This is a genomic window from Paenibacillus silvae (assembly GCF_014639235.1).
GTDB lineage: Bacteria > Bacillota > Bacilli > Paenibacillales > Paenibacillaceae > Paenibacillus > Paenibacillus silvae.
On the sequence record NZ_BMFU01000004.1, the window covers coordinates 636262 to 693932 of the forward strand.

Annotated in this window: 57 protein-coding genes (2 of these 57 only partly in view); 50 read left to right on the forward strand and 7 right to left on the reverse strand. The window is 45.8% G+C overall.

The window, feature by feature from the left end; translation table 11 throughout:
* The 3 genes in view from IEW26_RS17280 to bglB are tightly spaced (at most 35 nt apart) and all read left to right on the forward strand, a layout consistent with a single transcriptional unit that may run on beyond the window.
* Nucleotides 1-111, forward strand: the final stretch of a protein-coding gene (locus tag IEW26_RS17280) for a carbohydrate ABC transporter permease (protein WP_188593221.1). The gene continues 714 nt to the left of window position 1, outside the view; only the last 111 of its 825 coding nucleotides appear in the window; its start codon lies off the left edge, out of view; its stop codon occupies nt 109-111.
* Nucleotides 112-116: 5 nt separating this feature from the next.
* Complete coding sequence (locus tag IEW26_RS17285; RefSeq protein ID WP_188593222.1) at nt 117-2672, forward strand: hypothetical protein; 2556 nt, start codon at nt 117-119, stop codon at nt 2670-2672.
* Between the two features lie 35 nt (nt 2673-2707).
* Complete coding sequence (gene bglB, locus IEW26_RS17290; protein WP_188593223.1) at nt 2708-3775, forward strand: beta-galactosidase BglB; 1068 nt, start codon at nt 2708-2710, stop codon at nt 3773-3775.
* A 115-nt stretch (nt 3776-3890) separates the two neighbouring features.
* Here the strand turns inward: bglB and IEW26_RS17295 are convergent, their stop codons facing one another.
* Genes IEW26_RS17295 through IEW26_RS17305 form a run of 3 tightly spaced genes read right to left on the reverse strand, consistent with a single transcriptional unit; the run spans nt 3891 to nt 8324 of the window.
* Complete coding sequence (locus IEW26_RS17295; RefSeq protein WP_188593224.1) at nt 3891-4925, reverse strand: sugar ABC transporter substrate-binding protein; 1035 nt, start codon at nt 4923-4925, stop codon at nt 3891-3893.
* The gene (locus tag IEW26_RS17300; protein WP_229729915.1) at nt 4918-6507 is read right to left on the reverse strand and encodes a response regulator transcription factor; all 1590 of its coding nucleotides are present in this window, start codon (nt 6505-6507) and stop codon (nt 4918-4920) included. The genes IEW26_RS17295 and IEW26_RS17300 overlap by 8 nt, the downstream gene beginning before the upstream one ends.
* 5 nt (nt 6508-6512) lie before the next feature.
* Nucleotides 6513-8324, reverse strand: coding sequence for a cache domain-containing sensor histidine kinase (locus IEW26_RS17305; protein ID WP_188593226.1), 1812 nt, complete (start codon nt 8322-8324; stop codon nt 6513-6515).
* 251 nt (nt 8325-8575) lie between these two features.
* Here IEW26_RS17305 and IEW26_RS17310 point away from each other — a divergent pair, with 251 nt between their 5' ends.
* The 25 genes from IEW26_RS17310 to IEW26_RS17430 all read left to right on the forward strand — a co-directional run bounded on the left by IEW26_RS17310 (nt 8576) and on the right by IEW26_RS17430 (nt 30585).
* Nucleotides 8576-9595 (forward strand): ABC transporter substrate-binding protein, encoded by a 1020-nt coding sequence (locus tag IEW26_RS17310; protein ID WP_188593227.1) that lies wholly within the window; start codon nt 8576-8578, stop codon nt 9593-9595.
* An 89-nt stretch (nt 9596-9684) separates the two neighbouring features.
* Complete coding sequence (locus tag IEW26_RS17315; RefSeq protein ID WP_188593228.1) at nt 9685-11220, forward strand: sugar ABC transporter ATP-binding protein; 1536 nt, start codon at nt 9685-9687, stop codon at nt 11218-11220.
* Nucleotides 11221-11223: 3 nt separating this feature from the next.
* On the forward strand, nt 11224-12267 hold the full coding sequence (locus IEW26_RS17320; protein WP_111269352.1) for an ABC transporter permease: 1044 nt from the start codon (nt 11224-11226) through the stop codon (nt 12265-12267).
* Nucleotides 12257-13231: a galactofuranose ABC transporter, permease protein YjfF gene (gene yjfF, locus IEW26_RS17325; RefSeq protein ID WP_145402656.1), complete on the forward strand. Its 975-nt coding sequence runs from the start codon at nt 12257-12259 to the stop codon at nt 13229-13231. Before IEW26_RS17320 ends, yjfF begins: the two co-directional genes overlap by 11 nt.
* 125 nt (nt 13232-13356) lie before the next feature.
* On the forward strand, nt 13357-14400 hold the full coding sequence (locus IEW26_RS17330) for an ABC transporter substrate-binding protein (RefSeq protein WP_188593323.1): 1044 nt from the start codon (nt 13357-13359) through the stop codon (nt 14398-14400).
* A 37-nt stretch (nt 14401-14437) separates the two neighbouring features.
* The gene (locus IEW26_RS17335) at nt 14438-14965 is read left to right on the forward strand and encodes an AAA family ATPase (protein ID WP_188593229.1); all 528 of its coding nucleotides are present in this window, start codon (nt 14438-14440) and stop codon (nt 14963-14965) included.
* Nucleotides 14966-15077: 112 nt separating this feature from the next.
* The gene (locus IEW26_RS17340) at nt 15078-15956 is read left to right on the forward strand and encodes a class I SAM-dependent methyltransferase (protein ID WP_188593230.1); all 879 of its coding nucleotides are present in this window, start codon (nt 15078-15080) and stop codon (nt 15954-15956) included.
* A gap of 35 nt (nt 15957-15991) precedes the next feature.
* Nucleotides 15992-16975, forward strand: a complete 984-nt coding sequence (locus tag IEW26_RS17345; protein WP_229729898.1) for a phosphotransferase enzyme family protein — start codon at nt 15992-15994, stop codon at nt 16973-16975.
* A gap of 82 nt (nt 16976-17057) precedes the next feature.
* Nucleotides 17058-17549 (forward strand): GNAT family N-acetyltransferase, encoded by a 492-nt coding sequence (locus IEW26_RS17350; RefSeq protein WP_188593232.1) that lies wholly within the window; start codon nt 17058-17060, stop codon nt 17547-17549.
* A 6-nt stretch (nt 17550-17555) separates the two neighbouring features.
* Complete coding sequence (locus tag IEW26_RS17355; RefSeq protein ID WP_188593233.1) at nt 17556-18086, forward strand: P-loop NTPase family protein; 531 nt, start codon at nt 17556-17558, stop codon at nt 18084-18086.
* A 12-nt stretch (nt 18087-18098) separates the two neighbouring features.
* Nucleotides 18099-18566, forward strand: coding sequence for a GNAT family N-acetyltransferase (locus IEW26_RS17360; protein WP_188593234.1), 468 nt, complete (start codon nt 18099-18101; stop codon nt 18564-18566).
* Nucleotides 18567-18609: 43 nt separating this feature from the next.
* Nucleotides 18610-19206 (forward strand): GNAT family N-acetyltransferase, encoded by a 597-nt coding sequence (locus IEW26_RS17365; RefSeq protein ID WP_229729899.1) that lies wholly within the window; start codon nt 18610-18612, stop codon nt 19204-19206.
* A 17-nt stretch (nt 19207-19223) separates the two neighbouring features.
* Nucleotides 19224-19739 (forward strand): GNAT family N-acetyltransferase, encoded by a 516-nt coding sequence (locus tag IEW26_RS17370; protein WP_188593236.1) that lies wholly within the window; start codon nt 19224-19226, stop codon nt 19737-19739.
* 24 nt (nt 19740-19763) lie between these two features.
* Nucleotides 19764-20801, forward strand: a complete 1038-nt coding sequence (locus tag IEW26_RS17375) for an alpha/beta fold hydrolase (protein ID WP_188593237.1) — start codon at nt 19764-19766, stop codon at nt 20799-20801.
* A gap of 220 nt (nt 20802-21021) precedes the next feature.
* Complete coding sequence (locus IEW26_RS17380; protein WP_188593238.1) at nt 21022-22224, forward strand: glycoside hydrolase family 5 protein; 1203 nt, start codon at nt 21022-21024, stop codon at nt 22222-22224.
* A gap of 220 nt (nt 22225-22444) precedes the next feature.
* Entirely contained in the window at nt 22445-22984 is a 540-nt protein-coding gene (locus IEW26_RS17385; RefSeq protein WP_188593239.1) for a GNAT family N-acetyltransferase, read from the forward strand.
* A gap of 175 nt (nt 22985-23159) precedes the next feature.
* Nucleotides 23160-23492 (forward strand): hypothetical protein, encoded by a 333-nt coding sequence (locus IEW26_RS17390; RefSeq protein WP_188593240.1) that lies wholly within the window; start codon nt 23160-23162, stop codon nt 23490-23492.
* Between the two features lie 31 nt (nt 23493-23523).
* Nucleotides 23524-23778: a hypothetical protein gene (locus IEW26_RS17395; protein WP_145402646.1), complete on the forward strand. Its 255-nt coding sequence runs from the start codon at nt 23524-23526 to the stop codon at nt 23776-23778.
* A 113-nt stretch (nt 23779-23891) separates the two neighbouring features.
* The gene (locus IEW26_RS17400; RefSeq protein ID WP_229729900.1) at nt 23892-24710 is read left to right on the forward strand and encodes an aminoglycoside phosphotransferase family protein; all 819 of its coding nucleotides are present in this window, start codon (nt 23892-23894) and stop codon (nt 24708-24710) included.
* 308 nt (nt 24711-25018) lie between these two features.
* On the forward strand, nt 25019-25567 hold the full coding sequence (locus tag IEW26_RS17405) for a glutathione peroxidase (RefSeq protein WP_111269372.1): 549 nt from the start codon (nt 25019-25021) through the stop codon (nt 25565-25567).
* 83 nt (nt 25568-25650) lie between these two features.
* Nucleotides 25651-26499: an AraC family transcriptional regulator gene (locus IEW26_RS17410; RefSeq protein ID WP_229729917.1), complete on the forward strand. Its 849-nt coding sequence runs from the start codon at nt 25651-25653 to the stop codon at nt 26497-26499.
* Between the two features lie 256 nt (nt 26500-26755).
* Nucleotides 26756-27004: a YczO family protein gene (locus tag IEW26_RS17415; protein ID WP_145402642.1), complete on the forward strand. Its 249-nt coding sequence runs from the start codon at nt 26756-26758 to the stop codon at nt 27002-27004.
* A 186-nt stretch (nt 27005-27190) separates the two neighbouring features.
* A complete protein-coding gene (locus tag IEW26_RS17420) occupies nt 27191-27790 on the forward strand; it encodes a nitroreductase family protein (RefSeq protein WP_111269374.1) in 600 nt (199 codons plus the stop codon).
* 93 nt (nt 27791-27883) lie between these two features.
* Entirely contained in the window at nt 27884-29518 is a 1635-nt protein-coding gene (locus IEW26_RS17425) for an S-layer homology domain-containing protein (RefSeq protein WP_229729901.1), read from the forward strand.
* A 149-nt stretch (nt 29519-29667) separates the two neighbouring features.
* Nucleotides 29668-30585, forward strand: coding sequence for an NAD(P)/FAD-dependent oxidoreductase (locus IEW26_RS17430; RefSeq protein WP_188593242.1), 918 nt, complete (start codon nt 29668-29670; stop codon nt 30583-30585).
* Nucleotides 30586-30680: 95 nt separating this feature from the next.
* Here IEW26_RS17430 and IEW26_RS17435 read toward each other — a convergent pair whose 3' ends face one another.
* On the reverse strand, nt 30681-30866 hold the full coding sequence (locus IEW26_RS17435; RefSeq protein ID WP_145402640.1) for a hypothetical protein: 186 nt from the start codon (nt 30864-30866) through the stop codon (nt 30681-30683).
* A 289-nt stretch (nt 30867-31155) separates the two neighbouring features.
* On the opposite strand from IEW26_RS17435, the gene IEW26_RS17440 reads away from it, so the two are divergent.
* The 4 genes from IEW26_RS17440 (at nt 31156) to IEW26_RS17455 (ending at nt 34129) form a co-directional block, all read left to right on the forward strand.
* Nucleotides 31156-31509, forward strand: a complete 354-nt coding sequence (locus IEW26_RS17440; RefSeq protein ID WP_145402639.1) for a DUF3243 domain-containing protein — start codon at nt 31156-31158, stop codon at nt 31507-31509.
* A 339-nt stretch (nt 31510-31848) separates the two neighbouring features.
* On the forward strand, nt 31849-32415 hold the full coding sequence (locus IEW26_RS17445) for a hypothetical protein (RefSeq protein WP_145402638.1): 567 nt from the start codon (nt 31849-31851) through the stop codon (nt 32413-32415).
* Between the two features lie 182 nt (nt 32416-32597).
* Complete coding sequence (cyoE, locus tag IEW26_RS17450; protein ID WP_188593243.1) at nt 32598-33455, forward strand: heme o synthase; 858 nt, start codon at nt 32598-32600, stop codon at nt 33453-33455.
* Between the two features lie 191 nt (nt 33456-33646).
* The gene (locus IEW26_RS17455; protein WP_188593244.1) at nt 33647-34129 is read left to right on the forward strand and encodes a tetratricopeptide repeat protein; all 483 of its coding nucleotides are present in this window, start codon (nt 33647-33649) and stop codon (nt 34127-34129) included.
* Nucleotides 34130-34161: 32 nt separating this feature from the next.
* Here IEW26_RS17455 and IEW26_RS17460 read toward each other — a convergent pair whose 3' ends face one another.
* Nucleotides 34162-35046, reverse strand: a complete 885-nt coding sequence (locus IEW26_RS17460; protein WP_188593245.1) for a LysR family transcriptional regulator — start codon at nt 35044-35046, stop codon at nt 34162-34164.
* A 177-nt stretch (nt 35047-35223) separates the two neighbouring features.
* On the opposite strand from IEW26_RS17460, the gene IEW26_RS17465 reads away from it, so the two are divergent.
* The 6 genes from IEW26_RS17465 (at nt 35224) to IEW26_RS17490 (ending at nt 42778) form a co-directional block, all read left to right on the forward strand.
* Nucleotides 35224-36135, forward strand: a complete 912-nt coding sequence (locus IEW26_RS17465; protein WP_188593246.1) for a DMT family transporter — start codon at nt 35224-35226, stop codon at nt 36133-36135.
* A gap of 173 nt (nt 36136-36308) precedes the next feature.
* Nucleotides 36309-37346 carry a LacI family DNA-binding transcriptional regulator gene (locus IEW26_RS17470; RefSeq protein ID WP_188593247.1) on the forward strand — a complete coding sequence of 346 codons (1038 nt, stop codon included), beginning with the start codon at nt 36309-36311 and terminating at the stop codon, nt 37344-37346.
* 303 nt (nt 37347-37649) lie between these two features.
* Nucleotides 37650-40187 carry a beta-mannosidase gene (locus IEW26_RS17475; RefSeq protein WP_188593325.1) on the forward strand — a complete coding sequence of 846 codons (2538 nt, stop codon included), beginning with the start codon at nt 37650-37652 and terminating at the stop codon, nt 40185-40187.
* A 202-nt stretch (nt 40188-40389) separates the two neighbouring features.
* Nucleotides 40390-40923, forward strand: a complete 534-nt coding sequence (locus IEW26_RS17480; protein WP_188593248.1) for a stalk domain-containing protein — start codon at nt 40390-40392, stop codon at nt 40921-40923.
* Between the two features lie 107 nt (nt 40924-41030).
* A complete protein-coding gene (locus tag IEW26_RS17485) occupies nt 41031-41732 on the forward strand; it encodes a response regulator transcription factor (protein ID WP_188593249.1) in 702 nt (233 codons plus the stop codon).
* On the forward strand, nt 41729-42778 hold the full coding sequence (locus tag IEW26_RS17490) for a sensor histidine kinase (RefSeq protein ID WP_188593250.1): 1050 nt from the start codon (nt 41729-41731) through the stop codon (nt 42776-42778). Before IEW26_RS17485 ends, IEW26_RS17490 begins: the two co-directional genes overlap by 4 nt.
* Before the next feature lie 133 nt (nt 42779-42911).
* Here IEW26_RS17490 and IEW26_RS17495 read toward each other — a convergent pair whose 3' ends face one another.
* The gene (locus IEW26_RS17495) at nt 42912-43577 is read right to left on the reverse strand and encodes a hypothetical protein (RefSeq protein ID WP_188593251.1); all 666 of its coding nucleotides are present in this window, start codon (nt 43575-43577) and stop codon (nt 42912-42914) included.
* 74 nt (nt 43578-43651) lie between these two features.
* Nucleotides 43652-44173, reverse strand: a complete 522-nt coding sequence (locus IEW26_RS17500; RefSeq protein ID WP_188593252.1) for a zinc metalloprotease — start codon at nt 44171-44173, stop codon at nt 43652-43654.
* Between the two features lie 227 nt (nt 44174-44400).
* Between IEW26_RS17500 and IEW26_RS17505 the strand changes: the two genes are divergently transcribed.
* From IEW26_RS17505 to IEW26_RS17560, 12 genes are all read left to right on the forward strand, one after another.
* Nucleotides 44401-45078 carry an SOS response-associated peptidase gene (locus IEW26_RS17505; RefSeq protein ID WP_111269389.1) on the forward strand — a complete coding sequence of 226 codons (678 nt, stop codon included), beginning with the start codon at nt 44401-44403 and terminating at the stop codon, nt 45076-45078.
* Nucleotides 45079-45366: 288 nt separating this feature from the next.
* Nucleotides 45367-46497: an NADH-dependent flavin oxidoreductase gene (locus IEW26_RS17510; RefSeq protein ID WP_188593253.1), complete on the forward strand. Its 1131-nt coding sequence runs from the start codon at nt 45367-45369 to the stop codon at nt 46495-46497.
* A 354-nt stretch (nt 46498-46851) separates the two neighbouring features.
* Nucleotides 46852-47328, forward strand: a complete 477-nt coding sequence (locus tag IEW26_RS17515; protein ID WP_229729902.1) for a GNAT family N-acetyltransferase — start codon at nt 46852-46854, stop codon at nt 47326-47328.
* A gap of 263 nt (nt 47329-47591) precedes the next feature.
* Entirely contained in the window at nt 47592-48791 is a 1200-nt protein-coding gene (gene pseC / locus IEW26_RS17520; protein ID WP_188593254.1) for a UDP-4-amino-4,6-dideoxy-N-acetyl-beta-L-altrosamine transaminase, read from the forward strand.
* 40 nt (nt 48792-48831) lie between these two features.
* On the forward strand, nt 48832-50196 hold the full coding sequence (locus tag IEW26_RS17525; RefSeq protein WP_188593255.1) for an MATE family efflux transporter: 1365 nt from the start codon (nt 48832-48834) through the stop codon (nt 50194-50196).
* Entirely contained in the window at nt 50193-51164 is a 972-nt protein-coding gene (locus IEW26_RS17530) for an NAD-dependent epimerase/dehydratase family protein (protein WP_188593256.1), read from the forward strand. The genes IEW26_RS17525 and IEW26_RS17530 overlap by 4 nt, the downstream gene beginning before the upstream one ends.
* Complete coding sequence (locus IEW26_RS17535) at nt 51161-52087, forward strand: sugar phosphate isomerase/epimerase family protein (protein WP_188593257.1); 927 nt, start codon at nt 51161-51163, stop codon at nt 52085-52087. The genes IEW26_RS17530 and IEW26_RS17535 overlap by 4 nt, the downstream gene beginning before the upstream one ends.
* On the forward strand, nt 52084-53259 hold the full coding sequence (locus IEW26_RS17540) for a M20 family metallopeptidase (protein WP_188593258.1): 1176 nt from the start codon (nt 52084-52086) through the stop codon (nt 53257-53259). The genes IEW26_RS17535 and IEW26_RS17540 overlap by 4 nt, the downstream gene beginning before the upstream one ends.
* Before the next feature lie 15 nt (nt 53260-53274).
* Nucleotides 53275-54522 carry a DegT/DnrJ/EryC1/StrS family aminotransferase gene (locus IEW26_RS17545; RefSeq protein ID WP_188593259.1) on the forward strand — a complete coding sequence of 416 codons (1248 nt, stop codon included), beginning with the start codon at nt 53275-53277 and terminating at the stop codon, nt 54520-54522.
* Nucleotides 54497-55369, forward strand: a complete 873-nt coding sequence (locus IEW26_RS17550; protein WP_188593260.1) for a peptidoglycan bridge formation glycyltransferase FemA/FemB family protein — start codon at nt 54497-54499, stop codon at nt 55367-55369. The genes IEW26_RS17545 and IEW26_RS17550 overlap by 26 nt, the downstream gene beginning before the upstream one ends.
* Nucleotides 55366-56691: a DUF6271 family protein gene (locus IEW26_RS17555; protein WP_229729903.1), complete on the forward strand. Its 1326-nt coding sequence runs from the start codon at nt 55366-55368 to the stop codon at nt 56689-56691. Before IEW26_RS17550 ends, IEW26_RS17555 begins: the two co-directional genes overlap by 4 nt.
* A 56-nt stretch (nt 56692-56747) precedes the next feature.
* Nucleotides 56748-57671, forward strand: partial view of a nucleotide sugar dehydrogenase gene (locus IEW26_RS17560; protein ID WP_188593262.1) — the 5' portion only. Its footprint extends 450 nt past the window's final position; the window shows 924 of its 1374 coding nt (coding positions 1-924); it begins with the start codon at nt 56748-56750; its stop codon lies off the right edge, out of view.

The following is a 57671-nucleotide window of genomic DNA, read 5'->3' on the forward strand; positions in this document are numbered from 1 at the left end:
GGAAGCCTGCTTGCGATGTCCGTCATCACGATGCTTCCGGTACTGATTGTATTTATGGTTTTCCAGCGTTATTTTGTCAGCGGCATGATTACTTCAGGCATGAAAGGATGAGCTAGATGTTAGAACCCACCCGTAGCGGGATGCAAACTTTGGATCACAAGCCCATGAAATTGGGCGGTAATCAGGTTATCAATCATTGGTTAATCAGTGGCATATATATGCGGCCTGTAGCTTTTGTTCCAACAACGATGGAAGGCGATATTAATGATTGGCTTATTGATGGATTTGCCATTCATGAGAACCCGTGCAGACAGGAATTTGTTGAAAATAGAAGATCACAATCTGTACCCCGATTTTTTGAAAAATTAAGTGAGTTCCCAAGTCCCGGGGATCATTTCGAGGGGGAACAGGAGGGGATGTCCTGGGAGATTTATTCTCCCTGGGGTAATCCACGAGTAGAGAGATCAGGTTTTTGGTTTGTACCTACCCATCTTCGCAGTTATGCGGCGACACGCCTCGTATCTCCGGTCACTCATACGGCCTCATTCCGAATCAAAACGTATGGAAGCTTGACACTGTGGATCAATGGAGAACAGGTAACGGATTTTGCGCCGCTCGTTCGTAACAAGGAGCAGGAAGTCGTTATTCAAGCCGAACTGTTAGCCGGAATCAATGAGATTTATGCCTGCTGGGAGGATCTGGCTGAACGAGATACGATGTATGCATTTGCACTAGAATACCTTGGGAACGAGCAGTTACATATTTCACTGCCTATTGCTTCCCATCTGGTAGAGCCTGTGCAATCAGCTGAGCGAGCATTGGAACAAGCCTATTTCGCTTCAGATATTTTTAGAGGTGAAGAGATTAAGCTTTGTCTTCCACTACCCTTGCCGGATACCGTGAGAGAGGTGCATGTCCAGTACGGCAACTTCTTTGATGGCACCGAAAATAAGACGGTACAGATCGCCGAGAAGTCAACCGATCTGATTCTCGGGCATACCAATGAAATTGGACATCATTACGTATATTTCACGCTGACGATCTCCGTTTCAAACGTAGTTCTGACGAAGAAGTTTGGCTGCCAATCCTACGATACCCGTTATGATGAGGCTGCTCAGCAAGCTAAGGATATTGAAGCACGTAAATCTTTGGCTCTTCAATGTATCGCCGAGAAGGGAAGCTCTAACATTCACACAGCAATTGCCATGCTCAAAACCAATGGTAATGTGCAAGAGGCGGAGAAGATGCTGCTGGAAGGCATCGAAGGCATTGAGCAGCGGAAAGATTGCAGCGATTTTTATCTGGTTGGACTGTTCCGCCTGTGGAGAGATGAACGCAATAGCGGTTTGTTCAGTGAAGCGTTCTGGGATCGGGTAAAAGAAAGTATTTTGAACTATCGTTACTGGATTGATGAGCCTGGTGACGATGTGATGTGGTTTTTCAGTGAGAATCATGCTTTGTTGTTCCACACCAATGAGCTTTTAGCTGGACAACTGTTTGGGGAAGAAATGTTCACGAACAGTGGGGAAACAGGTGAAGTGCATCGTCAGAAAGCGGAGGAGAGACTTGCCTTATGGTTTGAGCGCTTTATGGACGAAGGATTGGCAGAATGGAATTCCAGTGCATACATTCCCATTGATGCCGTTGGACTCTTGCATATCTATGAGTTTGCTGAGAATGAACAGCTTAGAGAGCAAGCGAAAAAAGCATTGGATTTGTTATTTTATTATATTACGGTACAAATGCACCGAGGGGTTATGTCTACGACGTTTGGCCGTAGCTATGAGAAGGAATTGCTGGGTAGTTATGCGGCGGGAACAACGTCCATGTGCTGGATCGGTTATGGTGTCGGTCACGTAAATAATTATTCAATCAGCAATGTAGCCTTGAGTTTATGCGATTACATGCCTCCTGCGGAATACCAGGAACATCTCTTGCTTGAGGAAAATCAGCAGCTAACGTTTACCAATCAGCAGGGCAAGGGAGGATATGCCAAACTCTATCATTATCGAACAGCGGAGTACGCACTTTCATCCATCATACGCTTTAGACCGGGCAAGCAAGGTTATCAGGAGCATGTCAATCATCTCTCCTTGTCACCTGAGGCGCAGGTATGGGTGAATCATCCCGCAGAAATATACAAGCATGGAGATGGCCGCCCTTGCTTCTGGGCTGGTAACGCGATTTTGCCCGACGTCATTCAGCATGAAGCTATAGCTTTAATGATGTTTGATATTCCAGCAACCCATACTTCGGATTGGACACATGCTTATTTTCCTACAAGCTTCTTTACAGAGTGGGAGAAGCATGAGAACTGGTATTTTGCCCGTCTGGATAAAGGGTATGCGGCGTTATATGCAGCAAATGGAATGAGCATGGAGAAGAACGGATTGACAAGAGAGCGTGAGCTTATTTCCCCTGGATTGCGTAATGCCTGGATTATCAGGGCAGGAAACGAACTGCAATTCGGGTCGTTTAATAACTTTATTAACCAGGTTTGTTCGACCAGCCCGCAATTCGACAGCACTTCTCTTACGCTCAGTCTGATCGACCCTGTATATGGCTCCATTCAATGGGGGATGAACAAACCTTTTCTTATTCAAGGGGAGGAAGTCATACATGAAGGCTACGGAGTAAAGGGACAGCTGGTGCTGCAGGATATAAAGCGTTGAATCGTGTGTAATAAATCTAGGGAGTGACAGCCATAATGCCGAATCAAGACGTACTTCTGGAGAACATAAACAAGGTATCCGATGCGATGAAATCGATGAAAAATACAAGCATCAATGAACAGTTTCCGATTGGACTAATCGATATCCATTTGTGGGAATGGCCGCAAGGGGTTGGACTTTATGGTCTCCTTCAGCTCTATGAAGCAACAAAGGATGCAGAGGTGCTTCGTTTTCTTGAATCCTGGTACGATGCAAGATTAACGGAAGGATTACCGGAGAAAAATGTGAATACGTGTGCACCGCTGCTTACGTTGATTTCACTATGCGAATTGACCGGGAACGAGAAATATGAACGAGTTTGTGAAGAGTGGAGCAGCTGGATTATGGAGGAACTGCTGCGAACCGGAGATGGTGCATTTCAGCATATGATCACGGGCGATGCGAATGATGGACAAATTCTGATTGATACGCTATTTATGACCGTGTTGTTTTTGGCCAAAGCAGGAGTGCATTTTAAAAAACCAGCCTATGTGGAAGAAGCCAAGCGGCAATTCCTTGTGCATATTAAATTTCTCTATAATAAACAAACCGGTTTGTTCTATCATGGCTGGGATTTCAATGAAAATCATAACTATGGTGCTGTTCATTGGGGAAGAGGCAATGCCTGGTATACGGCTGGAGTGATGGATTTTCTGAATATCATTCCGATTGAGGATGGGCTAAAGGCTTATCTGCTGGATACAGCGACTGCGCAGGTCAGAGCGCTTGGCAAGCTGCAGGATGAGGACGGGATGTGGCATACGGTTCTGGATGATCCAGACTCGTATAAAGAAACCTCCGCAACGGCAGCGTTTGGATACGGTATTCTTAAAGGGATTCGGTATGGCTACCTGGACGAGTCCTATCGGAATATCGGTATGAAGGCACTTGAAGCGGTGCTGCGACACATTGATGATAACGGAGTAGTACAGCAGGTGTCTTATGGAACGCCTGTGGGCAACGATGCCCAGTTTTACAAAGAAATACCGATCAGTCCGATGGGTTATGGGCAAGCGCTTACCCTGTTTATTCTGATTGAGGCATTACGGATTCCAGAAGCTTAATAAATGTTATTTTAGTGTGTATGAATGATTAAATCTCACCCTATAGAATGAGCCCCTAAGGGTCTATCTATAGGGTGTTTTGATGCGTGCCAAGGCTGTCTTAATGGAGTTTAAGCTATTCATGAGAAACATTGTCCTGATTGATTTCAGTAATCCCTGTATCCAAAAATTCCTCCACAGCAAGTCTGTCGCTTGCGCGTAGCAGCGTTTCAATAATTTCCGCTCCCCACCTCCGTTCATTCTGTGAGATCACAGCCGATAATTGTCCATTCATCAGTCCTTTATTACTTATTGAGGTGTCACCTAAAGCAATAAGATGCCTGTTTAACCCTTTGGCTTTCCAGACGAGAACAGAGGCCGAGACAGACACAAAATCCAGCCCGACCACCGCATTAAAATGCGGATGAGCATCAATCATGGCTTCAATATCCGCTGCAGCCCGAGCTTCATTGCCTTGATTGTATTTGACCTCCAGCACTTCAATCGCTGTTTCATTGCGAATATAATCAATAAATCCGTTCAGCCGCTGCTGCAGCCCGTGCATCTCTTGCAGCCCGCTCTCGACCAAAATCATACCTTGATTATGCAGCAGTCTTGAGGTGGTGATTGCGAATTGTTTTCCCGTACGATAGTTGTCAGCACCGATATAAGCAGTGCGCTTGCTGGAGGGCGCATCGGATTCAAACGTCAGCACGGGAATACCGGCTGCAATTGCTTTATCAATAACAGGCGTGAGCGCGGCCGCGTCTACAGGGGATATGGCGATGCCATCCACACGCTGTTTGATCATGTTCTCCACAATGCGAATTTGCTGCTCCGTATTGGCTTCATCTGGCGCATTGACGTTCAAGGTGACATGATGCTTTTCAGCGGCCTGGGCAGCGTCCGTCGTAATCATCTCATAGGTTGGATAGGTCATCGGGTAGATGATGCCGAAGATTTTGTTCTTCTCAGGTTGATCCGTGGATTCCGCAGCGTGCAGACCGGTTTCCTTCCCTGAGGGCTGTAATCGACCTGATTCACCTGAACGGGAAGACAGCGTTGAGCCAGCAGGCACGCTTGAATCAGAAGTTAAGACCGCACAAGAAGTGAGCGTGAATAGAAGCAGCATCGTAAAGAGGAGCCAGACAGCGCATTTGAATTTAGTCATACATGGGCTCTTCAATCTGATCGGATGGCGGTTCATGAAATGGCATAGCTCCTTGTGAGCGGAATTCTTTGGGCGTGCAGCCCGTTGTTTTTTTGAAAATATTAGAGAAATAGTGCGGGTCATTATAACCTACCTTGTAGGCAACTTCAAAGGTCTTGTTGCTTGTTGTTTTCAACAGCTCCTTGGCCTTGTTGATACGCACCTGAGTTAAATACTCTGTGATCGTCTGACCGGTTTCCTGACTGAAAATTTTGCTGAGATGGCTTGAGCTGATTCGAACATGGGCAGAGATGGTTTTCAATGAAACCTGCTCATTATTATATTGTTGTGATACGTAGGATTTGACCTGATCAATGACATCACTATATTTGCCAGAGGATGCGGCCCTTCGTTGCCATAATTGATCCAGCAAAGTACACAGGTACTGCTTGCAATGCTCCCAGTTTCCAATGCTCTCGATCATCTGCTGCAGGCTCCTGATATTTTCATCAGCATCAGCCCCCATCCGAAATAGCTGATTCGCCATGCGAAAGGACTCCAGGGTCAGATCGTTTAACAAATAAAAGCCATACGTTGAGGTATGCCAGTCAACAGGCTTCAGCGGGGAAGCGAATTCCCGTACAAAACTGTCACGCAGCTGAGGGCTGCCAAGCTTGAGAAACTCAAGGAATTGATGACGATCCAGACAAATATTCATTTTCTCATGCAGCTGAATGCCTCGAAGCGAAGCTTTATTTTGCAAAGTCAGACGTGTAATATATTTATCTTCATCCGCTTCCAGATAGGAAATATGAATGCCCTGCAAGCGTTCCTGCATGCTGCCAATGCCCAGAATGATGCTGCAGTTAAACAACTGCTCCAGTTCCAGACGGGTATGCCCTCGGAGCGCTTCCAGACACGTGTTGATGCTGTCCTCCGAGTTGGATTTAAGCAGCAGCACTAACTCTGTACGACTTCGAATGTAAGCCAGAAGCTCGGCATGCACGCTGCAGGCTGTCTCCAGAACATGCAGTGTTTTATTCAGCAGTTGCTCCGAGTACTGTGACTCATCATGTAGTCTTATATCGACAATAGCGATGGCGTAGAACCTGGCTGATAGGGGGAGTGACAGCTTCTTGGCGGAATCAATTGCATCACTGGTACCGATGAGACCGCCACAAAGATCGGCCAGCAATTTTTCCTTAGTCATGGCAAGACTCATCATCCGCTGCTCCTCTTCATCCATTTTCTGGCTGACCTGATGCAAAATCTGAAGAAGTTCCGCCGCGCTGACAGGCTTCAGGCAATACTCGGTTACACCAAGCCGGATCGCTTCCTGAGCATAGCGAAATTCATCATGACCGCTCATAATAATGATCTTGATATTAGGCTTTTGGGCACGGACGACGGAAGCCAGCTCTAATCCGTCCATAAATGGCATTTTGATGTCGGTGATCAGAATATCAGGAGCCCATTCTTCAATTAAAGGTAAAGCCATCTCTCCATCAGGGGCATCTCCGCAATAATGAAACCCTTCCTTCTCCCAATCGACGCTGCTGCGAATGTTTTCCCGAATTGCAATCTCATCGTCTACAAGTATCACCTTTTTCAATGCCGAACCTCCTTGCTCTTTGGAATTCGAATTTTAAACGTACTACCCTCCATATATGTGCTTTCCATTTCCACACCATAGGAAGGACCGAAATAGAGCCGAATCCGGTGATGTACATTCATCAGACCAAATCCGCCTTCCTGCTCTTGCTTGGGAGCGGAATGGAAATCTGCAGATTGTTCCAGTGCTTCTCTTAATTGAGCCAGCTGCTCCTCAGACATGCCAATACCATTGTCATGTACGGTCAGTACGATACTCGTTTCATCTGCACAGGCTTGGATCAAAATAAGTCCTTGACCACGTTTGTTTTTGATCCCATGGTAGATCGCGTTTTCGATCAGAGGCTGCAGTGTCATTTTCAAAATCGGATAATGCTGCAGCTCGGGGTCAACCTGGATTTCGTATGACAAAATGTCGTGATAACGCATCTGCTGAATAACCAGGTAATTACGGGCATGCTCAAGCTCGGTTTGAATTGTAACCCAATCGAAGCCGTTGTTCAGACTTAGACGAAAAAATTTGGAGAGGGCCTGAACAAGCTTGATCACACTTTCCTTTTTGTCAGCTTCAGCCATCCAGATAATCGATTCCAGTGTGTTGTACAGGAAATGCGGATTAATCTGTGCTTGCAGTGTGCGCAGCTCGGCTATTTTTACCTGCTCATTTTCCTTGATGCTCTGTTCCATCAGCCCTTTGATCTGCTCCAGCATCGTATTAAAGCTTTGACCGAGATCCGCGATTTCGTCTGAGCCGGCAGGGGAGACCTTGGCTTCCAAATAACCGCTCGCCGCCTTGCGCATCTTGTTCATCAGAATCTGAATGGGGAAAATCAGTCGATTGTTCAGGAAAAAATATAAAGAAATAGCAAAGAATGCGCTTAATAAAACGCTGATGATGATTAACTGCCGAATGCTGTTGGCCTCTGCGAGAATTTCTTGAAAAGGAGCTGCTCCGACGATCTGCCATCCCGTTTGTTTTGACGTGCTGTATACGACAAATTGGGGTTTGGCACCTGTGGACAGATTAAAGCTGTCCTTCCGGGCGTATACGGACATCGAATTAATCTGCTCGATGACGGCAGGAGTGGCCTGCTCAGATGGCGGTTTAAACAGTGTCTGACCATATTGATCATTAATATAAAAGAAGCCGGAATTCTTGATCTTTGTTGTTGTCAAAAAATCATCAATGAATGCGTCATTCATGTCAATCACAATAAAACCGATGACCTCCTGTGTAATGCGTTCTTTGACAGTGGTCATAATTGAAAGCGCATTCTGCTTTGGGTACACAAATCCGTCCAATTGATTCTGTTCAGCGTAGGGCGCGGCATGCGGGATGCGTAAAATGGCATCGGGATATTGCACCAGATACTGAAAATAGGGATTCCGAAGCGGGTTGCGTTCCAGCTTGAATACTCCTTTGCGTTCGCTGAGGCCTTTACCATAGAAATTAACAAAAGAAATATTCAGTACCTTATCATATTTGTAGGTTTCACGATAAAGATTGTACGTTTGTAAGATGGCTTTGGCTTCGGCATAAGACTCGGATTGGGAGTACAAATATTGAAGCACCTGTGGATTTTTGCCCAGCTCCAGCAGTCGTTCTGTGTCCTCGAACATAATATCAATGTTTCTTGCAAGCTGATCAGCAGCCAGCTGTGTGGAAGCCTTATTATGATTCGATACGACAGTGTACGACTTATGGTAAGAGATCAATCCTACAACGATGAGCGGCACTGAGCTGAGGATGATGAACATGCTGAGCAATTTAAGTCTGAGGCTTGAGGTGATCCATTGGACAAGTTTCAACGTCTTCCACTCCATCTGAAGGGATCAGGATAATATAGGTAGCATTATTATAACATGAATTTTAAACATTACAGATGATCGCAAAATAGTACACCAATATCCAAAGAAATTCCACATTTTCACAGCAGGTCCTCCGAAATTACTAAATTATTACATAAAAATCGAATTACATTCCATGTCAGTCTGCATTGTAAGCGTTTTATAATGTGATCACACCGCACAAGGTGAACTTGGAAAGGGAGGATCAACTGATGCAAAGCAAAAAAAAGTGGGGACTTGTAATAACGCTGGCGATGGTCATGCTGGTCAGCACAGCTTGTAACAGCAAAGGAGCATCCGGCACAGACCCAGCGAACTCGACAGGGGGAGAGGGGAGTACACCTGCGAGTGCACAGACCATTACCCTTGGTTTTTCTCAGGTCGGTGCGGAGAGTGGCTGGCGTTCAGCGAATACAAAATCCATTCAGGATTCAGCTAAAGAAGCAGGTTATGACCTCAAATTCTCGGATGCACAGCAGAAACAAGAGAATCAGATCAAAGCCTTGCGCTCTTTTATTCAGCAAAAGGTAACAGTTATTGCCTTTTCACCTGTGGTGGAGTCCGGTTGGGATACAGTACTGAAGGAAGCCAAGGACGCAGGTATTCCTGTTATTCTGACGGACCGCGCGGTGGATTCGGCGGATAAATCCTTATACAAAACGTTTATCGGTTCAGACTTTGTGGAAGAGGGACGTAAGGCAGGACAGTGGCTGGCGGATCAGTACAAGGATGCCCAGGAGGACGTGAATATCGTTGAATTGCAGGGCACAACAGGTTCTGCACCAGCGAATGACCGCCAGGAAGGGTTCATGGAGGTAATCGGATCAAACGCCAAGTTAAAAGTCATTGCATCGCAAACAGGTGATTTTACACGTGCCAAAGGCAAAGAGGTTATGCAGGCTTTCCTCAAAGCACACAAAAAAATCGATGTTCTGTATGCACACAATGACGATATGGCACTCGGGGCCATTCAGGCTATTGAAGCAGCCGGCTTGAAGCCGGGCGTGGATATTAAAATCATTTCTGTGGATGCCGTGAAGGATGGAATGCAGGCAGCAGCTGACGGCAAAATCAACTTTATCGTCGAATGTAATCCGCTGCTTGGACCTCAATTAATGGAAGCAGTGCAGGCCGTTGTAGACGGCAAAGAGATTGAAGCCCGCATTGTCACTGACGAAACAACCTTCACATCCGAGCAAGCCAAAGAAGCATTGCCAACACGTGAATATTAAAAGCAAATGCGAATAACAAAGAAAAGTCATTTTTCGACCTGACTGTCGCTAAATGACTTTTTTCTATCAATTTTAAAGGAGAGGATTACATGGATGCTGTTCACACCCCCATATTGCAAATGACCGGGATTACGAAGCAATTTCCGGGTGTCAAGGCGCTCTCCAATGTCAGCTTTCGCCTGTTTCCGGGTGAAATTCATGCGCTGATGGGTGAGAACGGAGCAGGAAAATCAACGCTGATCAAAGTGCTCACAGGTGTGTACTCCATTGATGAAGGCATCGTGACGATGGATGATCAAGCTCTGGCGATATCAGGGCCGCTCGAGGCTCAGAAAGCAGGGATCAGCACGGTGTATCAGGAGGTGAACCTGTGCCCGAACTTAACGGTGGCAGAAAATATCTTTATCGGCCGGGAGCCGATGAAATTTGGCCGCATCCACTGGAAACAGATGAACAAAGATGCGGAGAACCTTTTGCGGGAAAGGTTAAATCTGGTCATTGATGTGAAGGCACCGCTGCAGACGTATTCTGTTGCGATACAGCAGCTTATAGCGATTGCAAGGGCACTCAGCATCTCGGCCAAAGTACTTATTCTGGACGAACCGACATCGAGTCTGGATAAAAATGAAGTGCAGCAGCTGTTCCAGATTATGCGCAAGCTGAAGAGTGAAGGACTGGCGATTCTGTTCGTGACCCATTTTCTCGATCAGGTGTATGAAATGTCCGACCGTCTGACCGTGCTTCGGAACGGAGAACTGGAGGGGGAATATCTTGCCGCGGAGCTTCCGCGGATGGAACTGGTGCTCAAGATGATTGGCAAAGAGCTCGAAGTGCTGGAAGATCTGCCAAAGCAGGTTGAGGAAGGACATTCAGAGAAAGGCACGGAGACTGACGGCGCAGGAGACATTATGATTACTGCCACTGGACTCGGACGGAAGGGGGCCATTGATCCGTTTGACCTTACGATCCGCAAGGGGGAAGTGGTTGGGCTGGCTGGTTTGTTGGGTTCAGGACGAACGGAGATGGCTCGGCTGTTGTTTGGCGCTGATCGTGCAGATGCAGGAAAATTGATCGTTGAAGACACCGGTAATACCGTCAAGTCACCACGACATGCGATTGATCAGCATATCGCGTTCTGCTCCGAGAATCGTAAAACGGAGGGCATTATTGATGATCTGACGATCCGCGAAAACATTATACTGGCCTATCAAGCAGCGCGAGGCTGGTCCAAGCCGATTTCTCGTAAAAAGCAGGATGAGCTGGCGGAAAAATATATGAACCTGCTGCAGATCCATCCGAAGAACCCGGAGCATCTGATCAAAAACTTGAGCGGAGGCAACCAGCAGAAGGTTTTGCTTGCGCGGTGGCTGCTCATGAACCCGAATCTGCTGATTCTGGATGAGCCTACACGCGGCATTGATATCGGGGCCAAGGCAGAGATACAGAAGCTGGTTCTGTCGTTATCCAAGCAGGGGATGGGTGTGCTGTTTATTTCCTCCGAGCTGGAGGAAGTGATTCGAGTCAGTGATCGGGTATCGGTGCTGCGCGACCGCAAAAAGGTGAAAGAGCTGAGCGGCGATGACATTAATCAGCAGCAAATCATGAAAGCTATGGCAGGGGGTTGAGTGATGATCAGCAGAATGCGCAAACATCATTTGTTTTGGCCGTTATGTATGCTCGGTTTTCTTTTATTGTTTAACTTGCTCTATTCGCCGGATTTCTTCTCGCTTGTGATGCGTGATGGCAATCTGTATGGCAGTTTGATTGATATTCTCAACTTTGGAGCTCCGCTCATTCTCGTCGCCATCGGTATGACACTCGTCATTGCAACGGGCGGCATTGACCTGTCAGTCGGTTCCATCGTTGCCATATCCGGAGCAATGGCTTGTCTGACAATCAGCAAAGGCACGGATCAAAGCTCGCTTTGGCTTGTCCTGAGTGCGCTCGCATTATCGATCGGTCTGTCGCTTGCACTTGGCGTGTGGAACGGGGCGCTGGTATCCGTTGCCAAAATTCAGCCCATTATCGCAACCCTGATTCTCATGGTGGCCGGGCGCGGCATTGCTCAGTTGATTACAAGTGGACAGATTATCACGGTGTCCAATGCACAGTACCAATATATTGGTGCCGGTTCCTTGGCCGCTTTGCCATTCTCCATTTTTATCGTACTGACGGTATTGCTCATTGCTGTGCTGCTCACACGAAAAACGGCGCTAGGCCTGTTTATTGAATCGGTAGGCAACAATGCGCGTGCCAGTCAATTGGCGGGTATTCGCTCCAAAACCGTGATCCTCGCGGTGTATGTGTTCTGTGGTTTATGTGCCGGTATTGCAGGCTTGATCCTCAGCTCCAATGTATCCAGTGCGGACGGAAACAATGCTGGTCTCTGGTACGAGCTGGATGCGATTCTGGCCGTTGTGATCGGAGGAACTTCACTAAATGGTGGACGTTTCTATCTGATGGGCACGGTGATCGGAGCACTGATTATTCAAACGTTAACAACCACGATCTACATGATTGGTGTACCGCCAGAGGTTACGCTTGTCGTCAAAGCCTTTGTGGTACTCGCTGTATGTTTAATTCAATCCGAAGCTTTCCGCCAAACGATGGCCGAGCGTCTCAAAAAGCGAAAGTTTCCAGCTGAGCAGGGGGTAAATCGCCATGTATCTTAACCGAAAACTTCTACCGGTCCTGGTTACCTTTGGTTTGCTCGCCGTCATGATTGCCATCGGCTCATTTCGTTATACGGGCTTCTTTTCCACACAAGTTCTGTTTAACCTGCTGATTGATAATGCATTTCTCATCATTACGGCGATTGGCATGACCTTTGTCATTGTGTCCGGGGGAATCGATTTGTCTGTAGGCTCAGTCATTGCGCTGACAACGATCATCAGTGCCAGTTTGGTCGAAAAGCAAGGCTGGTCGCCCTCGGTTGTCATTCCGATGGTGCTGGTGATGGGCGCATTGTTTGGTACCATGATGGGGGCCATTATTCATTATTTTAAAATTCAGCCCTTCATCGTCACGCTGGCAGGTATGTTTCTGGCACGCGGGCTTTGTTATGTCATCAGTACCGATACCATCACAATAACGAATTCTTTCTATACTACAGTCGCACAGGCCAAGATTTCACTCCCGGGAGGAAGCTTTGTGTCGATCAACGTACTGCTTGCCGTCATTATGCTGCTGCTCGCCATTTTCCTTGCGCACTATACCCGTTTTGGACGCAATGTGTATGCGATTGGCGGAAGTGAGCAATCATCCATGCTGATGGGACTTCCCGTAGCCCGTACCAAAATTCTGGTATACACACTCAGCGGTTTTTGTTCTGCGCTTGCAGGCGTTGTCTTCACATTTTATATGTTATCCGGTTACGGCTTACATGCCATGGGTCTTGAGCTGGATACGATTGCTGCGGTTGTGATTGGCGGTACACTGCTCACGGGAGGTGTCGGTTACGTCGCAGGGACATTCCTCGGCGTATTGATCCAGGGCGTGATCCAAACTATAATTAGCTTCGAAGGCACACTCAGCTCATGGTGGACTAAAATTGTGATTGGTCTGATGCTGTTTGTCTTTATTTTGTTCCAGCGTCTTCTCAGTGAACGACGAAGTTCTGCCAAGACTTTACATTAGCTTTGGAACATCGTATAGTTCGGGTGGGTCTTTTCAATCCATTCTGTCAGGGCGATCAGTTCAATCAATAGGGTCGGGTTAGTCTGTTCCATCAAGCTGGAGGAGGGAGAAATCCGTTGGGGAAGATGGCGAGCTGGTTGTTGTGTATATTGCTTCTGTTATGTCTCACGGCCTGCACAACGTATGAGTCTGAATTGAAGCTGCCTCCTGTTCCAACAACCGACGAATCACTACCTTCATTAGAGGAATGGATGCAATCGGCTGAATATATGCCTCCGCTCAAGAAATCAATCGTTGTCGGTTTCTCGCAGCTGGGCACAGAGAGTGCCTGGCGTATGGCGAATACAACATCGATTCAGGATGCTGCGAAGGAATCAGGTATTACGCTTATTTTGAAAAATGCAGAGCAGTCTCAGACGAAACAATTTGAGGCTGTTCGTTCTTTTATCCGGCAAAAGGTGGATGTGATTGCCATTGCGCCCGTAGTAGAATCCGGCTGGGATGATATCCTTCAGGAGGCGAAGCGCGCAGGCATTCCTGTCATTATTGTGGATCGATCCGTAGATGTTCAGGACTCCTCCCTTTTTGTAACCACGATTGGCTCGGATTTCTATGAAGAGGGCGTGAAGGCAGGGAAGTATATTCGGGATCGGCTGCGGAATGTTCCGGGAACGATTCGTGTTGCTGAATTGCAGGGAACTAGCGGCTCAACACCTTCGATCCAGCGTGGCGAGGGCTTTAGAAGCATCTTGGCTGAGAGAGATAATATATTTTTCTCGCAAAGTGCTCCTGCTGATTTTACAGAGGATAAGGGTCGGCAGGTTATGAACCGTTTTCTTCAAGTGCCGAAGGAGGAAAGGGCCCAGGTTCTTTTTGCTCATAACGATGAGATGGCATTTGGTGCGATTCAGGCGATTCAGAAGGCTGGCTTGAAGCCCGGCGAGGATATAATTATTGTATCGGTAGACGGTTCCCGTAAAGCGTTGCGTATTCTGGCCGATGGACAGATTAACGCGGTGGTTGAATGCAACCCGCTGCTGGGGCCGCAGCTTATGCAGGCAGCCAAAGAAATTATTGCAGGGCGTACACTGCCCAAACGTATGGTGCCCCGGGAGGATATTTTCACCCAGGAAAGTGCCAGCCGTGAGATGCTTCATCGCAGATTCTAGTAATTATAATACGATAATGCTGAAGAGGAGTGCTCGTATGATCATCATGATTAATGGCGCCTTTGGTGCGGGAAAAACTTCAGCTGCATCAGCACTGCAGCCCAAAATTGCAAACAGCATGGTCTATGACCCGGAGGAGATCGGTTATATGCTTCGCAAGCTGCTTCCAGAAGAACATCGGGAGGAGCAGGAGCGTACTGACGATTTTCAGGATATTGAGCTGTGGAGAGTTTTGACGGTGAAGATCGCCAGAGAGGTAAAGCAGAAATACAATAAACATCTCATCATTCCCATGACCATCTATAAAAAAGAAAACTTTGATTACATCTACAATGGGTTGAAGGAGATTGATCAGGACCTGCATCATTTTTGTCTGACAGCCTCTTTAGATAAAATATTTGGGCGTCTTGCCAAGCGAGGGGATCAATTCGGTGGCTGGCAGTATCAACAAGCTCCCAAGTGTGTTGAAGCGTTCAAGGCGGATGTATTCGAAACCCGTATTTGCACCGACGAACTGGAGACTGGCGATGTGATTGATATCATTCTGGAGAAAGTGAAGGGCTGAGGTTGGATAGACCAGAATAAAGTTTAGCAGTACAATAGGATGTAAGTAATTGGAATGAAAGTGGCTTGTCTGGGTGTTTTTGAATGCGATTACATCTGAAGGGGGCTGTGCATTGTCCAAATATTATTGGGATCAACAGATTGAATACCTGAGGAATACACGCTGGTTATATTATAACGATGACTATTTGGAATTTCTGGTACAAAGAGTCTGGAAGATTGAGAAAGCTTTACATATTATTGATTACGGATGCGGTTTCGGGTACATGGGCTTGAAGCTGCTTCCACTCCTGCCAGAGGGATCAAAGTACACGGGTGTAGATAAAGGAACAGAACTGATCAAACATGCTAAAGAAATCTATGAACATACGTCTTATCAAGCCGACTTTATTGAGGGTGACATAGAAACGATGCAGGTGGATCGTGCTTACGACATAGCGATGAGCCATGCTTTTTTATTACATATGCCTGAACCTAAATTAATCTTGGAGAAGATGATTGGCAGTGTGGTAGATGGAGGCAGAGTTATCTGCTTTGAGCCGCACTGGATTGCAAACATGTCGAGTTATGCGCTCGAAGGTGTGCAGCAGTCCACCATCATACAGCTGGGCGCGCTCCAGAAGTTATATGAGCAGGATGCGATCCGAAGCGGTAAAGATGGAAACATCGGCATGAGCATTCCTGTTCTCTTGAGTCAATTAGGGGTTAGAGGGGTGGAATGCCGAGTAAGCGATCGGGTTAACTTTCTGGATCAACATATGGCTGATGCGGACAAGCAGAGACTGGTTCATGCTTTAAAAGAAGAAGGTTTAGGTGCTATGCCCGGTAATCGGCCCGATGTTATTGCCCAGCTTGTAGACCGGGGATTGACTCTCGAAGAGGCCAATCAACAGTATGAAGCAGAAGAGAGATTCGCGAGGGAATTTAATGAAAATGTGTGCATGACCTATGCTCCGAATATGAAAATTACGAGTGGAATTGTAGCACGATGAATGTCATATACGCTGAGGAAAGGCAGTGAAACAAGATGGTGTCTACAGCAATACTTTCACAAGCAGCTCAATCATTTGGCATTGCTCCTGACTCACTGGCATTGGTAAGTGATACCACTAACGTGGTATACAGATTTATTCAGAAAGATAAAACTTATTTTCTTCGATTATCTGAAAAAGCACCTGCATATGAAGCATCGATACAAGCAGAAGTGCAATGGATTCGTTACCTTGTGTCTAACGGTGTTCGTGCTTCTTTGCCCATTCTGAGTAAGGAAGGCAAGTTAACCACGGTATGCCGGGATCAAGAGAAATGTTACGTTGCAACGGTATTCGAGGGAGCAACAGGACATTATTTTGATTATGACTGGAGTGTATGGGACACGGATTTATTTAGCCAGTGGGGAAGCACTATGGGAAAGATACACCATTTAACGCAAGGCTATCAGCCCGATGATCCAAAGTTAATAAGAGCGGATTGGAATCCGCTGCAATTAGATAATCCCCATCTCCATGCAGGCGATGTTGCCTTGTTAACCGGTAAGCTTCGAGCAATCGAGCAGCAGCTAACGGATTTACCCAGAAGGGCTGACAGTTACGGTTTAATTCATTATGATTTTCATCCTTATAACTTTATGATTGATCAGGGTGAGCTTACGGTTTTTGATTTTGATGATGCAATACGCGGCTGGTATGCTTTGGACATTGGGGTAGCAGCAGTTCATGCGGTATGGTGGGGATCACATGATGAGAAGTGGGGAACGAAGGATGAGTTCGCACAGACCTTTCTGACTGCTTTTCTGGAAGGGTATGTGAAACAACAGCCCATTGCACAGGAGTGGATATCCCGCATCCCTTTGTTTATGGAGTACAGAAATATAAGCTCATTCTTCTGGTGGTTGAAAGATTGGAACGGGGATGAGGGCAGCTTATCTGAAAATCAAAAGAATGCAATCTCACAGACGGTCAGGCTGATTGAAGCTGATCTTCCGTTTGAAGGGTGCCGCTTCAAATTATAATCAGCAGCAGTTTTTTACCTCGACGGTGGATCGGGATCAGACAATTCTTAATTAAGATTAAACAACAAGGAGTGGTGGGAGTATGGAGACAGAACGACTGGTGTTTCGCGATTATACCAAAAATGATTTTGAGCATTTGTATACGATGACAAGAGAGCCCAATGTAATGAAGTATATCCGGCACGGTGGTCCATGGACAAAGGAAGAGACGCTGCAAACGCTTGAAAAATTTGTCCAATGGAACAAGGCAGGCAAAGGGCTTTTGCTCGCTTTTAACAAGGAAGATAACCAGCTTGTTGGGACATCAGGACTCATACCACAAGTGATTGAAGGCAAGGAGGAGCTTGAAGTCGGTTATTGGGTGCGAGAGCAGTATTGGGTGCAGGGCTACGGGTATGAGCAAGCCAATGCGTGGAAGGAACAGGGTCTAAAGCTGGGGCATAAACGGTTGATTTCTCTAATCCAGCACGGAAACACAGGTTCAATGCGCATCGCGCAAAAAAATGGCATGATTCATGAGAAGGATGTCGACATCATCGGGAAACAGGTGGCCGTATTTTCGCTAGAGGTGTAACCTACAATGAAAATTCGGATTATTGGCGCTTGTGGAAGCGGAAAGTCAACCTTAGCGAGAGCATTATCCCGAAAATACGATATCGCCAGTCATGAACTGGACAATCTGATCTGGGACAGAAGCGCAGTAAATTTGCGATACCCTGAAAAGGTGAGAGACCAAGCCTTGCAAGCCATTGTGAGTTCGAAAGCATGGATTATTGAAGGTGCTCAGCTTGAAGCCTGGACTTCTCCATCTATTCTGGAAGCGGACTTGGTGCTGGTGCTGCATCCCCATGTGTTGGTGAGAGATTATCGGATTGTTAGAAGGTTTGTTCTCTCCAGAACAGGCTTGCAAGCATGGAATTATAAGCAGTCCTTCAGCAATCTGTGCAAAATGATTGTGAAATGGAACCATAAATATCCTGTTCAGGATGTCATCGAGATGACGAGTCGATACGGCAAGAATGCAGTTATTGTTACGAATACGAGGCAAGCTATAACAAAGATTGAAGGTACATATAAGCTTGTAGCAGGTGAGTGCTGCATTTTTGAATGAGGAGATCTGTGTATGGGAAATAACATCGTCCAGATTCAACCCGTTACCCGAGATAATTGGGAGCAGGCACTGCAAATTTCACTGCATGAACACCAGACACATCTGGTTCCAAGTGTGATGGAGGGTCTCGCATATGCATATATCAAACCGTGGGATGAAGCTTTTGATCCTTTTGTTTTGGCGCTGAAGGGTCAGGTGTTCGGATTCTTTTATTTAAGCTACACACCTGAGAGTGCAGATAACTACTGGATTGGTGGCTTTCAGCTGGACAGGGCGTTTCAAGGCCAAGGCATGGGTAAACGAGCACTAGGAGCAGTAATCGATTTTGTGAAAAAAGAACATCCGTTATGCCGTGTCATTTCACTAACGGTTGAACGAGATAACGTAACTGCTCAACGCTTATATACAAGCCTGTCTTTTGTAAGCGAGAATGAGACCAATGACGATGATGAGGTTATTTATCGGCTGCAAGTTAATTAGATTAAGTCTGAGTCGGTAAACAGCCTATATATGGAGGACACCTATGATGAGAACAATCGATTACAGCCAGTATTACTGGCAGAATGACAAGGTGCGGCTGCGAGCGATTGAAGAGCGAGATTGGGAGAGCAGTTATGCAGCTGGCTTTGACTCCCCTGCTCGCATTTTGCTGGAGTGTGCTGTCGAGCTGCCGCCAACCATATCCGGGGCCAAGCAATTCGTGGAACAAAATGCAGCATTTTCATCAACCAATGGACGGATTATGTTCACAGTTGAAACTCTTGATGGAGAGATAATTGGTGGAATTAATCTGAACAGTATTGATGAGCGGAACGGAACGTTCAGTATCGGGATTGTTATTGATGAGCCGTATCGGGGTCAAGGTTATGGTACAAGTGCGATGGAGATTTTATTGGGCTACGCTTTTTTGGAACGCAGACTTAACAAGTTTAATGATTATGTGCTGGAAGGCAACGAAGGATCGGCACGTATGATGCGGAAACTGGGGTGTGTGCAAGAAGGCGTTCGTCGCCAGGTGGTTTATATTCATGGGAAATATATGGATTTTATACTGTTTGGATTAACGAAGGATGAGTATTTGACCAAACGGGATGCAGATGAGAGGCGGGGAAAGTCCTGACGATTACATATAAAATCATGAACCTGGATCATGTGAAGCTGCTGCATGAAGTTGATCGCTCAGAGCATATCGACCTGATCTACGAGGTCAAAGAGCAGCAATTAATTGAGCACAGACAGGACCACGAGTGCGCGAGTTGGGATGGGGAGCAGCTGCAGGAGCTTCAGGATCGTTACACTCATGAGCTACAGCAGGGGGGCATGGCATATGGTGCTTTTGACGGGGCGAGATTAGTCGGTTTCGGCGTGCTTGCTCATCCATTCAGAGGCGAAGATAAGAACCAGCTACAGCTGGATCTTATGTATGTATCCAGGCCGTATAGACGACAGGGGATTGGCAGACAAATTCTGGCTTATTTAAGTGCAGAGGCGAGAAAACGCGGGGCCAAATCATTGTATATCTCGTCCACAGAGACGAGATCCGCCGTATCTTTCTATCAAAGCCAGGGAAGTCGGATAACAACAGATGTGGATAAAGAATTGTTTGCCAAAGAGCCCAAAGATGTTCACATGATAAAGGAGCTTGATCCATGACAACTGTTGGTAGAAGGAGAGCCTATGCGAAAAAAGATAGCTAAAGCCATGAAGTATACCTTCTTTACCATAATAGGAATTATAGCCATTGCTCTTCTTTTCCCTACCTGGACACCAGGTATCGAAGGAAAGAACAGTATAAGCAGACTTGAGCAGATTGATATTAACGGTACTGGGCATGAAGTCATGATTAGAGGTGTGGATCGAACTAATCCGGTGCTGCTTTTTGTTCATGGGGGGCCGGGCTGCTCTGAAATTCCGTATGTCCGAAAATACCAGCGGGAACTGGAGCAGCATTTCACCATTGTTCATTATGATCAACGTGGGAGCGGCAAGTCTTATCATTTTACAGAGGACTACTCAAACCTGACAACAGATATGCTTGTCGACGATTTGATTGCTCTAACGAAGCATGTTACAGAGGAGCTGCAGCAGGATAAGGTCGTGCTCATCGGGCACTCTTTTGGTACATATATCGGCATGAAAGCCGTTGCGAAGGCACCTGAACAGTTCCAGGCTTATATTGGCATCGGACAGATGGGGGATACCGTTCAGAGTGAGATTGAAACGTTAGATTATACGATAAAACAGGCAAACACGGCAGGCAATACGGAAGATGTGCGTGAACTGGAGCTCTTGCGAAATGCTATTCATCAGGGGGAAGGGCTTACTCCGCGAACCTTTGTACAAAAATATGGTGGATCAGCCAGACAAATCAGCGAGAACGGTGATTATGCTGCCGGCTTTCTATTCGGACCGGAGTATAACGGGCTGGATGTCATACGCTTTTATACAGGAATTCTTCAATCCCAAGACGGCCTCGTGCGAGAAGCACTGGAGAAGCCTTTGCCCGGGCTGGTCGATGAGGTTCACGTTCCGGTGTATTTCCTGATGGGTCAGTATGATTACATGACAACGTTGAAAGAGGCCGACATTTACTTAAACAAGCTGAAAGCTCCCAGGAAGGAGCTGATTGTTTTTCATCATTCAGCGCATTATCCGCAATTCGAAGAAAATGATAGATTCACGACTTGGCTGTATGAGCATTTTAAATCGAGTTAAAAAAGGTGTAGTAACCTGTCTAAATAGACAAAAATATGAACTTTATTTTCCATAATTGTGTTATTATGTTTTTAGCGGACCGCTTTTTCGCTTAGTGATCGATATCGTCGAGAAGGGAGGATTGCAACTCCATTTCACATGCTAAACAGAGCTTAGAGGTTTCGTTAGACTAGAGCAACGGCACTGCTTGTTAACCAATAAAATAAGCGGAGGTTAGGTTATGACGAAAACGTTTAAAAGATTCAGCATCGCCAGTTTAGCTCTGCTCTTCATGGCAACAGCGGCATTCGCTGGCTGGAGCACCAAGGCATCGGCAGCGGACATGAGATCGTTAACCGCTGCTCAGATTACAGCAGAGATGGGTGCAGGCTGGAATCTGGGCAATCAGCTGGAAGCTACAGCAAATGGCACACCGAATGAAACGTCATGGGGCAATCCTACGATTACACCTGAACTGATCAAAAAGGTAAAAGCGGCAGGATTCAAAACAATTCGTATACCCGTTTCTTATCTGAATTATATTGGAAGCGCTCCCAACTATACAGTGAATGCGGCATGGCTTAATCGTATCCAGCAGGTCGTGGATTACGCATATAATGAAGGACTTTATGTTGTCATTAATATGCATGGCGACGGATTTCACTCGATTCCGGGTTCATGGCTGCATGTGAACAGCAGCAATCAGAGCGTGATTAAGGACAAGTATCAAAAGGTATGGCAGCAAGTGGCTACCAAGTTCAGCGCGTATAATGAACGTCTCATTTTTGAATCCATGAATGAGGTGTTTGACGGTAATTATAACAACCCGAATACGTCGTATTATAGCAACCTGAATGCATATAATCAGATTTTCGTAGATACGGTTCGGAAGACGGGCGGCAACAACAATGCCAGATGGCTGCTTGTTCCAGGCTGGAACACAAACATTGATTATACGGTAGGTAATTACGGCTTTGTAGTTCCAACGGATAACTTCCGTTCCTCCGCTATTCCCAGCTCGCAGAAGCGCATTATGATCTCGGCGCATTACTACTCTCCATGGGATTTTGCCGGTGAAGAGAACGGTAACATTACTCAATGGGGGGCAACAGCGACCAATCCTGCCAAACGCTCAACATGGGGACAGGAGGATTATTTGGACTCCCAGTTCAAGTCCATGTACGACAAGTTTGTAACGCAGGGCTACCCTGTTGTGATGGGAGAGTTCGGCTCCATTGATAAGTCTTCCTATGACTCCAGCAACAATAACTATCGTGCAGTGTATGCCAAAGCGGTTACGGCTACAGCCAAAAAGTACAAGCTGGTTCCTGTTTATTGGGATAACGGGTATAACGGACAGCATGGATTTGCCCTGTTTAACCGATCTAACAATACGGTGACTCAGCAAAATATTATCAATGCCATTATGCAGGGCATGCAGTAATTGCATTAGCCCCGCAGAAGGAATTCAGCGGCATGTTCCTATCCCAAATAGGAGCATGCCGTTTTGACTTGTGCCGGGTTACAGCAAGCGTCCGATCAACGTATTTCTGCCCAAGAATTTTACACAAGCCTCAAGCAGAATTCACGAAAAGCCACACCTCCATCGTTATACTTAATTTTGCTTTGATCTAGCGAACTTTAAGGATTGGGTGGTAGGCAGAATGTTGAAGAAACGTGAACTGCATGAATGTCAATCGCTGTACAGTTTGATGATGGACCCCGCAGTTTTTCCTTATGTTCGTTACGCATGTCAGTCCCAGGAAGAGATGATGTTTTTAACCCGGCAGTTGATTGCGGAAGAAGAGCAGGGAACCGTCATTTCACGTACGATTTTGAATGAGACAGGTACGGCCATCGGTACAATTGATCTGTATCACATTGTGAAACACACCGGATTTCTGGCAACGTGGATTGGTGCGCCCTATTTCGGGAATGGGTACAGCCAGCGAGCGAAGTCGGCTTTTTTGACAGAACTGTTTCTTGAGCACGGAATGCAGACGGTGTTTATGAAAATACGCAAGCAAAATGTCCGTTCCCGCAAAGCTGTGGAGAAGCTGCCTTTTGTCAGTCTCGCTCATGACCTGTACCCTGAAATCGTCAGGAACATTAATATGGAGCAGCCTATATTCGATCTATATCATGTGGATAGGGACTCATTTCTCGCCAGCGGATTGGAGCCGCAGCACATGATGGTGACGTAAACTTTTAATCACACGATGTAATGCACAGGTATACGTTGAAAAAAGTACATCAGCGCCGTCAGCTATGACGACGCTGTTTGATATGCAGAAATATGGCATTTTCGCAGTCCGTTGAATTCACGGATGGAAGAAGATGGATTATACTAAAGTGAGTTGCATGAAGGAGAGGATTAAATTGAGAAGCAATATATGGATTCCCATCGATCACATTCAGGATCAAGAGCCAATCTGGGCAGGAACCAGAATACGAATGTTTGAGTTATCCCCGAACGGAGTCGAGCAGAACGAACAGAAGCAAAACAAGGCAGAGCATTCAGAGCAGTACATGGAATATTTGCTTTCGTACATACATGGCAATTCGGATGAGCTTCAGTTGACCTGTTTGACACAGGGGGAGGCCGGAAATATCGGAGCAGTCATCTCCAAGGACCTGCCGAACCATTACACTTTGGCTCAAATGTTAAAAGCCATGCTGGCGGGAACGTATAGCGAAGTACTTTTTGAATAAAACAGATCATAGATGTGGGAGGTTTTACCTTTTGAATCAGATGAACAAGATTTTAGGTGTTGTATTGATGATTGCTAGTGTGTTTATATCCACGCTGGAGCGCATATCGGTGAGATTATCGGCTGCACTGGTAGAGGCGGGAAGCGGCTCGCAGCAAGGTCTGCGGGAGGTAACTCGAACAGTCGATGTGCCTACAGGACTGCTGGTGTATTTCATGTTTTTTGTCGGATTTGTTCTACTGGTTGCCGGTTTCCCCGGGAGCTACAAGAGGAAGGATCGAGAATAGATGAAAGAAGGAAATGACGGAGGATGATTGCAAGCAGGAAATACTGAAGAATCGTATGAAAAGGAGGGATTGGCCTGTCTAAACATCAGGAGGAACGGCTGGCTGGAGGGAACGTGAACGAAGTGGTACGTGTTGGAGAGACGGTGCTCCGGAGCGCAAAGCCGAATGAGTATGCGAATGAACTGTTGTTGTTTCTGGAAAAGCAGGGCTTCCATCAAGCACCGCGATACCTTGGTATGGATGAGAAGGGAAGGGAGATGCTTTCTTATCTGGAGGGAGACGTGCCAGGTGATGATTATCCAGAGATTGACGCATATATGTGGTCAGACGAAGCATTGATTGCAGCTGCTCAACTGCTGAGAACATACCACGATGCGACGGCTAGTTTTACAACGAGGGCCCAGCCGGGCAATCGGTTTCCCGGGATGCAGGTCTTGAGAAAGGGACTGGAAGTTGAAAATACATGGTTAGTAGAATCTGAGTTAGAACTGGAAGTGGTCTGCCACAATGATTTTGCGCCGTACAACCTGGTGTTCAGGAATGGTTTGCCGCAGGGAGTGATTGATTTTGATATGGCTGCTCCGGGTCCGCGGTTATGGGATATTGCTTACACCCTGTATACCTGTGTTCCTCTGGCGAGTTTTTCACCTTTGACTTCAGGTCATGGTAAAGCTGTTACATCCTATAATAAAGAGAGCCATGCAGCTATTCGGAAAAGACGGATCAAGCTGTTTATGGATGCCTACGCAATGAAGGTTTCACCGACTATGAAAAATTGGGTGGTGTCGCGTATACGCTTTATGTGCAGAACATTAGAGGAGCGCGCGGCAGCTGGGGATGCTGCCTTTGTTAAGATGGTCGAAGAAGGTCATTTGGCTCACTATGAGCAGGAGGTGCTTTTTCTGGAGCAGCATTGGCAGGATTGGGCATGAATTTCTTCTAACGATTTCAGATGACGCTATTGGCTCTCATTTGGCTCTGCTGGGAATTTAACGAATTTGAGTGACGTTATTTTGTGAAATTAGCTCATTTTGATAGGATTGAAGCTGCTTTTTGGTAGAATAGCGCTTCTGAGATTCGTTACATTTTTAAAACGTTACATAAAGGGCAAATAAGGCTCGTGGGAATCGTTAGCGCAAAATCTAAAGCTTCCTCAATACAAGCGGACTCACTTCGTATATAATGAAAAGGAATTCTATATTTAGTAACTACATAACTATTGCGAGGTGCACACAGACTTATGCCAACCATCTATGACTTCACCGTAACCCGTACGAATGGAGAGCGTTTTCCGCTCTATCAATATGAAGGCAAGCCTGTACTGATTGTGAACACGGCAAGCAAATGCAAATATACACATCAATTCGATGATATTCAAAAGCTTTATGATGAGTACAAAGACCAGGGCCTGCAAATTATCGGTTTCCCATGCAACCAGTTTGCGGAGCAGGAGCCGGGCAGCAGTGCAGAAGCGGAGTCTTTTTGCCAGATTAACTACGGGGTGAAATTCCCGATGTTTGCCAAGCTGGATGTGAATGGCGAGACAGCGCATCCGCTATACGACTTTTTGAAAAAATCGGGTCCGTTTGCCGGCTTTGATGAGAGTGACATTCAGGCCAAGCTGCTCAAGCTGATGGTGGCGGATAAAGCGCCAGAGTGGCTGCATGGCGATGCAATCAAATGGAATTTTACAAAATTCCTGATTGATGCAGAAGGTCAAGTGGTTCGGCGGTTTGAACCGGTTGCACCTATGGATGAGATCAAAGCAAGCATCCAGGAGCTGTTATAAAAAAGGTAGTCTGTCAGCGGGGGTAGTGAAGCATAATATAATTCCCGCTTTCGTTATGGACAGGAGGTGATGACGTGCCCAGCATGATGCAGTTTACTGCGCCACTAGCGTATACCTACCGAGCTACAAGTCAGTTTGATCCCGGAAAGTCCGACGGTTTCCATTCGCATCCGCATTATGAAATTTACTATTTTCATGAGGGAGAGTGCACTTACATTATCGGGGATCGGGTATACAACCTGGAGCCAGGTGATCTGGTGCTCATGCATGGACTGACATTGCACCGGCCGCATCCCAAAGCTGGCAAACCGTATGTGCGGACAACTCTTCACTTTGATCCTTCCGCTATACGCAGCAGTTTGCACCCGGATCGCATTCAGGAGGTGCTGAAGCCATTTGATGAGCTCGGCAATTGCCGGGTAAATCTTACTGGGGAGATTCGTTCAGAGTTTGAAGCGCTGCTGCAGGATTTGCATCAGTTATCCCGTCACGCTTCCAAGTTCAGAGAAGAGCGTATGCATATCCGGGTATGTGACCTGCTGTATTGTGTCGCGGAAATCTGTCAGGGACATGTGCAGGAACAACGCGTATCCTCGGAAAAAGAACGGCATGTCCAGCATATTATTCGATATGTAGATACGCATTATATGCAGGATATCGGGCTTGATGATCTGGCACAGGAGTTACATCTGTCCAAGCCCTATCTGGCAGGCATGTTCAAAGAAATGACAGGACTGACGATTTTTAAATATTTGTATGATCGCCGTATCAATCAGGCCAAGCTGCTGTTTCAGTTTCAGCCAGAGATGAGTGTGACGGAGGCCAGTCGATTGGCCGGTTTCAAACGTCTATCTCATTTCAGCCGAATTTTTAAACAGAGTGTGGGATGTTCGCCTGATCTGTATCGAAGTCAGCTACATCGCCAGATGTAATGCCAGGACAGATGCAAAACGAAGCTATGTAGCAAGTTTAATCTTTGTATCACTTCCAAGTCGACCCGTATGTGGGGTCGGCTTTTTTAGTTTCATTTTCACAAATCACAACCAACAATAACGACCATGAATCGACACTGCCCAGAAGCAGCGGATGTTTAGAATCCCATGCGAACAGGTAAAGAAAGGTAAAGAAAGTTAAAGAATCGATATCTGTCAATGGACAAACATTTTCAAACTTGGGAGGCTGAGCGGCATGAATAAACAAACACCGGCACAAAATAAGAAAAATGGCACACGGGACAAGATGCATGACCAACCAGAACAATACAAGACGGAAAATGAAAGTATGCTGGATCGGTACGAGCAGGAACAGACTGTGGACCCGATTCCGATGCAGGATTTAAATATGGAAGCGCAGGAGGAGAAGAACAAACATCAAACCAAGAGTAATTCATCCACGGAAGAAAAGTATCGTGCAGATTATCGGAAGAGGAATGAATGAAAAAAGCAGTTATGGAAGCATAATGAGAAATAGGGAAAGATAAAAGCAAGCAACACATGCATTACTATGTTCGTCCTGCTTGTTTAACTTTCCATATAAATAAAATAGTTTATTGACTAATGTATGTTACTATATTATAGTTACTGTGTTGGCAATGAATTAAAATTACTTAGGAGGCGTAAACGAATGTCTACTTTTTTTGATGCATTGAAGAACAGAAGATCTTATTATGGAATAAGCAAGGAATCCACGATCTCGGATGCGAAAATTCAGGAAATCGTTGAAGAAGCGGTAAAGTATACACCGACCTCATTTAACTCACAAACCTCCCGCGCAGTGGTATTGCTGGGCGAGCAGCATGATAAACTGTGGAATCATACGGAAGAAATTTTGCGTGAAGTTGTTGGTAACGAAGAGGCTTTCCAGTCCACAGCTGAGAAAATGGCAGGTTTCCGTAGTGGTTATGGTACGGTTCTGTTTTTTGAAGACAACAATGTAATTGCACAGCTTCAACAAAACTTTGCAGCCTACGCTGATAACTTCCCGATCTGGGCAAACCAATCCAACGGTATGCTTCAGCTCGTAATCTGGACTGCTCTGGAGCAAGAAGGGCTGGGTGCGTCTCTGCAGCACTACAATCCACTGATTGATGAAAAAGTGAAGCAGGAATGGAATATTCCGGAGAACTGGAGACTCATTGCGCAGATGCCATTTGGTAAACCAACAGCAACACCAGGTGAGAAAGAGTTCCAACCGATCCAGGAGCGCGTGAAAGTGCACAAATAAGTTTCGCCATTTCCAATATTTAACCACATACGGCCTCGCTTCAATTTGATACGATGAATATAATCGTAAATTATTGAAGTGAGGCTTTTTACTGTGAAAAAAATAAATATGAAACAAGCTTATCGTCCCCTGTGGAAAGCGATCCTTATCGGCGCTATTATGTTAGGTTCTGTGGCGGGTAATGGAGGCGGGATCGTTCATGCAGCAGGAAATCAGTCTGATTTTCAGGATACTCGCACAAGTTATGCAAGAGAAGCCATTGATCGTCTGGTGAATCAAGGGATTGTGGCTGGAACGACCGAGCATTCGTTTGAACCGAAAAAGGCGGTTACAAGAGCAGAATTTGCTTCGTTTGCTGTTCGCCTACTCGCGTTAAAGCCGGTCAAGAACAGCATGAATCCTTATGCAGATGTATCTGCTAAGGCTTGGTATTATGGCAACGTGGCAACTATGACCAATCTATCTATTCTGGAGGGGAAGGGCCAGCGTCTGTTTCAACCGAATGCATCCATCACTCGAGAAGAGGCAGCGGCACTGCTCGTGCGAATGCTCAAGCAGCGTCCCGTAGAAATGAATAACCTGGCTGATACATATTCGGACGCAGCGGAGATTTCGACCTGGGCTCGGCCATATGTACAGACGGTGTATCGGCTTGGTTTAATGAGAGGCAGTGACGGTTTATTTCGGCCGGGTGAGCAGGTCACACGTGAAGAGGCAGCCGTAATGCTGGATGCTATACTCCAGAATCAGACTTGGGCCGCGCAGCTCAAGCGTAAAGACCAGCATGGCATCCAGCTGGGCTGGCAATATAACTCATCAACGGCGGAATTCATTAAGCAGGTGCAGCAGTCACCTGTAAATACACTGGTCCCGCGCTGGTTTTTCCTGAATGGGGATATGAGTGTATCCAATCATGTTGACTCCACTCTGATCTCATGGGCATCAAGTACAGATCGCAAGCTCTGGCCTTTGCTTGGCAATCGTTCCAACAAAGAGCTCACCCACCAGATGTTATCCAGTTCTGCGAATCGGGAAGCAGTAGTCAAACAAGTGACCAGTTTTGTAAGAACCTACAAGCTGGGCGGGATCAATGTTGATTTTGAAAATGTAGACCCGTCTGATCGGGAAGGATTCACTGCTTTTGTGACTTCTTTAACAAACGCTCTGCACAAGCTGGGTGCTGTTGTTTCAGTGGATGTCTCGCCTGATCTGGGCACAGATTGGACAGCTGCATTTGATTACGTCAAGCTGGGTGAGTTATCTGATTATATGGTGCTGATGAGTTATGAGGAACACTGGAGCGGTGATCCGAAGCCAGGCTCAGTAGCTTCGCTGCCCTGGGTGGAGCGAGCGCTGGTAACAATGCTGAACGAGGTGGCAAATGGCAAAACGATTCTGGCTTTACCGTTATATACTCGGGATTGGTCGATGACAAGTCCAGAGACAGCTTCATGGGATATTACGCTAGGAGAGCAGGGTACTCGGGCAGCCGCAACCGGTTCTCGAACACAATGGGATACAAGCCTGAGTCAGTACAGGATCAATTATACGGCCGCCCATGCTGCAAGAGAGATATGGGCAGAGGAAAGCCGCTCTCTTTCCGCCAAGGTGCTGATGAGCAGCGAGCAGAACATTGCAGGGCTGGCTTACTGGTACATGGGCGGTGAGACAGCAGATGTATGGAATGCCATTACCAATGCGATGCGGTTTGAATCTTATACGTTTTAACAGCAATTTATGATCTCATCTATGTTAAATTTAAATTGTATTCTTATAACGGACCCGAACCATTCGCATATGAAAGCGAAGGTTTGGGTTTTTTGATTTTGGTTTAAGCTATGGAGTGAGAGTACTGGACACAAAGGAGGAGAGGAAGCATGCGAGAGGTTGATTGCATTATTGTGGGTGGAGGACTCGCAGGGCTTCAAGCCGCCATCCAGCTTGGACGTTATTCCGTACACCAGATACTGGTGATCGATGCAGGAGAGGGACGATCAACACTATGTCGGACCTATCATAATATCCTTGGTTATCCTGAGGGCATATCGGGTAAAGAGCTCAGAGCACGAGGCCGGATGCAGGCCGAACGCACAGGAGTTCAATTTGAACAGGATCGTATCATTGAAGCCAGTCGTGTACAGGAGGAAAGAATCAGACTGAAAGGTTCCTCCGGCACGATCTATGAGGCGAAAACGGTGCTGCTGGCAACAGGCTTGTCGGATCGAATGCCTGACATTCCGGGTCTTAAACCTACATTGGGCAGAACGGTGTATGTATGCCCCGACTGTGATGGCTACGAAATTCAAGGACAGCGCACGATTCTGCTCGGAGCGGGCGAAGCCGGGGCCAATATGGCCATGGTTCTGATCGAACGTACAGATGATCTGTTATATATCAATCATGATCAGACACCGATCTCGGCAGAGCTGCATCGGCAGATGAAGCAAGCAGGGGTGCGTTATCTGGAAGCTGCCGTGCACGAGGTGCAGCAGCTGGAGGACGGTCATATTACGGGTGTGCTGACAGAGGATGGGCAGATTTACGAATCGGAGCGTGGTTTTATTGCGTTTGGTGGCAACCGGGTGCACTATGAACTGGCCGAGCAGCTAGGTGCAGTGATCGCGGACAACAAACATGTGGAAGCTGACCCGCGTAGCATGCAAGCAGCGCCTCAGGTGTGGATTGCCGGGGATTTGGGTCTGCATGCAGAGCAGGCCACTGTTGCGATGGGAGAAGGCTCGATTGCCGCAATCTGGATTCATAAAGAGCTGCAGCATATGAAAAAAACGGTCTGATACGACAACAAGTCCTCCCAAAGCGATTGTCAGCAGGGAGGACTTGTTTTTGAATTGTTTTAATATGTGCACATCTATTGGACTGTAGTGCCTGTTCATTCTTTATTTGAGGAATCTTCCGGCTTGCGGGTAAAATCTTTGCGTATGTTATCTACGATATCGCCAACGGCATCTTCAATCATATCGGTGGGTCCAGGATTTCTTTGGTCAGGCTCGATAACTGTATTAACACCCGGTTTGAGTTCGTCTTTCCTTTTATCACGCTTGGTATCGTTATTCATGAGAATTCCTCCTCGTTTTACGTAGTAGTGACGATGCTTACTAACATAACCAAACACCATCATGTATATGTAAATCGATTAACCCGATGAGCTTTTTTGAAACGCATGCTGTGTACCTCTTTCTTGAAATTTTATTTCGATTGAAAACAGGCTGATTAAACTTCAGCAGGACGTTTATATTATAAGTGTCCAGTGCTGATTAAGCTTACAGCAGAGCAATCTGCCAGTGACAGCGATGGAAAGATAATCACAAGATCACAATGCAATTAAACTCTGGGAGGTAATCAAGATGAATGAACATAATCATGTGATTCACAAAGACGGACAGGTCTCCACCGATCAGGTAGACAATGCCATTGAAAAGATTGCACCAGAGGAAAGAGATCACATCTTGCAAAACTTTGATGCATTCAAGGAATATCTGGGCAAACGAATTGCAATGGGTGAATCCATCGGTCTAAGCGAAGAACAAATGGCTAAAATCGCCCAAAAGGTGGCCGATCATCTCGCGGCTAACGAGGAACCTCGCAACCGTGAAGAGAAGCTGCTGCAGGAGCTCTGGAATGTGGGTAAAGAAGACGAGCGGCATATGCTCGCTCATATGCTGGTTCGCTTGGCTCAAGACACAAGAACGAGCCATTAAAGGACTCACTGCACATTCAAGGCATAAGGTGAGGGTACAAGCATACATTATATAGACACCGCAGAGACCCTGCTCATTCAGGGTTTCTCTGTGGTTAATAAACAGACAGGCTTGAAGTGATGACGTGAATTGTAACTATTTTTAATCTGGATGAAACTTTTGCAGAAACGATTTGACGTATGATGAGTACATAACCATTGAATTCGTTACAACGGAACATGTCCGTTTGAGGAGAAAAGCTTTCGGTTAATAACCATATGTATAGAACTATTCATTGGCATTCCGAAACTTCGAATTGTTTAGTGAAAAAGCCATAGTGAAATAAGGAGAGATGCTGGCATGAAAAACGCGGCGAAAAAATGGAGATTACAGATGATTGGTGCAGCAGCAGCTTTATTAGGCATCATCGTGCTGGCTACATATTTGCTTACCCCTGCCAATGCAGAGCAGCGTACGAATGTTCAGTCACCTTCAGCGAATAAAGCACAGCTTGCCAATTCTGAAGTATACACGGCTTATATTGAAGGAATACGAGTCGAGGACGGCAAATTAATGCTGTCTGTAGACAAGATCGGCTGGTATCAGGGCGAGGAAGCAAATACGATTTTCAAACAACGGAATCCGGATGCGGGCATAGATGAAGCACCCGATGGTTACTATATTGTGAATGACAACAAGGAGCAGGAGCAGGTTGAGGTTAAGGCTGATGCCAAAGTTCTGATGCAGCTTTATGATCATGATGGAACAATGCAGGGAGCGGAGATTCAGTGGAATGAACCTGTAGCGCTGTCCAAGTTCGAATCATTATACGGAGATAAACGAATCGTAGATTTATCGGTCTTCCCGTATCATCTCACCGTTCAGGATGGCAAAGTGATTCAAATTGTACAGCAGTACATTCCGTAAACATGCATGAATTATAAAATTGGATGCAATATAATAAAAACGACAAAACGAGCATTCTTTCCGTAAATGAAGCGGATAAGAGTGCTTTTTGTTATGACAAATCCATGAAAGCGATTGTAATTCATGATTTGTCCATGTATCATTATAGGAATGGCGTTTTTACATCATTCAGGAGGCTTCTGATGCTTAAAGACATGATTGCATTAACCAAGCCCGGACTGTTAAGGCTGAATGTGTTTGCAGTAGCCGTTGGTTTCTGGGTCGCTTCAAAATGGAATATCCATTGGGTGTCATTGCTGTTGGTCGTGCTTGGCTCAACGCTGGTCATTGCTTCAGCCTGTGTCATTAACAACTATTGGGACCGGGAATTGGATCAGAAGATGGAACGAACGAAAAAAAGGATGGAGTATATTAACCTTCTGAAACCCCGATTTGTGCTTGGTTATGGCTTGGCACTCGGCATCGTTGGACTGGCGGTATTGTTCCTTTGGGTAAATCCGCTATCCGGCTGGATGGCCCTGCTGGGCTGGTTCGCTTATATTGTGATCTACACGATATGGCTGAAGCGCAGCTCTACCTGGAGCACATCCCTTGGTGGAATTGCCGGGGCGATGCCGCCGGTTATCGGTTATACGGCGGTAACGGATGAGATTGATGCAGGAGCTTGGCTGTTATTTGCACTGTTATTTCTATGGCAGCCCCCGCATTTCTGGTCGCTCGGTATTCGTCGGGTAGAAGAGTACCGTGCTGCGGGATTTCCGCTGCTGCCAGTTGTGAAAGGTGTGAAACGTACCAAACTGCAGATGATCCCATATGTTTTTCTGCTGATTCCAGCCGTATTCCTGCTGTATTATTACGGTTACGTTGGACTGGTATTTCTGATCATCTCCTTGATTAGCAGCATCATCTGGTTTGTACATACCATCAGCGGTCTGAAAACAGAAAATGATGAACGATGGGCAAAGATCAATTTTTTGATCTCGGTCAATTATCTCATGCTCATTTTCATTGTAATGGTTGCCAACACAGCCTGGTCGTAACAGGTATTGAAGGTAATGCAGCTTCAGAAAGCACACGCTGAAGGATTGAGAGCACAACCTCGGTTGAACCAATCATTTCAGGGTGTGCTTTTTGTTATAGGGTTAATATCTTATTTTTATGGAGAAATATGGTACAATAATCAAGATGTATAGAGTTTATGAACAAATTATATGTTATTGGATGTGACAGCATGAGTTTTTTACAGCAGGCTATAGGCTGGCGGCAGGAAGGTAAACTCAAGGAGGCCATTGAGCTTCTACATAAGATCACCGATCAGGAACCTGATCATGGAGAAGCATGGTATCAGCTCGCATGGGCCCATGATTCACTTGGCTTGGAGCGCGAAGCCGTGCCTTATTATGAGAAAGCATTACAGCTCGAACTTTCCGCAGAAGATCGGGCAGGTGCAATTCTCGGGCTCGGCAGCACGTATCGCACACTTGCACAATATGAACAGGCCAAAATGTGGCTGCTCACTGGCATCAATGAATTCCCTGAACGCAAAGAATTCGAGGTATTCTACGCCATGGTGCTCTATAACCTGGGTGAGCATGCAGAGGCAATGCAGCGACTGCTCATACAGCTTGCGGATACGTCTACGGATCAGGGAATAAGCGATTACAGCCGGGCCATTCGATACTACGCAGATCAGCTTGATCGGGTATGGAATTAAACTATTGGCATTCTTCAATTTGTGAACGTGGGTTAACTGGATGTTTTCGATGATTCAAGCCATTGTTCTACTTCCTCAATGAATCGGCGAGATGCGGGTGACAGATTCCGAAGAGAAGCGCAAGCCAGTCCGATCGTGCGATACGGATCACCTGCAAGTGGAACAAGTGCAAGTGATTTCGTGTGATTTTGCAAGACCATCTCGGGCAGCAGACTGATGCCCAGTCCGTTGTGCACCATGGCCATAATGGCTTGATCCTCGGCTACTTCGTAGACGACGTTCAGCTTGGCGTTATGCTGCCGGATCAAACGTTCAATTTCGTTGTCGCCTCCCCATTTGGGCAAAATAAAGGGCTGCTCCAGCAATAGCTCAAACGAGACGGATTCTTTGGATGCTAGAGAGTGATCAAAAGGCAGGATGCACATCATCCTGTCTTTTTGTAATGGAATCGTTTCGAATGGAGAGGTGTCACTGAGAGATAGAAAGCCAATATCAATAGCACCGCTGGCCAGCCAGTGTTCAATTTCCGCATAGTCGCCTTCCCACAGCTTGATTTCAATTCCGGGATAGCGAAGTCTGAACTGCTTGAGGATTCCGGGAAGCCACTGGGTGGAGACACTGGCAAATGTCCCGATACGTACAGTACCAATCTCGGCCCCCCGGATCAGAGAGATTTCCTGATGCATCAGTTCCGTCCACCGCATAATCTCACGGGTGTATGCCAATATTCGCTCTCCTTCAGCTGTAACACGTACACCGGAGCGGCTCCGATGCAGCAGGGAGAAGCCGTACTCGCTCTCCAGACTGGCAATGGCATGGCTGACGGCAGACTGTGTGATGTTCAGCGCTTCGGAGGCTTTAGTCAGGCTCCCGTATTCGACAACAGTATTTAATATTTCGTATTTGATGAGTGACATTATGCAATGACTTCCTCTCCATGTGAACTGGCTTCCTAATCATGAGTTAATTTCATATTAACTATTATAAATATTCATTTTTATAATGCAAAGAGATCGTTTATACTTGCCAAGGCGAGTTAGTTTGATATACATACAGGCGCAGCTCAGACTATATAGAATGAAGGTAGAAGTAAAATGAACGGGGCACACGGTAAACAGATTCATGCATCACGAAGAGCAGATATGCAAATGCTGCTTGCGACAGTAATATGGGGCTCGTCCTATCTATTTATGAAATCGGGGCTTGCTTCAATTCAGGAACTGAATCTGATCGCATTGCGCTTCGGGATTGCCTTTATAGCGGCAGCTCTTTTCTTTCACAGAAGATTAAGGAAAGTGGATCGTGGAACGCTGGTTGCCGGAGCCATATTGGGTACGGCTTTATTTGCAGCATTTGTTTTCATTACCTATGGCGTTCAGCGAACAACGGCATCCCAGGCCGGATTTTTGATCAGCCTGGCTGTCATTTTTGTTCCGGTATTAACGACGATACTGCGCCGCCGAATGCCGGATAAACGATTGCTCGTCAGTATTCTGGTCGCTGTAACAGGGCTTGCATTGTTGACACTTCAACACGAATTAAGTTTGCATATCGGGGACGTGCTCTGTATTGTTGCCGCCCTGATCTATGCCATATATATTATGCTTGCGGGCAAATACACTCCCAAGCATGACCCGGTGACACTCGGAACGGTGCAGCTGGGTGTAGCAGCGCTGTGGGGTACTGCCGCTACGTTTATGTTTGAGAGCCCCAGGCTGCCGGATAACCCTCAATCCTGGGCAGCAATTCTGGGCTTGGGTATATTATGCAGTGGTTTGGGTTACATCTTGCAAACCTTGGCACAGCGGCACGCCTCTCCAACGAGAACAAGCCTTATTTTCTCATTAGAGCCGTTGTTTGCAGCTGCTTTTGCTTTTACTTTTCAGGGAGAAATGTTAACCCTGCAAGGATACATCGGAGCAGCCTTTATGCTGGCAGGTGTATTGATTACGGAGATTAAGCTATCGCAGCCTGTCTTTCGACGCAGAAAACGTCCGGCGATATAACCTTCCATTTTGCACGGAGGATAGTTGAAGTCTTCGAAAGCAAAAGAGAAATCTAGAAAGAAGAATTATGTTTAGCGATTAACCTAACAAAGCCCTGATTAACAAAACATGTTTTGTTAATCAGGGCTTTTATGCTACACTGGATGGAAAATCAGGAAAATCGGGTGAGCAGGATGGGGAAAAGAGTAACGATGCAGCAGATTGCAGATGCTGCGGGCGTATCCAAATTTGCTGTCTCGCGTGCACTGACGGGCAAGTCGGGGGTCAGTGAGCACACGCGGGAGATGATTGTCAGGACCGCGGGGCAGATGGGGTATTTTAAAATGGAACCGAAGCGTTATTCGGCAGAGCCGCAGCATACCAAGCTTGGTACAAAGGCGTCTGGCGATAAGAGGGAAGGCACCATCTTGGTTCTTTTTCCAAATATACGCTCGCAGAATCGGTCTTCCTTGTATTGGGGGCCGGTCTTTGAGGGCATTTCAGAACGCCTGAATGAGATTGGCATGGATATTATGACACTGACAGAGCCGTCTTCCGATCATATGTTTTCGGTTCTCAACCCCGAGGCCATCCGAGGGGTAATCACAGTGGGCACCATTTCAACATCCGTGCTGCTCGAAATATATCGTCTGCGTATTCCCCTTGTGATGGTTGATCATGAGGATACGGCCATTCATGCAGATGCGGTATTTACCGACAACGTGAAATGTATGAAAGAACTGGTGCTTATGCTTGGCGCGAGGGGGTACAGGAAGCTTCAATTCGTGGGGCAGCTGCCTGATGCAGTCAGCTTCAGAGAGCGCTGGCTTGGCTATCGGATGGGCCTTGAGGAGCTGGGGCTGCAGGAGCATCAACATCCAGGGCTACTGGTGCAGGAGTATGCAAAGATTCAGCAGGTGGTTAAGGGCATGCAGCTTGAAGACATCCCGGAAGTGTTTGTGTGTGCGAATGACCATACAGCTTCAATTATCATCGAGGCGCTGCAAGGTCGGGCGCTTCAGCTGCCCGAACGATGTACGGTAACAGGATTCGATAATACACGCACAGAAGATCCGATTCTTGCTACTGCACATATTTATAAGGAGCATCTCGGTGCGAGAGCGGTGGATCAGCTGTTATGGCGAATCGAGCATCCGCAAGCACCTTGTGAACGCAAGCTGATTCATGCTGAACTCATCATGCGTGAGGAGTATCATTCGCTGCGAGAGTGAAGGGCTAGACAAGCGCAAGCTCAGATAAGATAAGATTAAGGTAAAGGAAGGTTAAGGAAAAGATAGAAGAGAATTAACAGAAACAGAACAGGTCAAAACAGGACATGGAGCCGTTCACAATGTGACGCTCGATGTCCTGTTTCGTTTTATCGGTGTCTGTTTCAAAACTTTTTGACCAAACACATTGACTGCAAACGGATAACATGTTAATTTTGTTTTGTTAATCGTTTGCTTATATAATAACAAAACCTAACAAAACAGGTTTCTTCTTTTACTCTAACTCTATTGGAGGCTATCATGAGCATGAACCAATTGCAGCGATTTGAGAACTGGACGTTCAAAGCATGTGAGGACCAGGAATGGATGCCGGCCCAGGTGCCTGGATGCGTGCATACCGATCTGTTGAGGCTAGGCCTCATTCCTGACCCGTTCTACGGAACTAATGAGAAGGAAGTTCAGTGGATCGACAAGAAGGATTGGGAGTATCAAACCACATTTGATGTGGCGCCTGAACTTTATACGCAGGATCATCTGGAACTTGTTTTTGACGGATTGGATACCTATGCGGATGTATATGTGAATGACGTGCATGTGCTGTCTGCGGACAACATGTTCCGGGTGTGGAAGGCAGAAGTCAAAGCATTGGTGAAGGAAAAGGGGAATGTGCTGCGTGTCCGTTTTCGTTCTCCGATTCAGGAGGATTTACCGAAGCTGGAAAAGCTGGGTTACGCATTGCCTGCATCCAATGACCAATCCGATGTGGGTGGTCTGGGGGATAAACGTGTCAGCATTTTTGCACGTAAAGCGCCATATCACTATGGCTGGGATTGGGGACCGCGTTTCGTGACCAGTGGAATCTGGCGGGAAGCAAGGCTTGAAGGCTGGAATGATGTTCGAATTAAAGATGTGTTTATCCGGCAAAACGAAGTGAATGCTGCATTGGCCAGCTTAACTGCCTTGGTGGAGATTGAAACCTCTCAAGCTGTGGATACTGTAGTTCGTATCGAAGCCGCGGGTCAGCGCTGGGAGTTGGCAGCAGCTTTGCAGCCTGGCACGCAGACGGTGGAGCTCCCTGTCTCTATACAAAATCCGAAGCTCTGGTGGAGCCGCGGGCTGGGTGATCCGTATCGCTATACCTTTGCTGCTGAAGTGCTTCAGGGCGAGCGAGCGTTGGCGGAAGCGGAGGTGCTGACCGGTCTGCGCTCCATTCGTCTTGTCCGTGATCGGGACGAAGCGGGTGCATCCTTTTATTTTGAGCTGAACGGTGTGGCGGTATTTGCCAAAGGGGCAAATCATATTCCGAATGACAGCTTTATTACAGAGGTAACACGGGAGCGTTATTTGCATGAGATTCGTTCGGCAGCTGAATCCAACATGAATATGCTTCGAGTATGGGGCGGCGGCTTCTATGAGGAAGATGTTTTTTACGAGCTCTGTGATGAATATGGCATTATGGTGTGGCAGGACTTTATGTTTGCATGCAGCATGTATCCGGGGGACGAAGGATTCCTGAATAGCGTCAGACATGAGGCCATTGACAATATAAAGCGCCTGCGCAACCATCCGAGCATCGTGCTGTGGTGTGGTAATAACGAGATTGATTCGGCCTGGGCGCATTATATCGAGAACGGTGGCTGGGGCTGGAAAAAGGACTACAACGCAGAGCAGCGTGAACGCATCTGGGCGGATTATGAAGCCATCTTCCATCACCTTCTGCCAGAAGTGGTTGAAGCTTATGCACCCGGGATCGACTACTGGCCTTCCTCACCGATTGTATCGCTGACAGGTGACGAGAAGCAGCACGCTCATGCCTCTACTGCCGAAGGCGACATCCATTACTGGGGTGTGTGGCACAACGTTGAACCTTTTGAGAATTACAATGTATATGTCGGTCGTTTTATGAGTGAATACGGATTCCAGTCGTTCCCGGAATACAAGTCGGTTCGCACCTATGCGGAGGAAAAGGATCTGGCGCTGGAGTCCGAGGTTATGCTTGCACATCAGAAAAATGGAGCAGGCAATCGGCTGATCAAACAATATATGGATATGTATTTGCCGGAACCTAAAGACTTTCCATCCTTCCTCTATATGAGTCAGGTGCTTCAAGCGGAAGCGATGAAAACAGCCATAGAAGCTCACAGACGCCGTAAGCCATACTGTATGGGTACACTATATTGGCAGATGAATGATTGCTGGCCCGTCGCCTCATGGGCAGGGATGGATTATCTGGGCCGCTGGAAGGCGCTGCAGTATTATGCGAAGCGCAGCTTCAATGATGTGCTTGTATCCGTGGACGGGACGAAGCCGGATGTAACAGAGGTTTACGTGATCTCGGATCAACTAAAGCCGGTAAAAGGTCAGCTTCAGCTTCGACTGATCGGATTCGATGGAACGGTGCACCGGGAAGATACACTTGAAGTGAGCCTTGCGCCAAACTCAGGTGAAAAGCTGATCTCTCTGCATCATGCAGATTGGCTTCAGGGACATGATCCGTCAGCGGTGCTGCTGCGAGTGGAGCTGAGACAAAGCCGTGAAGCTGATCTTGTGCAGGAGCATTATTTTGTACCGGCCAAAGAGCTTGCATTACAGCCTGCCAATATCACCGTCAGCGGCGGCGCCGATGAAGAGGGCGTGTATCTCCTGCTGGAAAGTGATGTGCTTGCCAAGCAGGTGTGGATGTCTTCTGAAGCCGAAGGGGTATTCTCTGATAATTTCTTTGATCTCGTTCCAGGCCTTCCGGTGAAGGTGCGGTTCACGTCCAGAGAAGGGTTACAGCATGCGGGTGTAATCTCGAATCCGGGCTCGGTTGAGGTTCGCTCGATGGTCGATTTTATTCAATAATATATAACGGTTGGAGTCTCTGCCAAAGAGATTTCAACCGTTTTTTATGTGTGATGAACGTACACAGACATAGACGCTGAGATACAGACGCAGACAAAATTTAACTTCGTAATCTTTTCGTAATCATTTGCTTAGCGATTCGTAAGTTGTTCTCTTTATTGTAGTCCTTGCAAGCTATATTAAACGATGGAGAGTGATAACAATGATGAAAGCAAGCAAAAGCAAAAAGGCGATCGCAGCAGCAGTGTTAATGATGTCTTTAACTTTTTCGGGACTGGCAAGTGCTGCTGACATGAAAACGATCAAAAAGGATGGTATGGAGCTTGTACAATTGAGACAGGCAGCAAAAATGTATGGATACAGCATTATGTGGGACAGCAAGGATCGATCCGTTACGTTAATGTACATGGGCAAAATGGAAGAAATGATGAAGGACGACCTGATGAAGAAAGACGATAGTATGATGAAGAAAGACGATAGTATGATGAAGGATGACATGAAGATGAAAGATGAGAGTATGATGGAAGACGACATGAAGATGAAAGATGACATGATGATGGAAGAAGCGATGATGCCTGCGGCTAAAACCATTCAAGTGTGGGTAGGGTCTAAGAAAATGATGGTCGATGGTATTCAGGTTAATCTGAAGTCGATGCCATCCATTTACGAAGGGAATACGTATGTAAGTGATATGGTCGTGTCCAAATACATGGAGCCTATGAAGGCGATGAAATAACGAAGTACGCAGTACGCATAACAAAGAAGAAAACGTAACGTAGCATGACCATCGCCCTGTGATATGATTATGCCAAATGAGTGTTTTTGGAATAGGGGGTGGGTTGATTGAATGAACGGATTTTGGTTGCCGATGATGATAGCAATATTACAGACGTATGCCGAAGATATCTGGAACGGGAAGGGTATACGGTTGTCACTGCAACAGATGGCATGGAAGCAATTGAGCTGTGGCGAAGTCACAAGCCGGGTCTGATTGTGCTTGATCTGATGATGCCTCGTAAAAACGGTTGGGAGGTCTGTAACGAGATTCGGCAAACCGAAGATGTACCGATTGTGATGCTGACGGCTCGCGGAGAAGAGCAGGATCGACTGATGGGACTGACCATGGGAGCAGATGATTATCTGACGAAACCGTTCAGTCCAAGAGAGCTTGTTCTGCGTGTCAAGGCTATTTTGAGGAGAATGCGAACGGCACAGGCCACATCCGCTATTACTCCCATGCATACGATTAGTTATGAAGGGCTGACGATTGATTTTGTAAAACGTGAGGTAGGAATCGGCGGACAGGTCATTGACTTGACAGTGACGGAGTTTGATATGTTGTATTTGCTGGCAAGTCACCCTGGACAGGTGTTTTCGCGTACTCAGATGTTAAGCAAAATTTGGGATTTCAGTTATGAGGGAGATACAACCACGGTGACTGTGCATATTCGGAGATTACGGGAGAAGATTGAGCAGAATGCCTCAGATCCGAAATATATCAAAACCGTTTGGGGTATCGGTTACAAGTTTGCAGGTGGCTCATGAAGCTGCGTACGTATCTGGTCGTGTCCAGTCTTACGGGGATTGGCGTGCTGTTGATTTGTTTGTTTGTCAGTTATTCCAAAATGCTGCTAACCATTGAGCAATTTTATTGGTTATCGGCTATAAGTGCCGGTATAGGTTTATTATCATTTGTGCTTCAATATGTACTGACCAAACCGTTGGAGAAATCCATCGCACGAATTACAGAACGCACCAAGCGACTGGCCGAAGGGGATTTCCAGACGGAAGTCCCTCTCGTCGGTCCGCAGGAATTCAAGCTGCTTGCACAGCAATTCAATGAAATGAGCTCCAGACTGAAGGAAAGCTTTGACGATCTGCATCACTCGGAATCAGCCAGACGTGAATTAATTGCAAATGTCTCACATGACCTACGTACACCCTTGGCATCGATTCAGGCTTTTGTTGAAGCGCTGGAGGATGATGTGATCAAGGATGAAGTCACCTTTCAACGATATTTGAACACGATTCGTCTGGAAACGAAGCGATTGGGCGGGCTCATTCAGGACTTGTTTGATCTGTCCAGTCTGGAAGCAAAAGGGGAGAAATTCGATCCGCAGCCTGGTCATGTTGATGAGCTGCTGCTCAGCACACTGGAGAGTTTTTCCTTTCACCTTGCGGAGAAACAGCTGAATGTGGAGATCGACTTGCCTGAGCGACTGCCCGCTGCCTTGATGGTGCCTGCTCAGATGAAGCGGGTTCTGTCCAATGTGCTGCAAAATGCGATTCAATACTCTCCGGTTGAAGGCAAAATCATCCTGACTGCCACCCAACAGGAAGAATGTATACGCATTGCAGTAATAGATGAGGGAGAGGGCATTGATGCAGAAGAGACTGCATGTATTTTTGAACGTTTTTATCGTATTGATAAATCTCGAAGTAAAAATAATGGTGGCGCGGGAATCGGGCTGGCTATAGCCAAATCCATTGTTGAAGGGCATGGAGGCGAAATCGGGGTGCAGAGCACAAAGGGAGCAGGTAGCTGCTTCTGGTTTACCCTTCCGGTCTATGTCAGTCGCTCAAACCTTTAGAGATTAATTCCAAGGCGATGTCTTTGATGATGGACCACAAAACGTGCTGCCCGGATGACCGAGCGCACGTTTTGTCTTTTATGTAGAACCAAAGGATGCAAGCAGTATGTCGAGAGGTTGGCCCGAAAAATGATTATGGATTGGATTGTTCGTCTTTGATCTGCTGCAGTTCACTAAGGCTCAAGGTCAGATCGTTCTCGGGATTTGCACTGATAATCACGTCGGAGGCACTATGCTCACTTGGCTGGTTTGACTTCGAAGCAGGTTTGATGACATAGAGGCTTTGAACGGTATTCAGCAGGCTGGCGGGTGTGTCCTCATACGTTTCAAGGAATAGCACATAGTCTTTGGTCGGTATCAGCTTGACGCTGTCATCATTTACAATTTCGGTGTTTCCCAGCTGGCCGCCGAGCTGCTTGACCTCGATCTGATCCCCTGCTGTGTAACGTCCTTTGTAGGAGTCAGTTACCTGAACCGTATAGATTGTATAGATTTTGTCAAAAGAGACCTGTTCGTTCACTGCGCTTTCAGCTGCATTGATGTCATTGGGTGCAGAGGAGTTTGCCTGAGCCATGTCATCCAGTGCCTGAACACGGGTCTGGATCACATTGCCCTTCACAATCGTATTGGCTCGCTCAGACAAGGCATCCACACTGCCGTAGCTGGGGTAGTCCTCGGATGCGATGATCTTTACGGGAGCGTTGGTGGTTGAAGCGGCCGGGGTCATGGAAGAGCAGCCGACAGCAGATAAAATGAAGATGGATGATACAAGCAGCGTAAGTGCTCTATTCTTTTTCATGGAACGGAATCCTCCTTGGATATAAGGTGTTGGACCTGCGAATTCATTTCATGCGATACATGGGGCTTATGGGATTAATAACGGGATCTGACATTGCTGATATCAAAGGCTTGCGGTTGGGTCATGGAATTCCGGTTACGCGAGTAAGACATGATGGAAGGGCTGTTCGTTGTGGGGTTGTCACCCAGCCAGATGGAATGACCGAGTTCATGTACAAATACACTTTGGATGAAGTTGGGCAGGTTGGAGGCGTCAACTGTGATGGTAGAGGCGTTCAGTTCAACGCGGAAGCTCACGATCTGGCTGCCGGAGACGGAGGCGTAGTTTACACCATAAGCGGTATTGTTGAAGTTGCCAACGGTAATCGTGTTGGATGAGTTACTGGTTTTGACAAATTGCACCTTGGCTCCGGCATTGTTCCAGTTGGCAATGGAAGTATCCATTGGGACTTGCCATGCTGAAGCATAGTTGTAGGAACGGATCGGGACGGTGGAGCTGGGATAGCCGTAACTCAGAAAGGTGGCTGCAAAGACGGTGCTTCCAAACATCGCGAGGGCAGAGAATAACATGATGCTCATCAACAACTTCCTTTTCATGCTAAAAACCTCCAATAAATGTATATTTTCTCTATTATCGTAACAAGGATATGTGTGAATGGAATGAGTCCCAAGTCGTTGTTTTTGTCGGGGGAAAAAGGAAAAATCGTGAGCCGCTTGGGAAGGCTTGTCACAACAAGTCACTTTCTGTCTGGTGGAATGTATGCATAAATTCCTTCTTTTTACAAACAATATACTCAACCTGACAGGAAAAAGGAGTGTAAGATATGTGTGAACGTTTTTCCCTTGCGGCCGATCTGGACGAGGTGCGGGACCATTTTAAAATCGAACGTGTGATGTATTATTATAAAAATCGCTATAATATCAGCCCGACGCAGCATACGCCAATTATTCTGCATCAGGACGGGGAGCGTGTGCTGGATGAATTCCGGTGGGGATTTATCCCGTTCTGGGGACGGGATGCGGTCAATGCAAACCTGATGACGGTGCATGAGAACCCGGCATATTACAAGCTGGTTGAAACGAAACGCTGTGTGATTCCGTGCAATGGACTGTATTACTGGCGTCAGGAAGGCAAAAAGCGTTATGCGGTGCGTGTGGTGATGCCGGATCGTGGGCTGTTCGGCATTGCTGGCCTGTATGAAATCTGGAAGGATACACGCAAGCAGCCGCTGCGTACCTGCACGATGCTCATGGCTGGCGCGAACCTGGTGACTCGTGAGTTTGGCAATAAAATGCCGGCAATTCTGTCAGAGGATGAAATCAACACCTGGCTGGACCCTGCCAATACAAGGGTGACACAGCTGCTTCCACTGCTCAAGACATATAATCGTACCGACATGAACCTGTATCCGGTCACACCCATGGTAGCCAACGACGAGCATGATTGTTATGAGTGTGTGGAAGAGATGGAGCAAAAGCTGGCGTATGTCCGAAGCTTCTGAACCAAGCAGCAGTGTGAGATAGGCAGCCTGTATGATACAGCTTGTGGAGTGTTTCTGATACTAAAAGCGGGTTTAAACAACAGGATGTGAAGAACGGGTTTAAACATCAGGATGGGGAGTCCGAGGACGCTCTGTCCTTTTCTTTGTTGCTCTTTCATCCGGGGCCTGCGTGGTGCTCATGAAGGAAAAGTTGCAATTGGCTCGAAACGTAACTATAATCATTACAGTAACAAAATGCATATATCCATATATCTAATTAAAGAGATATTAATCAGGAGGGAACCACGAATGAATCCAAAGTATTCGAAAATGTTTGAATCTGTTTCACTGCCTAGCGGCATTACACTGAAAAACCGGATCGTGCTTGCTCCTATGACTCATATGTCCTCTAATCCAGACGGTACGGTATCGGATGCGGAGCTGGCGTATTATGCACGCCGTACAGGCGGAGCTGGGATGTCGGTTACAGCGGTAACACATGTGACACCAAACGGCATCGGTTTTCCGGCGCAATTCGGCTCTTATGACGACAGCTTTATCCCAGGCTTGAAACGTCTGGCTGAAACCATCAAACAACAAGGCTCTGTAGCAGTGCTGCAGATGTTCCACGCTGGCCGACTGACTCCGGAGCAGGCTGTCCCTGCCGGGCAGGTGGTTGCACCGAGTGCGGTTGCAAGTGAACGTCCAGGCTCACCCGAGCCAAGAGAAATGACGGATGAAGATATTACTTCGGTCATTCGTGATTTTGGCGAAGCGACTCGCCGTGCGATTGAAGCGGGCTTTGACGGCGTCGAGATTCATGGTGCCAACGGTTATCTGATCCAGCAGTTTTTCTCTCCACACTCCAATCGCCGGGAAGACCGCTGGGGTGGCAGTGTTGAGAAACGTTTGGCGTTCCCGATCGCTGTAGTGGAGGAGGTGCAGCGTGTCGTTGCCGAGCATACCAAGCTTCCATTCATAGTAGGGTACCGCTTCTCGCCAGAAGAGCCTGAAACACCAGGTTTGACAATGGAAGACACATATGCGCTGGTCGATGCGTTAAAAGAAAAAAATCTCGACTATCTGCATGTTTCCTTGAATGAGTTCTGGTCGAAGCCAAGACGCGGCGAAGCGGATACTCGCGCCAGAATTGAATACATTCTGGATCGGGTTGGTGGTAAAGTGCCGGTCATTGGTGTCGGCGCAATTCACACGGCTGACGAGGCTGCAGAAGCGCTGGAGACAGGTGTGCCGCTGCTGGCGATCGGGCGTGAGCTGATTATCGAGCCGGACTGGGTGGAGAAGATTGAAAGTGGACGGGAAGAGGACATCGAGACGGTGCTGACCAAATCGGATCAGGAGCGTTTGGTTATTCCGGACGGCTTGTGGAATGCCATTATCCACACACCAGGCTGGTTCCCTTTGGTTGACGATAAATAAAAAATACTCTCCTCCCGCTTGAAGAAGGAGAACAGTGGTTGCCAATCAGAAACGGTATGAGTGATGAAACTCATGCCGTTTTTGATTTAACACTATCAGTGACTCCGTAGTGATCCCCTTCTGATGTAATCCAACCATTACATCGGACTGAATTTTCTAAAAATATCATTTTATTTAATGTTAAAGTTATTTATTGAGAATAGAGTGAATATATGTAGATATCAAAAAACAATGATGTATTTAAGGTGCAAATGATTGGAATGAAAAATGTATATGTAATCATACCCTTAATTTGTTATTATATTACATAAAAAGAGATATAACTAACATTATTTACACCAAGGGGGATTAGATTTGAATAAACGAATATATCCAATCGAGGATCAATTGGAAAAAAGAAAAATGATGCCATTGCTGCTGCTTGCTGATGAATCAGAGGAGAAAGTCATGGAATATTTAGAGGAAGGGGATGTGTTGTGCCTTTCTAATGATTCTGATGCTGCTTTGGGTGTGATTGTGACGGTGAGGCTTAACAGTGAATCGATTGAAATAAAGAATATTGCCGTTTCTCCTGACCACCAGGGTCAAGGGCTCGGCAAATTGTTGATAAACAAAGCCATTTCCTTACATAAAGAGCGTGGAATAAGACATTTTGTCGTGGGAACAGCCAATTCCAGTATCAACAATCTCGCATTTTATCAGAAACTGGGGTTTCGAATATGTGATATAAAAAAAGATTTTTTCCTGGATTACCCTGAAGAGATCTGGGAGAACGGCATTAGGGCCGTGGATATGATTGTGATGGAAAAGCATGAAGTTAATTCGAAATAGCGAAGGGCCTGATCAAGATGTAATGTCTTGTTTCAGGCCTTTTTATTTCTTTTATTGTAAATATTTACAATATACGAACGCGGTGATACAATGAAAAAAATGTTATATATTTTAATAAAAACCATATATATTCAATTATCGAGTCGAATTTTGCTAGATTGAAGAATAAATATGGTTTTTTCCAGCACCATTAAAAAAACGTTTTCGACTATATTGAAATTGCTCATTACCTAACTGGAAAAGAGGAGATTGGCATGCTGAATATGCAAAAAGAACAGTTGGCTATGTACGGGGCCAAACCTGTAAGAGAAAAAATGCTTCCGTATGGAAAACAATGGGTGGACGAGACCGACATTGAAAATGTGGTCAACGTTTTAAGAAGTGACTTTCTTTCCTCAGGTCCTGAAATACCAAAATTCGAAGAAGCACTGGCTCGCGAGGCAGGTACTCGGTACGCTGTAGCATTCTCCAGTGGTACTGCTGCGCTGCATGCTGCGTGTTTTGCTGCTGGCGTCGAGACTGGAAGTGAAGTGATTACTTCGCCTCTGACTTTTGCAGCAAGCAGCAACTGTATATTATATACAGGCGGAAAGCCGGTTTTTGCCGATATTGATCCTCTTACCTTCAACATCGATTCTCAAGAGGTTTATAAGAAAATCACCCCAAATACGAAGGCGCTGATCATTGTTGATTTTGCCGGACAGCCTGCTCAATATAACGAGCTTTATGACATGGCTTCCAATCACGGGCTTGTCACCATTCGTGATGCTGCCCACTCGATCGGTTCAATCTATAAAGAGCGGCGACCTGGGATGTCAACCGACATGACCATTTTCAGTTTTCATCCTGTAAAGCATATTACTACAGGAGAAGGCGGGGCCGTTGTAACGGATCGGGAGGACTTCTATCATCAATTGTTAATGTTTAGAAATCATGGAATTACACGTGATGAACAGATGCTGGAACAGCAAAATTCTCCAAAATGGTATTACGAAATGCAGTTCCTTGGTTATAACTACCGGATTACTGATATACAAGCTGCATTAGGCACAAGCCAGTTAAAAAGGCTGGAGCAATTTGTGAAGAGAAGGCGAGAATTAGCGGTTCTGTACAATAAGGCCTTCGAGCAGATGCCAGGATTAGCATTCCAGCAACAAGCTGAAGAAGTATCATCAAGCTGGCATTTATATCCTTTGCGATGGAAAAAAGATTTTTTCTCCGTAAGCCGCGATACCATTTTTCAAGCTTTGCTCGCAGAGAATATCGGGGTCAATCTTCACTATATTCCGGTTTATTTACATCCCTATTATCAGTCACTGGGCTATCAACGAGGCATTTGTCCTAATGCAGAAGCCGTATATGAGGAGCTGATTACAATTCCACTTTTTCCTCTGATGACGGATCGCGATTTGCAGGATGTCGTGGATGCCGTTGTCAAGGTATATAACTATTTTTTGAAGTAATGCATACATGCTTGGGCTTAACTCAAAGGAGGATGTTGTATTGCAGCCAAAGCAGCTCAACTTATTTCGTTTAACCTGGCCTATTTTCATGGACGCTTTCTTTCATATCGTGTTAGGTAACGTTGACACAGTAATGCTCTCACATTATTCAGGACAAGCTGTCGCTGCTGTAGGCATATCATCACAAATATTTGGAATGTTTATTATTATCCTGGAATTTATGGCCATGGGGTCTGGCATACTGATCGCTCAAATGCTTGGAGCAAGTCAGCGTGAAAGAGCCGCTAATATTGCACAATCCTCTATATATCTGAATGGCCTTATCGGCGTAGTTCTTATTTTTATACTTTTTTTCTCTGCACCTTTTTTGTTTAATCTCTTCAATCTTTCAGCTGAGGCTTACGAGTTTGGTGTTCGTTACTCGCAAATTGTGAGCGTTTCTCTTCTTTTTGAGGCAATTCTGATTTGTATCAGTACGACAATGAGAAACTATGGTTTCGCCAAGGAACCGATGTTTGTTGTGGTGGGAATGAACGTTGTTAATGTAACAGGGAACAGCATTGCGTTGTTCGGATTTCTCGGTTTTCCCGAGACGGGTCTTACTGGTGTGGCAATCAGCTCGTGTATTAGTCGTTTGTTGGCAATGATTTGTATAGTCTACCTATACAAGCGCAAGCTCAGATTAAAGCTGAGATTGCAAGGCCGCCACTATATTCAGGATTGGAAATCTATTGTAAAGGTAGGCATCCCGACAGCAGGGGAGAGCTTTTCCTACCAGTCCTCCCAAATCCTGATTACGTATTTTGTCACTTTTTTCGGAGTAATCGCGATTACAACCAAGGTCATTACTTACAATATTATGCTGCTGATTATGATATTCTCCTATTCCATGGGACAAGCAACACAAATTTTGATAGGTCATCTCGTTGGGGCAAGAGAACATCAAAAAGCGCATGACCAAGCCATTTTCAGCCTGAAAGTTTCATCGTTGATCTCATTGCTCATTGCACTTGTGTGTTACTTCTTATCAGAAACTGTGCTAGGGCTGTTTACATCGGACAGAGATATTATTGAAACCGGCAAAACACTTCTTGCGTTGTCTATCTTATTGGAGCCTGGCAGAGCGTTTAATCTTGTTCTCAGTAGCTCGTTGAAGGCATCCGGCGATATCCGATTTCCAACGCTACTGGGTTTAATCAGCATGTGGGGATTATGTGTACCCGCTGCATTTATTTTGGGAAATGTACTTGGATACGGATTAGCGGGAGTATGGCTTGCTTTTATTCTCGATGAGTGGTTAAGAGGTTTAATTTTTTATTTCAGATGGAAGAGAATGGGTTGGGTTACAAAAGGACTGGTTAAAGCCGAAATACGGTCGTCCAATGAAAAGGAGATGAGTATATGAGAAGAAGGAAATACTTGCTCTTGGGTGGAGGCGGATTCATAGGTTCAGCTATTGCAGAGGCACTTGCACCATTTCACGAGGTCACTATTGCTGATGCCGTCCCATTTAAGCAAACCGTTGCTTATTTAAGAGGGATAACCCAAGTTGATTATGTACAAGTCAATGCTGCGGATCGTTCCGGTGTATTGGATTTGGGTACAGATTACGATTATATTGTGCATGCAGTAGCTATTCTAGGCATCAACAAGGTGGCACAGGAATCCATTCTTACCATCAATACTAATTATCTTAGCTGCTTGTATTCGCTTGAACTCGCAAGTAGACAGAAACATCTCAAAAAATTCCTCACGTTCAGTACAAGTGAAGTGTATGGACAATACACTGTATCCGCCAAGGAAACCGACGAGTTTACCATCGGAATTCCGGAGACCGCACGATGGTGTTATGCTGCAAGCAAAGTATTAAGCGAACATTTAACATATGCCTATCATAGGGAGGAGTCTATCCCAACGATTGTTATTCGGCCGTTTAACGTCTATGGAGAATATCGATTTGGAAATAATGCAATATCCAGTTTGGTTCGCAAAGCGCTTAAAAACGAGGATTTATTGATTAGCGGCACAGGCGAGCAGACAAGAGTATGGTGTTATATTAACGACTTTGTTTCCGGGGTTATCCATGCTTTACATTCCGAATATGAGGGAGAGTCTTTCAATCTGGGTAATCCGAACGAACAATGCAGCATCAAAGATTTGGCGCATCTCATTGTGGAGCTGACGGAATCGAAGTCCAGAATTATAATCTCGCACTCGGATGAACCAGATGTGAAGCAGAGAACAGTCGATATTTCCAAGGCTCGAAGTTATCTTGCATATGAGCCATCTGTATCTTTACGCGAAGGTTTGAAAAAGTATATTACTTGGGCGAAAAAGATGGAGAGCAACGAAAAAATGGGGATACCGCAATGACCGCCAATAATCTCTTTGGGTTCTCATTCTACGCTATATATGACAATCAGCTTCAATCCCGTTATAAAGATATATTTGGAAAAGTAGAGGCTACGATTTTTAATCGCGAAGATTTGATGGGGGCTGCGTGGGATTCAGTCTGGACAAATACCCGTCATGCTGTTGAGTTATTTGGCGGCCGCAATACAAGCTTTCATTTTCCTGTGAACAATAGCAATATTGTGACGGACCCTTTCGTAAGATCACGTTTGATCGAAACCTTGAAGCGCTCAGAGGAGCTTGGTATTCCTCATGTGGTGATTCATGCCAATCAGTTATATCTGTTGGAAGAATGTAAACATCAAAATTTGAAAGAGCTCAGGTCGAGATTCCTCGATTGCTTGCAAGAGGTCATCTATCAGGCTGGAAGTAATGTAGTAGTCTGCTTGGAAAATTTACCACCTATCGGTAATTTGTATGATGATGCCGACCCTGTTTTTTTATTTACTGAGGATTTCCAAGAGATAGATATCCAGAACGTAGGTATCACATGGGATATTTGCCATTATTTCAATACAGTATACACCATGCATTATGCCAGTAATGATCCAGTATTTCGAGATATGCTTCCTAGTTATCAGCCGTGCGACTACATGGATTTTACCAGGATTATAAACAAAATTAAACACTGGCACTTTTCTGCATTTGATCAAATGGCTAATCCTTTTACCGAGACCACTTGCAGAGAAGGTGTGCTTCCTGTGGAAAGCTGTGTGGAAGAGAGCATGTACCAGAAGGCTCTGCGGTTAATCTACGAGGATGCTGTAAAAAGCAATAAAGCGATCATTTTTGAAATTGCAGAAAAAGACTATACACATCGCTACTATGTTCTTCAAATGCTGGAATGGGCACAAAAGGTAGTAAAGGAGCATTCTTTTTTATGATAACTACAGCTTCTGATCCAATCCATGAACGTATTCTTGATCTGGGTTCCAGACTCATTCGTTTGCATCCAACCTACAACAGACCTGATTCTCAGAAACAAGCTCAGCTTCTGATTCAGAAGCAGCTGGAGCAAGAGGGATGGACAACTTATTTGGATGTGTTCACCGTATCTCAATTGGTCAGTAGAGACTTTATACGGCATCCTTGGGAGTATAACCGTTTTTACAAAGATGGATTCGAAATGACAAAGCACAATTTATATGCTGTTGCTGATTCGGGGCATCCAGGCCCGACGTTAATCTTAAATGGCCATATTGATGTAGACATTTTGAACGGTAACCAAGAAACGGAATTACCCTGGAATGTTAGTGGAAACATTGTAGAAGGCAGGATGCTAGGCAGAGGAGCTACGGATATGCTGCTCGGGCTTAGCACTCTCGTTTATGCTTTGAGCTTGATCAGAGAACGATTCAATAAAGGAAAATTGATCTTCACTTCCGTCATCGATGAGGAAATTGGAGGCAACGGCTCTATTCGAGCCTGTGAGTGGCTTAACAAAAATGGCTATTTCCCTGACGGGCGCGAACCGATGGAAGTCGTTATTGCTGAACCTACAAATACAACCATATGTACTTCTTCTCTTGGTTTTCTTCCCTTCAAAATTCAAATTTGCTCTAAAAACATACACATGAATGCACAAGAGCACAACCAGCTTGCAGATTTAAATGCACTATTCAATTCACTTTATTCCTTCAAAGAAGAGCACGAGGGACTGTATATGAATGTTGGTACGATATCGGGCGGGTCTGATCCCAGCCTGCCAATTCAGGACTTGATCCTTGAAGGCGTGATGGCCAGTGACAGCAGATATACGATCCAAACGTTACAGAACAATCTCAGGCAGGCATTATCACCTTACACTGTGCACTATCCCAATTTGATGATTGAACCTATGAAAAACGATGGCTTGAAGTTTGGCCGCGGGGCGGAACAGCATGAATTTCCTAGCGCGTGTGATGCTTCCGTATTCCATCATTTTGGATATCCGACCGTTATTTTTGGACCAGGCCGGTTGGCTCAAGCTCATACCGAGGACGAATATATTGAGATAAGTGAAGTTGAACATTATGCACAACAGCTAAAAGCGTATTTGATCGAATTTTTCAGATAATTGGGAGGCACTGAAATGAATACCGACTTCACACCTCCGAACAACATCAAATATGTGTTATACCCTTCGGAATATCGATACGATTCATTGTGTTATAGCGGTATGTCTAACTTGAAGGGGAACAGTAATGAAGTTTTCTCTGGTTTAAGAGATCGAATCGCCACCGTATTTGATATTAGAAACCCATCACAGATTTACCTGTTTGACAGTGCTTCTTCCGCTATTACTGCCTTGTTAACGATTTTGAAAAATCAACATAACATCGAGTGTGTATACATGCCCTCATACTCATGTACAGAATTGGCTGATTCAGTCATCTCCGCCGGGCTTACGTTTAATGTATATGACATCACAGACGATTTCAGGCCAGAGCTTGAATTCGTGCGTTCTTTGATTGGTGTGCAGCGGGCCGCATTCCTGATCCCGGCGTTGTTCGGTTCACGCTCAATACCATCGGAACTTATGGATGTGCTGCATCAATTGAAGATGCCCGTTATTTTTGACGAGGCACAGTCATTTCCAATGGCTCCGCAATATCGCGGGACAACACCTAGAGCTTTTTTTTCAGTCATCTCATTTGGAAAATCAAAGCCTCTATCCTCTATCGGGGGCGGTGCACTCATCGTTCATCAGCCTGAGATGAATACAATGTTTACAGCGTATTCAGTGGATGAATTACAGCATCAAGAATCCTGGTTCCCCTATTTTCGAGCTGTCACCCGCCGTCAATTAAGTAAGTACAGCTGGTGGCGCAAAGTAAACGGGCTCCAATACAGGTATGCTGATCTGGCAGCTCTGCACCGTGCACAGCAAATCCGCCAGCGCGAGCCGCGGGGCATCACACTTCTGCAAGCGCAAATGGCGCTCCGGCGCTTGCAGTTTTTTTTAAAACAGATGGAGCGTCAGAAGGTTCATGTACCAGGACTATTAGATGCTCTCGAAAGTACATTCGGCAAACAAACATTGCGATTTGTTCTTTCCCGTGATCAGCAATGTCTGCTTCCGATTCGTATCCCCAATCACAAAAGGAAAAAAATTGGAGCATACCTCGCACAAAAGGGGGTACAAACGACTTTCTATTATTATCCACTGCACAACATAGAGCGATACAAGGAGCGTTTTCAGCTTCACGATTGCTTCAATGCGGATCGTGTTTTTAGTGAAATATTGCTGCTGCCGATCCACACGGATACACCTCCGCGTCATATCAAAAAACTGGAAAGGTTCATTCGCCAATATGATGAATATTCAACAGATGCTTAGTCCACGGACACCTTTCATTGAACCAGGTTTTGCAGCACTTGTCGGACAATACCTGGATTTTGAGTATACGCCCGTTGAAGTGTGCTGCAAGGGTCAAGTCTATGCCATATCTCTATATAAAAACACCAAAACCCAATCATACCATATTGGTGCCGTAGGATATGGCGGGATTATTCCTTTTCCAGAAAGTCTTCCAGATTTCCTGGACATTATAGATATCATCTCAGAATCATATGGAATGATCTCTCAAATTACACTGCCGCCGATGGGAGAACATATTTTGAGCTGGGATATGAGCAGCTCCGGCTTTGATCGGCAAGTCATGGACACCTATATTTTAAATTTTGCTGAATATCGAGAACAGAAGGATATGCTTTTCAAAGGCAGCGTTCGGACTGATATCCGGTTTGCTGAGAAGGCTGGCGTATCTGTTAGATTATATGATTCTGAACAAGAGCTTCAACAATTTTACGAGATTTACAAGTCAACGATGGAACGTGTGCAAGCAAGTTATTTAACTCCTTATGAACTTCTAAAGGAATTACTTTACTACTCGGATGAAGCCCGGCTTTATATCGCGTTAACGGAACAGAATCGCGTCATTGCGGGAAGTCTATTTCTTCAAAACGAAGATAATCTGTTTTATTGGATCAATGCTTCACATTCAGAATTCAGAAACTTACGAGGCAATTATCTGATTCTTAAACAGGCCATTGATGACGCTTACGCCACAAAGTCTTATTTGAACTTCGGTTATTCTCACAACCCTAATATTGCTAAGTCGAAGCTTGGCTGGGGTTGTCATATTCAAAAATATATTCGGTTGACAAAGGAGTATGCCTTATGAAATCAGTCTATTTTATTCCCTCAAATCGCAATATTGAAAGATGTTTGACTAGCTATATGAAAGAGATTGATTTTGCCCAGAAGAAATATGGTATTCATATTCCGATCGTTGTTCCGGAAACAAATGATAAGCAATTTGTAGCTCAAAATGCACGAACCATCAATCTATTGCAAGAGAAGTATCCGAAAATCGAAATTTTACATTTAACCACCAAATTGCAGGAAGCTTATTTTGATATCTTGTTGGCCGGGGAAGACCCCGAGTTCAAAAAAGTGTTCCTGGCACAGCACACCGACTATGGTAATTGCATGAACAAGCTGTTTTTGATGACCTGCTCACTTGGTGCAGATGCGCTTCATCGCAGAGATTCGGATACGAGGCTTATCTTTGACGAATTGAAAGCTGAGGAACTATATCCGATTGAGCTTGAATTGAATTATCTGGGTAAAAGAATTTCGGATTGCAGCAATATAACTATTAATACGGCGGACAAGTCTATTTTAAACCGGGAAATCTGGGTGGTAGGTGGCAATTACTATGGCGAGTGGAATCTGGATGTAAGAGATTTTGCCCGGGTTTCTTTCGATCCGATCTATAGATTGTACGAACTGCTCGGTTTCCCCAAGGAGAGCGTCGTGGACATTTGCAATACGGCTTTTCAGCTGGATCAGCAATTTACACAGGGGGAGAAGCAGACACTTGTTACTTCAGTGAATGATGGATTGAATCCAGATTGTGGTAATGTGGCGGTATACAAGCTTCATGAGAAGCTGCCTAACTTGCCTGGGCGTAATACTGCTGCCGCAGATTATTTTGCTTTTGACACAGCAACGGCGCTGGGCATTCCGTCTATTCATCACACCAGAGAAGTATTTCACGAATACAAAAAGGATGAGTTCCAGTTGGCAAACAAAATGAAATACTGGGAGGGCGTTTCCAAATTTGCTGATTATTTTAACGCCTACATGAGTATTTATGACAGTGATTTGAATAAAACATTTGGGGATGACCGTAAAGAAGTCATTACTAATGACATCGTACAAGCAATCCAGTCTTATGTTTCCGAATTTTCCAAGCTTGGCGTGCATGAGCGTGTTGAACGTATAGATCGCATTGCGAATGAAGTGTTGATTCCTTTTGACGAGAAATATTCACAGGTCGGTGATTATATCATAGAACACTCGGAGCAGCTTGTAAGAGAAGCGAATCAAGAATACGAATTTCATGTCAAGCTCATTGAGAATTGGGATAGATTGATTCAGCGCGCTAAAGAGATCGATTTGCGAAAAGTAGCCGACTCTAACTCGGTGGCAAACACATAAACTGTGAAATCACAGTTGTACAAGTGATTGGATGATCATATGAGAGGTGGGATGACATGAGTGTTGAGAATAAAATATTGAATCTTAAAGCAAATGTTGCGGTAATTGGACTGGGGTATGTCGGACTGCCTCTGGCGCTGAATCTGGCCGAGGCAGGTTATACGGTAACAGGCATTGATTTGTCGGTGTCCAAAGTAAATCTGCTTAACAGAGGAGAATCTTACATTAGTGATATTTCCAATGAAGCTCTGAAGAAGGCCAATCATACCGGAAGATTCATGGCAAGCAGTGAATTTTCTTTGATCCAATATGCTGACGTTATCATTGCTTGTGTTCCAACTCCTTTGAATGATTATACGGACCCGGATTTATCTTCTATTTATGCTGTAGTGGACTATCTACAAACCTATATGAAAAAAGGCAGTTTAGTCATTTTGGAGAGCACAACATATCCAGGCTGCACAGAAGAGATTATCCAGACACGTCTAGAAGCAACAGGATTACAAATCGGCAAAGATTTCTACTTGTGCTTTTCCCCAGAACGGATTGACCCGAGCAACCGGGACTTTACGTTGAATAATACACCTAAAATTGTTGGCGGAGTTACTCTGAAGTGCTCTAATATGGCTTCTGAATTATATAAAAAAATATGTAAAGATGTCATTACGGTCTCTTCACCCAAAGTAGCTGAATTTACAAAATTGCTGGAAAATACGTTTCGGAGTGTAAATATTGCTTTTATCAACGAAATTGCAATGATGAGTGAAAAAATGGGAATCGATGTGTGGGAGGTCATCCAAGCCGCTTCCACCAAACCGTTTGGTTTTATGCCATTTTATCCTGGACCCGGGATCGGAGGGCACTGCATACCGCTCGATCCCATGTATTTGTCATGGAAAGCGAAGTATTATAAATTTTTCAGCAGGTTTATTGAGTTATCAAACAGCATTAATAGTGGTATGCCTGATTACGTTGTGAGT

Excerpts from the sequence above, each read along its gene's own strand:
- IEW26_RS17510 (WP_188593253.1), top strand. The coding sequence starts at position 45,367 with ATGAATCCAAAGTATTCGAAAATGTTTGAATCTGTTTCACTGCCTAGC.
- IEW26_RS17500 (WP_188593252.1), bottom strand. The coding sequence starts at position 44,173 with ATGAAAAGGAAGTTGTTGATGAGCATCATGTTATTCTCTGCCCTCGCG.
- IEW26_RS17310 (WP_188593227.1), top strand. The coding sequence starts at position 8,576 with ATGCAAAGCAAAAAAAAGTGGGGACTTGTAATAACGCTGGCGATGGTC.
- IEW26_RS17465 (WP_188593246.1), top strand. The coding sequence starts at position 35,224 with ATGAACGGGGCACACGGTAAACAGATTCATGCATCACGAAGAGCAGAT.
- IEW26_RS17505 (WP_111269389.1), top strand. The coding sequence starts at position 44,401 with ATGTGTGAACGTTTTTCCCTTGCGGCCGATCTGGACGAGGTGCGGGAC.
- IEW26_RS17555 (WP_229729903.1), top strand. The coding sequence starts at position 55,366 with ATGAAATCAGTCTATTTTATTCCCTCAAATCGCAATATTGAAAGATGT.
- IEW26_RS17460 (WP_188593245.1), bottom strand. The coding sequence starts at position 35,046 with ATGTCACTCATCAAATACGAAATATTAAATACTGTTGTCGAATACGGG.
- IEW26_RS17415 (WP_145402642.1), top strand. The coding sequence starts at position 26,756 with ATGAATAAACAAACACCGGCACAAAATAAGAAAAATGGCACACGGGAC.
- IEW26_RS17330 (WP_188593323.1), top strand. The coding sequence starts at position 13,357 with ATGGCGAGCTGGTTGTTGTGTATATTGCTTCTGTTATGTCTCACGGCC.
- IEW26_RS17495 (WP_188593251.1), bottom strand. The coding sequence starts at position 43,577 with ATGAAAAAGAATAGAGCACTTACGCTGCTTGTATCATCCATCTTCATT.
- pseC (WP_188593254.1), top strand. The coding sequence starts at position 47,592 with ATGCAAAAAGAACAGTTGGCTATGTACGGGGCCAAACCTGTAAGAGAA.
- IEW26_RS17440 (WP_145402639.1), top strand. The coding sequence starts at position 31,156 with ATGAATGAACATAATCATGTGATTCACAAAGACGGACAGGTCTCCACC.
- IEW26_RS17350 (WP_188593232.1), top strand. The coding sequence starts at position 17,058 with ATGGAGACAGAACGACTGGTGTTTCGCGATTATACCAAAAATGATTTT.
- IEW26_RS17475 (WP_188593325.1), top strand. The coding sequence starts at position 37,650 with ATGAACCAATTGCAGCGATTTGAGAACTGGACGTTCAAAGCATGTGAG.
- IEW26_RS17470 (WP_188593247.1), top strand. The coding sequence starts at position 36,309 with ATGGGGAAAAGAGTAACGATGCAGCAGATTGCAGATGCTGCGGGCGTA.
- IEW26_RS17455 (WP_188593244.1), top strand. The coding sequence starts at position 33,647 with ATGAGTTTTTTACAGCAGGCTATAGGCTGGCGGCAGGAAGGTAAACTC.
- IEW26_RS17320 (WP_111269352.1), top strand. The coding sequence starts at position 11,224 with ATGATCAGCAGAATGCGCAAACATCATTTGTTTTGGCCGTTATGTATG.
- cyoE (WP_188593243.1), top strand. The coding sequence starts at position 32,598 with ATGCTTAAAGACATGATTGCATTAACCAAGCCCGGACTGTTAAGGCTG.
- IEW26_RS17315 (WP_188593228.1), top strand. The coding sequence starts at position 9,685 with ATGGATGCTGTTCACACCCCCATATTGCAAATGACCGGGATTACGAAG.
- IEW26_RS17540 (WP_188593258.1), top strand. The coding sequence starts at position 52,084 with ATGATAACTACAGCTTCTGATCCAATCCATGAACGTATTCTTGATCTG.
- bglB (WP_188593223.1), top strand. The coding sequence starts at position 2,708 with ATGCCGAATCAAGACGTACTTCTGGAGAACATAAACAAGGTATCCGAT.
- IEW26_RS17355 (WP_188593233.1), top strand. The coding sequence starts at position 17,556 with ATGAAAATTCGGATTATTGGCGCTTGTGGAAGCGGAAAGTCAACCTTA.
- IEW26_RS17550 (WP_188593260.1), top strand. The coding sequence starts at position 54,497 with ATGATGAATATTCAACAGATGCTTAGTCCACGGACACCTTTCATTGAA.
- IEW26_RS17435 (WP_145402640.1), bottom strand. The coding sequence starts at position 30,866 with ATGAATAACGATACCAAGCGTGATAAAAGGAAAGACGAACTCAAACCG.
- IEW26_RS17430 (WP_188593242.1), top strand. The coding sequence starts at position 29,668 with ATGCGAGAGGTTGATTGCATTATTGTGGGTGGAGGACTCGCAGGGCTT.
- IEW26_RS17375 (WP_188593237.1), top strand. The coding sequence starts at position 19,764 with ATGCGAAAAAAGATAGCTAAAGCCATGAAGTATACCTTCTTTACCATA.
- IEW26_RS17285 (WP_188593222.1), top strand. The coding sequence starts at position 117 with ATGTTAGAACCCACCCGTAGCGGGATGCAAACTTTGGATCACAAGCCC.
- IEW26_RS17370 (WP_188593236.1), top strand. The coding sequence starts at position 19,224 with ATGAACCTGGATCATGTGAAGCTGCTGCATGAAGTTGATCGCTCAGAG.
- IEW26_RS17405 (WP_111269372.1), top strand. The coding sequence starts at position 25,019 with ATGCCAACCATCTATGACTTCACCGTAACCCGTACGAATGGAGAGCGT.
- IEW26_RS17410 (WP_229729917.1), top strand. The coding sequence starts at position 25,651 with ATGATGCAGTTTACTGCGCCACTAGCGTATACCTACCGAGCTACAAGT.
- yjfF (WP_145402656.1), top strand. The coding sequence starts at position 12,257 with ATGTATCTTAACCGAAAACTTCTACCGGTCCTGGTTACCTTTGGTTTG.
- IEW26_RS17490 (WP_188593250.1), top strand. The coding sequence starts at position 41,729 with ATGAAGCTGCGTACGTATCTGGTCGTGTCCAGTCTTACGGGGATTGGC.
- IEW26_RS17345 (WP_229729898.1), top strand. The coding sequence starts at position 15,992 with ATGGTGTCTACAGCAATACTTTCACAAGCAGCTCAATCATTTGGCATT.
- IEW26_RS17445 (WP_145402638.1), top strand. The coding sequence starts at position 31,849 with ATGAAAAACGCGGCGAAAAAATGGAGATTACAGATGATTGGTGCAGCA.
- IEW26_RS17385 (WP_188593239.1), top strand. The coding sequence starts at position 22,445 with ATGTTGAAGAAACGTGAACTGCATGAATGTCAATCGCTGTACAGTTTG.
- IEW26_RS17480 (WP_188593248.1), top strand. The coding sequence starts at position 40,390 with ATGATGAAAGCAAGCAAAAGCAAAAAGGCGATCGCAGCAGCAGTGTTA.
- IEW26_RS17535 (WP_188593257.1), top strand. The coding sequence starts at position 51,161 with ATGACCGCCAATAATCTCTTTGGGTTCTCATTCTACGCTATATATGAC.
- IEW26_RS17360 (WP_188593234.1), top strand. The coding sequence starts at position 18,099 with ATGGGAAATAACATCGTCCAGATTCAACCCGTTACCCGAGATAATTGG.
- IEW26_RS17295 (WP_188593224.1), bottom strand. The coding sequence starts at position 4,925 with ATGACTAAATTCAAATGCGCTGTCTGGCTCCTCTTTACGATGCTGCTT.
- IEW26_RS17380 (WP_188593238.1), top strand. The coding sequence starts at position 21,022 with ATGACGAAAACGTTTAAAAGATTCAGCATCGCCAGTTTAGCTCTGCTC.
- IEW26_RS17545 (WP_188593259.1), top strand. The coding sequence starts at position 53,275 with ATGAATACCGACTTCACACCTCCGAACAACATCAAATATGTGTTATAC.
- IEW26_RS17530 (WP_188593256.1), top strand. The coding sequence starts at position 50,193 with ATGAGAAGAAGGAAATACTTGCTCTTGGGTGGAGGCGGATTCATAGGT.
- IEW26_RS17365 (WP_229729899.1), top strand. The coding sequence starts at position 18,610 with ATGATGAGAACAATCGATTACAGCCAGTATTACTGGCAGAATGACAAG.
- IEW26_RS17335 (WP_188593229.1), top strand. The coding sequence starts at position 14,438 with ATGATCATCATGATTAATGGCGCCTTTGGTGCGGGAAAAACTTCAGCT.
- IEW26_RS17420 (WP_111269374.1), top strand. The coding sequence starts at position 27,191 with ATGTCTACTTTTTTTGATGCATTGAAGAACAGAAGATCTTATTATGGA.